Genomic DNA, 55096 nt, shown 5'->3' with positions numbered 1-55096 from the left:
CCTCGCGCGAGAGCATCCGGCTCGCGCTCGTCGCCGCGCTCCAGCACCTGCCGCCCCGGCAGCGCGCCGTGCTGATCCTGCGCGACGTGCTCAGGTGGCGGGCGGCCGAGGTCGCCGAGGCGGTCGGCCTGTCCACGGCGGCCGTCAACAGCATCCTGCAGCGGGCCCGCGCGCAGCTCAGCGAGGTCTCGCCGAGCCTCGACGACCAGGTCGAGCCGCTCTCCGCCGAGCAGCGCCACCTGCTCGACCGCTACGTCGCCGCCTTCGAGAACTACGACGTCGACGAGCTGGTCTCGCTGTTCACCAAAGACGCGATCTGGGAGATGCCCCCCTACGTGGGCTGGTACGAAGGCCCCGACGCGATCGGCGAGCTCGTCTCCACGCAGTGCCCCGCCAGCCGGCCGCACGACCTCCGGCTGCTGCCCGTGGCCGCCAACGGCCAGCCCGCGTTCGCCGTCTACTTCCGCGAGCACGACGTCTACCGCCGCTTCGCCATCATGGTGCTGACGTTGCGCGAAGAAGGCGTCAATCACGTCGCCATGTTCTTTGACCTGCGGCTTTTCGACACTTTCGGGCTGCGTGCCGAGTTCCCGGCCGGAAGCGAGGCTTCCACCAGAAAGTAGAACGCGTTACAGTCGCGGCCAGAGCAACGTTCTGGAGGCGACTGTGGGCACACCTGTGATCGTCGAAGCCGTTCGCACGCCCATCGGCAAGCGGGCGGGCTGGTTGTCGGAGCTCAAGCCGCAGCAGGTGCTGGCCGCCGCGCTGAACGGCCTCATCCAGCGCGCCGGCATCGATCCGGCCACGATCGGCCAGACGTTCGCCGGGTGCGTCACGCAGGCCGGCGAGCAGGGCGGCCACGTCGGCCGCCACTCGTGGCTCTACGCCGGCCTCCCCTACCAGACGGGCGTCACCACGCTCGACGCCCAGTGCGGCTCCTCCCAGCAGGCCGTGCACCTGGCGGCGGCGATGATCAGGGCGGGCGTCATCGAGGCCGGCGTCGGATGCGGGGTCGAGATGATGAGCAGGGCGCCGCTCGGCAGCAACGTGCGCCCCGCGCGGCCGCGTCCCGACGACTGGAGCATCGACCTGCCCGACCAGTTCACCGCGGCCGAACGCATCGCCCGGCGGCGCGGGCTGACCAGGGAGCGGCTCGACTGGTTCGGCGCGCGGTCGCAGCGCCTGGCGGCCAAGGCCTGGGCCGACGGGCGGTTCGAGCGGGAGATCGTGCCCGTCGGATCCGTCCGCAGGGACCAGGGGTTACGCGAGACCACGGTCGAGAGCCTGGCCGGGCTCAAACCGGTCGCCGAGGGCGCCCTGCACACCGCCGGCACGTCCTCGCAGATCTCCGACGGCGCGGCCGCCGTGCTGGTGACCAGCGAGCAGGAGGCCCGCCGGCAGGGGCTGCGGCCCAGGGCGCGCATCCTGGCGCAGGCGCTCGTCGGGGCCGAGCCCTACTATCATCTCGACGGTCCCGTGGAGGCGACCGCGAAGGTGCTGACGGCGGCCGGGATGACCATGGGCGACATCGACAGGTTCGAGGTGAACGAGGCGTTCGCGTCCGTGGTGCTCTCGTGGGCCGCGGTGCACGAACCCGACCTCGACCGGGTCAACGTCAACGGCGGGGCCATCGCGCTCGGCCATCCCGTCGGGGCCACCGGCGCCCGGCTCATCACCACCGCCCTGCACGAGCTCGAACGCTCCGACACCACCACCGCGCTGGTCACGATGTGCGCGGGCGGCGCCCTGGCCACGGCGACGATCCTCGAACGCCTGGCCTGATCCACCCTTCACACGCACGTGCTCGATCGGGGGAACCGGTGGGGAAGACCAGGCGCAGGCCGTACGCGGAACAGCGGCCGCAGGAGCTCGGCGGCGGGGTGTGGAGCGTGCCGGTGCCCATCCCGGGCAACCCGCTCGGCTACACGCTCGTCTACGCCGTCGAGTCGCCGCGCGGGCCGGTGCTGGTGGACGCCGGATGGAACCACCCCGACGCCTGGCAGGCGCTCAGCGGCGGCCTGGCCGCGCTCGGGCTCGACGTGGGGGCCGTGAGCGGCGTGGTCGTCACCCACTTCCACCCCGACCACGCCGGGCTGGCCGGGCAGGTCAAGGAGGCGTCCGGGGCCTGGATCGCCATGCACGAGGAGGACGCGGCGCTGGTCCGGCTCATGCACCGGTTCGCCGCGGAGGAGCACGCGAGCTTCCAGTCCGACATGCTCAGGCGGGCCGGCGCCGGCCCCGGCGAGGTGCGCGAGGCGATGGGCACCCGGCCGACACCGCCCGCGCTGCCCGACCGCGAGCTGCGCGACGGCGACCTGGTGGAGCTGCCCGGCCGCAAGCTGCGCGCCGTGCACACCCCCGGCCACACGCCGGGCCACATCTGCCTGCACCTGGAGGACGCCGACCGGCTGTTCACCGGCGACCACGTCCTTCCCGACATCACCCCGCACATCGGGATCTATCCCTACGACCGCGACGACATCGATCCGCTGGGCGACTTCCTGGACTCGCTCGACCGGGTCGGCGAGCTGGGCCCCCTGGACGCCCTGCCGGCGCACGAGTGGATATTTCCCGATGTTGCCGCGCGCGCCGCCGAGATCCGCCACCATCACGAGGAGAAGCTGATCCGGTTGCGCACCCTCATGGCCGAGCGGTCGCGACCGCTGACCATCTGGGAGGTCGCCTCGATGATGACCTGGAACCGGCCCTGGGACGAGCTGGCCCCCGTGCTGCGCGGCATGGCGGCCGGCGAGGCCGCGGCCCATCTGCGCACGCTGGAGACCCGGGGCATGGTCCGCCGCGTCCCGGACGTCGATCCCGTACGCTTCCAGGCTCTAGACTCCTAGACATCCGATGTCTAGGGAGAAGAGTGTGGCGGTCACCGACGCGGCCATCGACAAGATCAAGCAGATGATCCTCTCCGGGGAGCTGACCCCGGGCGACCGTCTGCCGAAGGAGGCCGACCTCGCGGAGCGGCTCGGCCTGTCGCGCAACTCGCTGCGCGAGGCCGTGCGCGCGCTGGCCCTGATCAACGTCCTCGACGTGCGCCAGGGCGACGGCACGTACGTCACCAGCCTGGAGCCGCACCTGCTGCTCGACACCATGTCGTTCGTGCTCGACCTGCACCGCGACGACACGGTGATCCAGTTCTTCGAGGTGCGGCGCATCCTGGAGCCGGCCGCGACGGCCCTGGCCACCGAGCTGATGCGCGACGAGGACATCGAGGAACTGCGGCGCATCCTCGACTCGCTGCCCGCGCAGCCGACGGTCGAGGAGCTGGTCGCCAACGACCTGGAGTTCCATCAGCGCATCGCGCGCGGGTCGGGCAACAGCGTGCTCTGCTCGTTCATCGAGAGCCTGTCAGGTCCGACCACTCGGGCCCGGGTGTGGCGCGGCCTCACCCAGGAGGGCGCGATGGAGAAGACCCGCGAGCAGCACACCGCGATCTACGAGGCCATCGCCGCCCGCCAGCCGGACGTGGCGCGGTCGTGGGCCACCGTGCACGTGGCGGGCGTGGAGGCGTGGCTGCGCAAGGCCCTCGACTGATCGGCGGCCGTTCCCCGGGTAGTAACCGTGTCGTGGCCGACAAACTGGAGCGATACCGCAGCAAACGCGACCCCAGCCGGACCCCCGAGCCCGTGCCCGCCACCTCTCCCGGAGACGGTGGCGGCGCCGCGTTCGTCATCCAGGAGCACCACGCCCGGTCCCTGCACTGGGACCTGCGGCTGGAACGCGACGGCGTGCTGGCCTCCTGGGCGGTCCCCAAGGGCCTGCCCGCCGACCCCGGCACCAACCACCTGGCGGTGCACACCGAGGACCATCCGATGGAGTACCTCACCTTCCACGGCGAGATCCCCAAGGGCGAGTACGGCGGCGGCACCATGACCGTCTGGGACACCGGCACGTACGAGACCGAGAAGTGGTCCGAGCGCGAGGTCAAGTTCGTCCTGCACGGCCGGCGGGCCTCCGGGCGGTTCGTGCTGTTCCGGACGCGGGGCAAGAACTGGATGATCCACCGCATGGACGCCCCCGTCCGCGACCCGTTCCCCGACGTGGAGCCCATGCTGCCCACCGAGCGCGCCCGGCCGCCCAGGGACGCCGCCGACTACGCCTTCGAGTTCGCCTGGGGCGGACGCCGGCTCCTGGTCCCCGTCGACGGCGGACGCACGACGGCCGCCCGCGAGCATCCCTGGCTGCGCCCGCTGGCCGAGTCGTTCGGCAGCCGGACGGCGGTGCTGGACGGCGAGGTGGTCACGCTGGCCGGGACCGAGATCCTGGTCGTCCAGGACCTGCTGTACGACGAGGGCCGCTCCCTGGTGGACGAGCCGTTCGCCGACCGGCGGGCCGCCCTGGAGTCGCTGGGGCTGGCCGGCCCCCGCTGGCAGACCGCCCCCTCCTGGCCCGGTGAGGCCGGCGCGGTCCGGCAGGCGGCGCGCGAGCAGGGCCTGCCCGGCGTGGTGGCCAAACGCCTGGACTCCCGCTACGAGTCCGGCACGTCCACGTCCTGGCTGTTCATCCCCTCCTGAGGCCGCAAGCCCGCAGAGCACAGCGCGGGGCGGTACTTGGACGCGGAAGGCGTGCCGGATCGCCTGCTGTGATGGCCCCTCATCCAGACATGGGGGGATCCATGCAGAACATCCGCTTACGCCGTACGGTGCTGATCTTGGCGTGCGCCGTCGTGCCCTTCCTGGGCGCCGGAGCCGCCTCGGCGGTCGCCGCCTCCGGCCCCGACCTCACCCGGCAGTCCGCCGACACCGGGGGCAAGCCACCGGCCAGGGACTCGACCGGCCCGCGCGGCCAGGTCCCCGGCGGCTTCGCGAGCTGGGACGCGCTCTTCGCCGAGCAGACCCGGCTGAACGCCGTCGCCGACCGCGTCACGGCCGTGGCCGAGACCTCCGACGGGTACGGCGGCGTGGTCGTCGCACCCGAGAACCATGAGGTCCGCCTGTACTGGAAGGGCCAGGTGCCCGCGCCCGTGCGGGCCGTGGTCGACGAGGGCCGGCTGACCGCCCCGGTCTCCGTGCTCCCGTCCGCCTTCTCCTACGCCGACCTCCTCGCCGAGGCCGACAAGTGGAGCGAGTCCGGGCAGGTCACGGGCGCCGCCCCGCAGGCCGACGGGAGCGGCGTGCGGCTCTCGGTCCCGGACGAGGACACCGCCCCCGACCAGCTCCAGCGGCCCGGCGGCGCCACCGCGCCGATCACGCTGGAGCGCGGCGAGCGCTTCGACCCGGCCTACAGCAGGCAGGACGACGTCCCGAGCTACTACGCGGGCGGCCGGACCTGGAACGCCAGGACCGGCTCCGGCTGCAGCTCGGGGTTCGCCGTCTACGACAAGAACGGCAATCCCGGCTTCCTGACCGCAGCCCACTGCGGCGAGTTCTGGGACTCCTTCTACGACGGCGGCGGCTCGGGCAGCCCGGCGAACCGCATGGGCGATCTGCAGTGGCGGCTGCCCAAGCGGGACGCCGCGATCGTCCTGGCCGACGCCACGGCCGACGTCTTCGACGGCGGTCCGGCGGCCTCGACCAGCAACCGGGTGGTCGCCTTGTGGAAGGCGTACGTCGGCAACTTCGTCTGCAACTCGGGGGCGTCGCTGGGCGAGTACTGCCTGATCAAGGTGACCGAGACCGGGTGGAGCGGCACGTACACGAACGGGCAGTACGTCAAGCACATGGTCAGGGCCAAGAGCGTCGTCGGCGGCTGCGCCGTGGCCCACGGCGACAGCGGCGGCCCGGTCTACTCCTACACCAACTGGTTCGACGACGTCGCAGCGCAGGGCATCACGTCGGCCATCAGCAAGCCGGTCCCCTGCGGCGGGCTGGACGGCGGCCGGGTGATCGTCTTCTCCCGGGTGTGGGACGTGGCGCTGGCCTTCGGCGCGTCCGTACAGGTGCACTGAACCAGGTGCACTGAACGAGGTGCACCGAACGAGGACGGCGGCCGGGCGGAGGCCCGGCCGCGGTCAGCCCAGCAGGCCCTCGCCGGCCAGCTCCAGCCACAGCTCCTCGGGGACCGGGCGGGACCACAGCGCGGCGTTGGCCACGACCTCCTCGGGCGCGCGGGCGCCCAGCACGATCGAGGCGACCGCCGGATGGCGCAGCGGGAAGGCCATGGCCGCCTGCGGCAGGGAGACGCCGTGGCGCTCGCAGACGCCGGCGATCCGGGCGGCCCGGTCCAGCAAGTGCGCCGGCGCGGGTGCGTAGTCGAAGGTGCCGGACGGGGCCGCCGTGGCCAGGAGGCCGCTGTTGAACACCCCGGCGGCCAGCACCCGGACGCCGCGTTCGGCGCATTCGTCCAGCAACGGCAGCCCCGACTGGTCGAGCAGCGTGTAGCGCCCGGCGAGCATGACGACGTCGATGCCGGTCTCCCGGACGAAGCGCAGCGGCGCCTGCCACTGGTTCATCCCGACGCCGATCGCCTTGACCACGCCCTGCTCCCGCAGCTCGGCCAGCGCCGGGTACGCCTCGGCCAGCGCCTGCTCCAGGTGGTCGTCGGGGTCGTGGATGAGCGCGATGTCGATCTCCGGCAGGCCGAGCCGGGCCAGGGAGTCCTCCAGGGAGTCGCGCACGCCGTCGGCCGAGAAGTCCCATTCACGGCCCAGCCCGACCGGGACGTCGAACATCTCGTCGTCGTCGCGCACCTGCGCGGGCACCACCAGCCGGCCCACCTTCGTGGACAGGACGTAACCCGACCGCTCCGCGAGCGCGGCGCCCAGGCGGCGCTCGGACAGCCCCAGCCCGTAGTGGGGCGCGGTGTCGAACAGGCGCACGCCGCTGTCCCAGGCCGCGTCGACCGTGGCCCGCGCCTGCTCGCCGGAGACCGCCTGGTAGAGGTTGCCGAGCGGGGCGCCGCCGAGGCCGACGCGGGGCAGGTCGATCACGTCAGCTCCCAGACCTGGCGCAGGCCGCCCGCCGACTTGTCGAAGTCGCCGTCGAGCAGGCGGTTCATCTGGCGCTGCCAGGCCTGGTCGGCGGGGTCGTCCTTGAGCGCGGCCTGCAGCGCGGCGTAGTCCTCGACCTCCACGAAGTGGAACAGGTCAAGGCCGTCGCGGAAGATGCGCCACGAGATCACGCCGTGGGCGCGCATGGCGGCCTCCAGGGCGGCCGGGATCGTGGCGTGCTCCCGGTCGTAGATCTCCTCACATCCGGGCCGGAGCCTGGTGCGCAGGGCGAGGCGTTCCATCAGTCCTGCGCCTTTCCGCCGGCGATCCTGCTGATGATCAGTGCGATGAGAATGATGCCACCGTAGATGACCGGCTGCCAGAAGCCGGAGACCCCGATGAGGGTGAGGATGTTCTGGACCAGGCCGATCACCAGCACACCGGTCAGCGCGCCGAGGACGGTGCCCTTGCCGCCGTCCATGCTGACGCCGCCGATGACGGCCGCGGCGAAGACCATGAAGATCCAGCCGTCGCCCATCTCGTTGCCGATCGCCCCGAGACGCCCGGTCTCCAGGATGCCGGCCGTGGCGGCCAGGATCCCGCCGAGCACGAACACGCCGAACAGCACGCGGTCCACCCGGATGCCGGCGGCGCGGGCGGCGTCGGCGTTGCCGCCGATGGCGTACAGGGAGCGGCCGAGCCGGAGGTAGGTCAGGCCGAAGACGCCGGCGGCGAACAGCACCGCGGCGATCCAGATGGCGGCGGGCAGGCCGAGCCAGGTGGCGCTGCCGAGGTAGAGCATCGAGTCGGGGAGCTGGAACAGCGTCTTGCCCTGGGTGAGCCCCTGCTGGAGGCCGTCCACGATGATCAGCATGGCCAGCGTGACGATGAACGCCGACAGCTGGAACCTGATGATCAGGAACCCGTTGAACGCGCCGATGGCCGCGCCCACGAGCAGGGCCAGCGGGATCACCAGCCAGCCGGGCAGCCCGAGGCCGAACCCGCCCGCCGAGGCCGGGACGGCCAGCATCACGGCGATGCCGGGCGCGGTGCCGACCGTCGACTCCAGCGACAGGTCGAACTTCCCGGCGATCAGGATCATCGCCTCGGCCAGCACGAGCAGCGAGATCGCCGCCTGCTGCTGCAGGACGTTCGTCAGGTTGCCCGCCGTCAGGAAGGTCGGGTCGAGGAACGCGCCCACGACGAGCAGGAGCAGGATCACCGGCACCAGGGTCAGGTCGCGGAACCTGGCCAGCCTCAGCCGGGGGGCCGGAGCAGTCAAAGTGGTCACTCTTGTATGCCTTCCATCACGGCCACGAGCTCGTGGTCGGTCCAGCCACGCGGCACGTCCTTGACGACCCTGCCGTGGAACATCACCAGCACCCGGTCGCAGATGCGCAGGTCGTCGAGCTCGTCGGAGACCACGACGGCTCCCGCGCCCCGGCCGACCGCGTCCTCGACCGCGCCGAGCAGGGCCTGCTTGGCCTTGACGTCGACGCCCGCGGTCGGGTTGATCACGACCAGCGCCCTCGGGTCGTCCACGAGCGCCCGCGCGAACACGACCTTCTGCGCGTTCCCGCCGGACAGGTCTCCGACGGGCTGGTCGGGCCCCTCGGTCTTGATGTCCAGGCTCTCGATCATCTGGACGGCCCTGGCCCGGCGCCGCGCGGGCGAGACGATGCCGTAGGCGCCCAGTTTGTGGGCGATCGGCAGGGTCGCGTTCTCCCCCACCGACAACATCGGCACGAAACCCTCGTGGTGCCGGTCCTCGGGCACGAACCCGAGCCCGGCGCGCATGGCGGCGGGCACGTCGCCCGGCCTGACCCGGGTGCCGTCGATCGTGACCACGCCCGTGTCCGGCTTGCGCAGCCCGACCAGGGTCTCGGCCAGGCCGACCTTGCCGCTGCTCGCCGAGCCCGCCAGGCCCACGACCTCGCCGGACCTGACCGAGATGTGCACGTCCTGGTAGCGGCCGGTCAGCGACAGGCCCGCGCCGGACAACACGACCGCCTCGCCCGGCGTGCGCTGCCGGGACTCGTAGGCGGCCGTGGCCTCGCCGGTCATCGCGTCGACCAGTTCATCCTGGGGGAAGCCGGCGACCGGCCGGGTCACGATGTGCCGGGCGTCGCGGAAGACCGTGACGCTCTGGCAGATCTCGTACACCTCGTCCAGGTGGTGGGAGATGTACATCATCGTGACGCCCTGCTCGCGCAGCGAGCGCATACGGGTGAACAGCCGCTCGATGGCCGGGCCGTCGAGCCTGGCGGTGGGCTCGTCGAGAATGATGAACCGGGCGCCGAACGACAGCGCCCGCGCGATCTCCACGAGCTGCCGCTGCTCGACGCCCAGCTCGCCGGCCAGCGCCTGCGGGTCGACGTCCACCTCGTAGGTGTCCAGCAGCTCGCGCGCCTTGGCCCGCAGCGCCCGCCAGTTGATCATCCGGCCGCGGCCGGTCTGGCGGTTGAGGAACAGGTTCTCCGCGACCGTCAGCGCCGGGATGATCGTGGACTTCTGGTACACGCAGGCGACGCGCTGCCGCCAGGCGTCGCGGTCGGCCAGGGCGGGCGCCGCCTCGCCCGAGAACAGCACCTCGCCCTCGTCCGGCCGCTGGAGCCCGGTGAGGATCGACACGAGGGTGGACTTCCCCGCGCCGTTCCGGCCGACGAGGGCGTGGGTCTGGCCCTCGTCGATGGCGATCTCCGCGCCGTTCAGCGCGGTGGTCGGGCCGAAACGCTTGACGACATTTCGGGCTTCAACGTGATATTTCATCACTTGACCTGGTTACCCCAGAGGTTCTGGTCGTCCACGTTGTCCTTCGTCACCAGCGGCGCCGGGAGCTGGTCCTCGAGGCCGTTGGGCAGTTGGATGATGTTGCTGCCGTGGTCGGTCGGGCCCGGCTGGAACGTCTTGCCGTCGACCGCCGCCTTGGCGTAGAAGATCGCGTACCGGGCGTAGAGGTCGGCCGGCTGCGACACCGTGGCGTCGATGTTGCCCTTGCGGATCTCCTCGAACTCCTGCGGGATGCCGTCGTTGGAGACCACGAAGACGTGCTTGGGGTCGGTCGGCGGGACCAGCAGGTTCTTCTGCTTGAGCACCTGCAGCGTCGGGGCCAGGTGCACGCCGCCGGCATGCATATAGATGCCCTTGATGTCCGGGTTCTGCTCCAGGCGGGTCTGGAGCATGGACGCCGCCTTGCTGCCCTCCCACTCGGTCGGCTCGCTGAACACCGTGATGCCGGGGAACTTGCTCTTCATGCACTCGTTGAACGCCTCGGACCGGTCGCGGCCGTTGATCGAGCTGAGCGCGCCCTCAAGCTGCACGACCTTGCCCTTGCCGCCGAGCTTCTCGCCGAGGAACTCGCACGCCTTGGTGCCGTACGCGCGGTTGTCGGCGCGGACGACCATGTAGACCTTGCCCTTGTCGGGCCGGGTGTCCACGGTGACCACGGGGATCTTCTTGTTCTCCAGCTGCTGGAGCGTGTTGGCGATGGCGCCGGTGTCCTGGGGGGCCATGACGATCGCCTTGGCGCCCTGGCCGACCAGCGCCTGCACGTTGTTGACCAGCTTGGAGACGTCGTTCTGGGAGTTGGTGGCGGGCATCAGGTCGGCCTTGAGCTCGGTCGCCATCTGCGGGACGTACTTCATGTAGGAGTTCCAGAAGTCGGAGTCGGCGCGCGGGTGGTCGATGCCCACCTTGCCGCCGCCTCCCCCTTCCGCCGTGGAGCCGCTCGTGCCGCTCGTGCCGCTGGAACCGCAGGCGGCGACGACCGCCAGCAGGGCCGCGCTCGCGACCACCGGACCGATCTTCATGGGGGGTTACCTTCCTTATTGGGTTGGCCGGAGCCGTAGCCCCTGCATGCCGCCGTCGACCGCGAGCGCGGTGCCGGTGGTCGCGGCGGCCTCGGGACCTGCGAGATAGGCGATCGCGGCGGCGACCTCCTCGGCGCTGACCAGGCGGCCCATGGGCTGCCTGGCGTTCAGCGCCGCTCGTTCGGCCTGCGGATCGTCGGCCGAGTCGAGCAGCCGCCCCACCCACGGGGTGTCGGCGGTGCCCGGGTTGACGCAGTTGACGCGGATGCCCTCGCGGACGTGGTCGGCGGCCATGGCGAGGGTCAGCGACAACACCGCGCCCTTGGTCGCGCTGTAGAGCGCCCGGTTCGGCAGCCCCGCGGTGGCCGCGATCGAGCAGGTGTTGACGATGGCCGGGTGCTCCGACCTGCGCAGGTACGGCAGCGCCGCCCGGCTCACCCGGACGATGCCGAACACGTTGACCTCGAAGACCTTCCGCCATTCCTCGTCCGGATTGTCCTCGACGGTGCCCTGGGCGCCGACGCCCGCGTTGTTGATCACGATGTCGATGCCGCCGAGCCGTTCCGCGGCCTCGGCCACCGCCGCGCGCACGGACGCGTCGTCGGCCACGTCCGCCCTGATGCCCACGAAGGGGTCGCCGGGCGGGGCGAGGTCGAGGCAGGCGACCTGCATGCCGCGCGCCGCGAGCAGGGTGGCCGTGGCCAGGCCGATGCCTGAACCGCCGCCGGTCACGATGGCCTTGAGCGTCATGACGTGGCCCTCCATACCTGGCCGTCGGGGAAGGTGTGGGCGGCGATCGACGCCGCGTGCATCTCGGCGCTGAAGCCGGGGGCCGTCGGGGCGGTGTAGCGGCCGTTGACGATGACGACCGGGTGCACGAAGTGCTCGTGGAGGTGGTCGACGTACTCGATCACGCGGCCGTCCATCGTGCCGGTGATCGCCACGTAGTCGAACATCGACAGGTGCTGCACCAGCTCGCACAGCCCGACGCCGCCCGCGTGCGGGCAGACCGGCACGCCGAACTTGGCCGCGAGCAGCAGGATCGCCAGGTTCTCGTTGACCCCGCCGACCCTGGCCGCGTCGATCTGCAGGTAGGAGATCGCGCCGGCCTGGAGCAGCTGCTTGAAGACGATGCGGTTCTGGACGTGCTCGCCGGTGGCGACCGGGACCGGCCTGATGCCCTCGGCGATGGCGGCGTGGCCGAGCACGTCGTCGGGGCTGGTCGGCTCCTCCACCCAGTGCGGCCGGTACGGGCTCAGCGCGCCGACCCACTCGATGGCCGAGGCGACGTCCCAGCGCTGGTTGGCGTCGATCGCGATCGGGTAGTCGGGGCCGCAGACCTCGCGGGCCACGCGGAAGCGCCGCAGGTCGTCGTCGAGGTCGGCGCCCACCTTGAGCTTGATCTGGCCGAAGCCCTGGTCGAGGGCCTCCTTGCAGAGGCGTCGCAGCTTGTCGTCGTCGTAGCCGAGCCAGCCGGGGGAGGTGGTGTAGGCGGGGTAGCCGGTCTCGATGAGCCGCTGGATCCGCTCTTCCTTCCCCTCTTCCGCATTTTTCAGGATCTGGAGGGCTTCGTCCTGGGTGAGCGCGTCGCTCAGGTAGCGGAAGTCGATCAGCCCGACGATCTCCTCGGGCGACATCTCCGACAACAGCCGCCACACCGGCTTGCCCGCCCGCCTGGCCTTCAGGTCCCACAGGGCGTTGACCACGGCGGAGATCGCCATGTGCATGACGCCCTTCTCCGGGCCCAGCCAGCGCAGCTGCGAGTCGTTGACCAGCTCCTTGTACAGCGCGCCGAGGTCTTCGACGTCCCGGCCGAGCACATGGGGCTCAAGCGCCCGGATCGCTCCGGTCTGCACGTCGTTGCCGCGTCCGATGGTGAACGCGAACCCGTGCCCCTCGACCCCGTCGTCGGTCTTCAGCACCACGTAGGCGGCGGAGTAGTCGGGGTCGGGGTTCATCGCGTCCGAGCCGTCCAGCTCCCGCGACGTGGGGAAACGCACGTCGTGCGTCTCCATCGCGACGATCCTGTACGCCATCAGGCCTGCCCCACCGTCTGCCACTGGCGGCCGAGCCCGTCGATCTCCAGCTCCATCACGTCGCCCGCCCGCAGGTACGGCTGGCCGGGCATGCCCATCGCGACCCCGGCCGGGGTGCCGGTGTTGATCACGTCGCCGGGTTCGAGCACCATGAACCGGCTCAGGTACCGCACGATCTCGGCCACGTCGAAGATCATGTCCTTGGTGCCGCCGTCCTGGCGCGGCTCGCCGTTCACCCAGAGGCGCAGCCCCAGGCTCTGCGGGTCGCCGACCTCGTCGGCCGTCACCAGCCAGGGCCCCAGCGGGTTGAACGTCTCGCACGACTTGCCCTTGTCCCACTGGCCGCCGCGCTCCAGCTGGAACTCCCGCTCGGAGACGTCGTTGGAGATCGCGTACCCGGCGATCACGTCGAGGGCCTCGTCCCGGCTGTCGAGGTAGCGGGCCCGCCGGCCGATCACGACCGCCAGCTCCACCTCCCAGTCGGTCTTCACACTGCCACGCGGCACCAGCACCTCGTCGTACGGGCCGATCACGGTGTTGGCGGCCTTCATGAACACCACGGGCTCGGCGGGCGGCTCCGCGCCGGACTCGGCGGCGTGGTCGCGGTAGTTCAGCCCGATGCAGACCACCTTGCCAGGGCGGGCGATGGGCGCGCCCACCCGCAGCCCCGCGGCGTCCACGACGGGCAGGTCGCCGCGCTCCAGCGCGTCACGCACGCGCGCCACTCCCCCGGAGGCGAGAAAAGCCCCGTCGATCTCGGGCTCCCCGATGTCGCGCAGGGTGCCGGAGGCGTCCATCACCACCGGCCGCTCCTGTCCGACAGGTCCCACTCGCAGCAGCTTCACACCGCACCCTTCACTCATTCATCGGATGTCTGTGCCTCCGATGCTGCTGCGACAGGGCGGCGCATGTCAAGGGCGTGCAACGGGATACATCCGATCCGTAACCCAGAGACGACACCTCGAACCCCACCCAACCACCCTCACCAGCCCCCATAGCTCCGAAGATTCCCCTCTTTCGTCGATCCGCCCCAACCTCCATAAACATCGGAGGTACCTCCCACCCCTCGCCCCCATCCGCAGCCCCTAACCGCCTCGCCCTCAGACGCCTGGATCCAGGGCGACTCCAGCGGTGCCGCGGGCATGAACGTCCACCAGCGTCCGACCGGGTGAGCCAAGAGACGCTGGTCGGCGGGCGGTGCACGTGGAGACGGGGGATAGGCGGTCAGCCACGTCCGGCCGGGCGGGGTCTGATGCGTGCCGTGGTCGTCGGACGAGATGCACCCGTAGGTGAGCCGGCTGTCGGCTGGGTGAGCGGAAGAACTTCAGCGGCCCGGCTCGTAAGCGGTGGGCCCAGGGTGGCATGCCGCCTGCTCTCGCGCTCCCTTGCCGTACCGGAGCAGTATCAGCCCGCTGACGGTGAGCGTGCAGGTCAGGATGACGAGTTGCACGCCGTAGTGGACGGCCTCCGTCGGGAATAGCAGGTTGCCGAGGTGCAGGCCGAGGTGCACGCCGACGGCCATCCACAACGCCCCCGTGCGCGCCCGCGCCGCCGCGCACGCGAAGCCGAGCGCGACGGCCTGCACCACGTAGAGCAGCCGTTCGGCCGGCGTATCGGCCGAGCTGTTGGAGAGGATGTGCAGCGCGCCGAACCCCACCGACACCACGATCAGCACGGCTCTCGGCGACAACCGTGCCGACAACGTGTCGAACAGGTGCCCCCGCCACAGTAACTCCTCCGGAAACGCCTGGCTGAGCAGGGCGAACGCGATGCCGTACGACACCAGGCCCAGCTCGCCGAGGATCGTCTCTCCCGGCGCCAAGGACGTCACGCCGAACGCCAGCGACAACAGGATGGCGGCCACCGTCGGGACCGCGCCCGCCACGACCCCCAGCAGCAGCTGCGGCACGGCCCGCCGGGATCGTTCCATGCCCACCCCGGCCCAGGACTGCCCGCCGAGGAAACGCCGGACCAGGTAGACCAGCGCGAGCGCGGCCAGCGTGACGCCGATCATGCCGAGCGGCCGGTAGAGGGGATGGCCGGAGGCCAGCAGCAGGGTCACCGGGATGGTGCCGACGAGGACCTGCGCGAACGTGGCGGCCACGGTGATCAGCACCGCCCAGACGGGATGTGTGGCTCTGTTCATGGAACAACACGCTAGGTAACCAGGCCGGGTCGGCACATCAGCCCGGAGTCTGAATCCCGCATGACAATCGTCATGGGCCTCAGGGAGGATCACAGCCCCCACCTGCCGTCGGGCATGCCGCCCTCTCCGGCCAGGCCGCGCCCCCGACCGGCCGGCGCTGTGCGGCGTGGTGTTTCGTCTGCTGCCGGGTTATGGGGGACGGGAGCAGGCGCCCGGGGCGGGGTGGAGATGGTGGTGGGGTGGGGCTACTTGACGGGCGTACAGTGGCGTAATAGAACACGTTTCAGTACGAATAAACCAAGCGCTTGATCAAGAGGTGACCGCGCGTGCATATCGACCTCGTCGACAGGGACCGTTACGCGACTTCCGGCCCACCCCACGAACAGCTCGCCTGGCTGCGCGCCAACTCCCCCGTGCACTGGCACGAGGGCGAGCCCGGGTTCTGGGCGGTCACCCGCTACGAGGACGTCGTGCACGTGTCCCGCCACTCCGACCTGTTCTCCTCGGCCAAGAAGCTCGCCCTCTTCGACGAGATGCCCGAGGACCAGATCGCCCTCCAGCGGCTGATGATGCTCAACCAGGACCCGCCCGAGCACACCAGACGGCGTTCGCTGGTCAACCGCGGCTTCACCCCCCGGACGATCGGCGCCCTCGAACAGCACATCCGCGACATCTGCGACGACCTGCTCGACAAGTGCTCGGGCGAGGTGGACTTCGTCACCGAGATCTCCGCTCCCCTCCCCCTGTACGTGATCTGCGAGCTGCTCGGCGCTCCCGCGACCGACCGCGACAAGTTGTTCTCCTGGTCGAACCGCATGATCGGCGCCCAGGACCCCGACTACGCGGCCACGCCCGAGGAGGGCTCCGGCGCCGCCATGGAGGTCTACGCCTACGCCAACGAGCTCGCGGCGCAGCGCAGGGCCGCCCCCAAGGACGACATCATCACCAAGCTCCTCCAGCCCGACGACAAGGGCGAAACCCTCGGCGAGGACGAGTTCGACCTGTTCGTCCTGCTGCTGATCGTCGCGGGCAACGAGACCACCCGCAACGCGGCCTCCGGCGGCATGCTCGCCCTCTTCGACCACCCCGACCAGTGGGACCGCCTGGTGGCCGACCCCACGCTGGCCAGGACGGCGGCCGACGAGATCGTCCGGTGGGTCTCGCCGGTCAACCTGTTCCGGCGCACGTCGATGGCGGACCAGATGCTCGGCGGGCAGCCCGTCAAGGACGGCGACAAGGTCGTGGTCTTCTACTCCTCCGCCAACCGGGACGCCTCCGTCTTCCCGGACCCGGAGGTCTTCGACATCGGACGCACCCCCAACACGCACATCGGGTTCGGCGGCGGCGGCGCGCACTTCTGCCTCGGCAACCACCTCGCCAAGCTGGAACTGCGTGTCCTGTTCGAGCAGCTGGCCAGACGCCGGCCGCGCATCCGCCAGGCCGGCCCGGCCCGCCGCCTGCGCTCGAACTTCATCAACGGCATCAAGGAGCTCCCGGTCACGATCGCCTGACCCGGGCGAAGCGCTCCGAGCCGCCGGGGACGCCCTCACGAGAACCGCCGGCGCCGGGGGTGGCGAGCGGTTCCGCGGCGGGCCGCCCTGATCTGGCGGAGGACGCGGACCGTGCCCTCCGGGCCGGGTTCCCAGCCGCGCTCGATCAACGCGTCGGCGACGTGCCGGAGCAGGCCGGCGATCTGGCCGGGGATGACGTCGCGGCGTACGGCGATCACCCGCCAGCCCAGCCGCCGCAGCTCCTCGCGGCGGGCCGCGTCACGCCGCCGGTCCGCCGGCGAGGTGTGGTGCTCCCGGCCGTCGTACTCGACCCCGACCTGGTAGGGCTCCCATCCCAGGTCGAGGTAGGCGCGCCGGCCGCCGCCCAGGGGCACGGCGAGCTGCGTGGCGGGCCGGGGAAGGCCGCCGTCGACGAGGACGACCCGCAGCCAGCTCTCCCGGGGCGAGGCGGCGCCCGCGTCGGCCAGGCTGAGCGTGTCGCGCAGCCGCCAGGAGTTGAGCGGACGACGCCACAGCGCCTCCATGTCGACGCCCCGCCGGGCGAACTGGTCGAGCGCCGCCACCGCCTCAGGACGCGGCAACGACCGGGCGCAGTCGAGGGCCGTGCGGGCCATGGTGGTGAGCCGGACGCCCCGGTGGCCGGTGACGTCGTCGGCGGGCGGTTCGCCCACGTACGTGACGCAGCCGGGGATCGCCAGGTGAGCGGGGGCGATCACCTCCACCGGCCAGTCGGCCTCGGGGACGGAGAGCACGCTCAGGCCCCAGACGTGTGCGGCCGTCTGCCGGCAGACGACGGCCTGCCGGCAGGACCGGGTGATGCGCTCGGCGCGGGCGAGCAACGAGAGTGCGGCGTTCACGGGGTCCAGGCTGACGGCCTCGCCCCGGCCGCCGCGGCGCCGAACCGCGTTCTGTGGACAACCGGCGATCCCCGGCTCAGCGCGGCGGCCCGTCGGTCCAGGCGGCGGTCACCCGGCAGACCGCTCGCCGGTCAGGAGGCTCGCGCGCGCAGGGCGGGCAGGACGTCCTCGGCCAGGCGTTCGGCCTGGGCGCGCGGTCCGGGGCCGAGGGGCGTGAAGTTCATCGACGTGAACCCCAGGTCCACGAACGCCGCCAGGCGGTCGGTCACCTCGGCCGCCGAACCGGCGACCACGCCGTCCCCCACACCGGCGATCTCTGCGGGGGCGCCGATCCGGAAGGTGACGTTGTAGACGCACTCGACGGCGCGACCGGCCGACAGGATCCGGTCGCGCATGGCCGCCGCCCGCTCCGGCGGCGCGAACCCCAGGGACGGGATCCAGCCGTCCGCCAGCCGGCCGGTGGCGTCGAGGGCGCGCGGCCCGTACGTGCCCAGCCAGATCGGGATGGGGCTGAGGGGCTTGGGCTCGATGGTGGCCCGATCGGTGCGGTAGCGGGAGCCTTCGTAGCTGAAGTCCGACTGCGACCACAGGCCGCGGATGACGTGAACGGCCTCGACCATGCCGTCCACCTTCTCGCGGGGCGTGGGCACCCCCAGCCCGAACGCGCGGAACTCCTCGTCGGAGTAGCCGCCGCCGAGGCCGAGGATCAGCCGGCCGCCGGAGAGCCGGTGCAGCGTCTCGGCCATCTTGGCGACCATCGCGGGCGGCCGGTACGGCACCCCCAGCACCCGCGTCGCCACCTTGATCCGCGAGGTGGCGGCGGCCACCCAGGTCAGCATCGTCCACAGCTCGTACGTGGGCTCGACGCCGCACGGGTGATCCGAGGCCGAGACGAAGTCGAAGCCCAGCTCCTCGGCCGCGCGGGCGTCGCCCACGGGATCGGCCCCCGGCGCCGCCGACGTCGACATGCCCAGTCCGAACACGATCTGACCCCCTCCGCTTTGGTTTACATGTAAACCTAGAACGGAGGTCGGTTACACGTCAACTAAACTGCCGGGTCATGGAGCCCAACTGGCTGGACGACGCCGAGTTCCGGGCCTGGATCGGCTATCGCAGGATGCGCCTGCTGCTCGACGCCCAGGTCAGCCGCGACCTCGCGAGCGACTCGGGGCTGTCGGCCCCCGACTACGACGTCCTGTCGGCGCTGAGCTCCACGCCCGGCCACCGGTGGCGGCTCACCGCGCTGGCCGACCGCATGCTCTGGTCGAAGAGCCGCCTCTCCCGGCACATCTCGCGGATGGAGCAGCGGGGGCTGGTCACCCGCGAGGGCTTCGAGGGGGACGCGCGCGGGGCCGTGGTCGTGCTGACCGACGGCGGGTTGCGGGCCATCCAGGAGGCGGCGCCCGCCCATGTGGCGTCGGTGCGCAGGCACTTCATCGACCTGCTCTCGCGGGAGCAGATCGAGGTGCTCGCCACGATCGCCGAGACCGTCCTCGCCCACCTGCCGGACGGCGAGCAGGACAGAACGGGCTCACCCCGGCGGGAGCACGACAGACCAGGCTGACCCCGGGCTCCCGAGCGGTCAGGCGACCCACATCGGACGCCAGTCCGGCACCTCGTGGAAACGCCGCAGCTCCGCCACCCCGGACAACATCCCGCCCCAGGCCGCGTACGGCGGGCGCTCGGCGTCGAAGCCGCTCTGCACGAGCGTCAGCCGCGTCCGGCCGGCGGACCCGGCGAGCTCCCAGGAGCTCACCCCGGCGCCGCCCCAGTCGACGGAGAACCGGCGCTCCGGCTCCAGCTCCAGCACCTTGGCCGGCGACGGGTCGTTCGCGAAGCCGCCCATGGCGAACCGGCCGCCGACGTACGGCTCGATCTCGATCGGCATCCCGAACCACTTGGTCACCGTCTCCGAGTCGACCAGCGACTCGAAGACCTGGGCGGGCGCCGCGTCGATGGTGACCTCGGCGCGCAGCTCGCGCGCGGTGAAGTCGGCGCGCGGCGTGAGCGGGCGGCCCTCGACGTGCTCGGCCAAGCCGGCCAGCACCTGGAACCAGTACGTCTGCAGCACGCCGCGGATGCTGGCGCCGGTGACGACGTCCTGGAAGTCGAAGTGCGACTGCGTCACCGAGACGATCGTCGCCGACTCGCCGTCCTCCTCGACCGCGAGCTCGGCGGTCGTCTCGACGCCGTCCAGCAGCCAGGCGAACCGCACGCCGCGCTCGTCGGCCGACAGCACCCGCTGGTGCGGCGCGTCGCCCTCGGGCGTCGTACGGCCCCAGAACGCGAACCGGTCCGGCAGGTCCACCTCGACGTGCTCGGCCAGCCAGACCCGGGCCGCGGCCGGATCGGTCAGCGCCTGCCACACCTCCTTGACCGGCGCCTGGACGCGGACCTTGGCGATCATCGGCTCACTCATGCTCTTCTCCCTTGGGGTAACAGGCGACGGCGAGCTTGAAGGCGTCACCCTCAGCGCCGCCGTAACGAGTGAAAAGCTCCTGCAGCATGCCCTGCAGGTCGTTCAGGAACTGCTGGCGGCTCTCCGGACGCACGTGGATCTCTCCGGACAGGCCGATGGACGGCAGCTCGGGCGCGTCCCGGTCGAGCGCGGCGATGTCGGCCTGGACCTCCTCCATGAGGTCGAGCAGGTAGCCCAGGCTCAGCTCGTCGCGCGCCTTGCGCAGCCCGATCCGGCCGACCAGCCGCGGCGACAACCAGTACGACCGGGCGCCGGCCTGGTAGATGCCCTCGTGGACGCCGCGCACCTTGCGCTCGGACACCAGCTCCACGAGACCGGCCTCGACCAGCCGCTTGACGTGGTAGTAGACCCGCTGCGGCGTCTGCCCGAGGCGTTCGGCGACCTCCGAGCACGTACGCGGCTCGGCCAGTTGCCTCAGCACCTCGACCCGTTGCGGCTTGAGCAGCGCCTCGGCCTGCTCGATCTGTTCCAGATACAGGACGTCTCTCATCGCAAAAACAATCTTTTACGTAAAAATCCTCTTTGTCAATGGGTCACGCCAAGAGCGGCCGTAAGCAGCAAAAAGGCCCGCACCGGACCGGGCGGGCCAAGGGGTGCCGAACCGGCTCTAGGGCCAGGAGCTGTCCTGGTCGGGGTCGCCGCCGGCGGACAGCAGGCGCAGGTCGCTCTCGACCATCATCGCGACCAGCTCGTCGAACGACACCCGCGGCTCCCACCCGAGCTGCGCCCGCGCCTTCTTCGGGTCGGCGCACAGCAGGTCCACCTCCGCCGGGCGGTGCAGCGTCCGGTCGACCACCACGTGCCGCTCCCAGTCCAGCCCGGCGGCCGTGAAGGCGGCCTCGACCAGCTCCCGCACCGACTTCATCCGCCCGGTGCCGATCACGTAGTCCTCGGGATTGGCGGCCTGGAGCATCAGGTGCATCGCCTTGACGTAGTCGCCCGCGTAGCCCCAGTCGCGGCGCGCCTCCAGGTTGCCCAGCCGCAGCTCCGTGGCCAGGCCGAGCTTGATCCGGGCCACCCCGAGGGTGACCTTCCTGGTCACGAACTCCGCGCCGCGCCGGGGCGACTCGTGGTTGAACAGGATGCCCGACACCGCGAACATCCCGTACGACTCGCGGTAGTTCTGCGTGAGGAAGTGCCCGTACGCCTTGGCCACCCCGTACGGCGAGCGCGGGTGGAAGGCGGTGCGCTCGTTCTGCGGGGTCTCGGTGACCTGGCCGAACATCTCCGAGGACGAGGCCTGGTAGAAGCGGATCTGCCCCGGGGACGACGATCCCCCGCCGCGCGACACGCCCGAACACACCCGGATGGCCTCAAGCATCCGCAGGACCCCCATACCGGTCACCTCGGCGGTCAGCTCGGCCTGCTCCCACGACATGGGCACGAACGAGATCGCCCCCAGGTTGTACACCTCGTCCGGCTGAACGCGTTCCACCGCGGAGATCAGCGACCCCTGGTCCAGCAGGTCGCCCCGCACCACCTGGACGTCGGCCAGCAGCTTGCGCATGCGCGAGACGCGCGGGTTCGCCTGCCCGCGGGCCAGCCCCCACACCTCGTAACCCTGGTCGAGCAGGTGCTCGGCCAAGTAGGAACCGTCCTGGCCGGTGATGCCGGTGATCAGAGCGCGCCTGGCCAAGGGGTCCTCCAACTATCACGTAGGTACGGTGGCCCGCACCGCGTCCCTTTGGGACGGGAATGTACAGCTAAGCGCCTGGACGCAGCACCAAAGCCCACTAGAACCTGTTCCACCGAACCACGCTCGGTTACCTTAATGTCGCAGTTCGCACGGCCTGTGGAGACTGTTGTGAACAATTCCAGGTGACCTACCGAATGGTAGCCTTCTCGGACTAAGGTCATCTTTCACGGTACACGCCCGCCTCTTGGGGCCTTACCGCAGAAAACATGGGCCTACCGGCGGAGAAAGGGGTGTCCGTGAGCGAGGCGCTGCGGATCGCGCTGCTGTCCTATCGCAGCAAGCCCACCTGCGGCGGGCAGGGCGTCTACCTCCGGCACCTGAGCCGTGAGCTGGTCGCGCTCGGCCACCACGTCGAGGTGTTCTCCGGACCGCCCTACCCCGAGCTGGACGAGGGCGTCGTCCTGCGCGAGGTGCCCAGCCTCGACCTCTACCGGGACGAGGACCCGTTCAGGACCCCGAAGCTGGCCGAGTACCGCGACTGGATCGACCTCCTGGAGGTCGGCACCATGTGGACGGCCGGCTTCCCCGAGCCGCTCACCTTCACCCTGCGCGCCTACCGCGAGCTGAAGAAGCGCGTCGGCGACTTCGACGTCGTCCAGGACAACCAGACCCTCGGCTACGGCCTGCTCGGCATCCAGAAGCTGTTCCCCGTGGTCGGGACGATCCACCACCCGATCAGCGTCGACCGGCGGATCGAGCTGGAGGCCGCCACGGGCTACAAGAAGCTCACCATGCGCCGCTGGTACGGGTTCGTGAAGATGCAGTCCCGCGTCGCGCCCAGGCTCAGCCCGATCCTCACGGTCAGCGAGTCGTCGCTGGCCGACATCCACCGGGACTTCAACGTCCCGCAGGCCAACATGCGGCTGATCCCGCTCGGCGTGGACACCCGCTACTTCCACCCGCGCCCGGACAAGCCCCGCCGCAAGGGCTCGATCGTCGCGGTGGCCAGCGCCGACTCGCCGATGAAGGGCGTGGCCACGCTGCTGCGCGCGGTCGCCAAGCTCGCCACGGAACGCGACGTGAACCTGACCGTGGTTAGCAAGCCGACCCCGGGCGGCCCGACCGAGCGGCTCGTGCAGGAGCTGTCGCTCCAGGACCGGGTGCGCTTCGTGCACGGCATCTCCGACGACGAGCTGGGCGAGCTGATCGCCACCTCCGAGATCTCCGTGGTCCCCTCGCTGTACGAGGGCTTCTCGCTGCCCGCCGTCGAGCACATGGCCTGCGGCACGCCCCTGGTGGCCAGCCGGACGGGCGCGCTGCCCGAGGTCGTGGGCGACGCGGCCGTCCAGGTGGCGCCGGGCGACGCCGAGGAGCTGGCGGCCGTGCTGCGCCGCCTGCACGACTCCCCCGAGGAGCGCGAACGGGTGGGCAAGGCCGGCTACGACCGGGTCATGGAGCGCTACACCTGGCACGTCGTCGCCAAGCGGACGGTCGAGGCGTACCGCGAGGCGATGGCGGCGCACAAGGCCCGCCGCTGACCCCCGAACGAAAAGCCCCCAAGAGCTGATCAAGGAGAAGCGACAAAGTGCTGACCGTGGACTTCGACCGGCTCCCCGTGGGCCCCGGCGTGCGCGTGCTCGACCTGGGCTGCGGCGGCGGCAGGCACGCCTTCGAGGTGCTGCGCCAGGGCGCCGACGTCGTCGCCTTCGACATGGACCAGGCCGAGCTGGACAACGTGGCGGCCATGTTCGTGGCGATGGACAAGGCGGGCGAGGTGCCGCTGGGCGCGACCGGCGAGACCGTCCAGGGCACGGCGCTGGACATGCCGTTCGAGGACGGCGGCTTCGACCGGGTCATCGCCGCCGAGGTGCTGGAGCACATCCCCGACGACATGACCGCCATGCGGGAGATCTTCCGCGTGCTCAAGCCGGGCGGCACCGCGGCGATCACCGTGCCGAGCTTCCTGCCCGAGCGCATCTGCTGGGCCCTGGACGAGGACTACCACACCGCCCCCGGCGGCCACGTGCGCATCTACACGCTGGCCGAGCTGTCGGCCAAGCTCAAGTCCGTCGGCTTCGAGATCGGCCCGCATCACCACGCCCACGGCCTGCACGCGCCCTACTGGTGGATCAAGTGCGCGGTGGGCGTCAACAACGACGACCATCCGGTCGCCAAGGCGTACCACGAGCTGCTGGTGTGGGACATCATGAAGCGCCCGGCCGCCACCAGGATCGCCGAGGCGCTGCTCAACCCGCTCATCGGCAAGAGCGTGGTCCTCTACGTCAAGAAGCCATGATCTCCCGCGAGGAGGTCGTCCGCACGGCCCTCAGCATCGCGGCCATCCAGCAGGACGACGGCGGCGTGCCCTGGCCCGAGGGGCACGTGGACGCGTGGAACCACGTCGAGTGCCTGATGGGCATGTGCGTGGCCGGGCTGGCCGAGCCGGTGCGGCGCGGCTGGGAGTGGCTGGCCCGCCACCAGCGCCCCGACGGCTCCTGGCCGATGAAGCTGCTGGACGGCGTGGCCGTCGAGGCCGGCGGCGAGTCCAACCACGCCGCCTACGTCGCCGCGGGCGTCTGGCACCACCATCTCGTCACCGGCGACCGCGAGCACGCCGAGCGCCACTGGCCCATGGTCAAGGCCGCGCTCGACTACGTGGTGGGCCTGCAGACCGAGCGGGGCGAGATCGTCTGGGAGCGGGACGCCCACGGCCGGGCGGCGGCGGACGCGCTGCTGACCGGGTGCGCCTCGATCCACCAGGGCCTGCGCTGCGGCGTGCTGCTCGCCGACCATCTGGGTGACCCGCAGCCGCACTGGGAGCTGGCCGCCGACCGGCTGGCCCACGTGTTGTCGGCGCACCCGGAGGCGTTCGCCGACAAGAGCCGGTTCTCGATGGACTGGTACTACCCGGTGCTGGGCGGCGCGGTGCGCGGGCAGCAGGCGGTCGAGCTGCTGGAACGCGAGTGGTCCACGTTCGTGGTGCCGGGGCTCGGCATCCGGTGCGTGTCCGACCAGCCGTGGGTGACCGGGGCCGAGACGTGCGAGCTGGTGCTGGCCCTGGACGCCATGGGCGACCGTACGCGGGCCGCCGCGCTCTTCGCCGACGTGCAGCACCTGCGCCACGAGGACGGCTCGTACTGGACCGGCTGGCAGTTCGTCAACCGCAAGCACTTCCCGCACGAGCGCTCCGGCTACACCGCGGCCGCGGCCATCCTCGCCGCCGACGCGTTGCAGCGCCTGTCCCCCGGTTCCGGGCTGTTCCGCGACATCGCGGGCACGTCGGTGTCCGACCCGGAGGCGTGCGGGTGCGTGGAACGTCAGTCGTTCAGGCCGGCGCCCCCCGGCTGATCCCGCGGGGCGGCGGCGCAAGGGCTTTTGCGGGTTCTTTGCCGGGGACATCCGGTGCGCCGCCGGTGAACGGCGCATTGGGGTTACTAGCTTCGTGTCTGGCCGTAGGAGGCGTCTTCGGGGGAAGCGTGGGCGACACGGGCACAACAGCGTTCTTGGACCAGGTCAGGATCGAGCCGACACTGTCCCCGGCGCGGGGACTGCGGCGGTTTCTGGCCAAGGATCCTTCGGAGTCCGATCTGGGCCGGCGCAGGTTCCGGCTGCGCCCCGGCGCTCCCCGGACGGTCTTCGCGGATTCCGAGCAGTCGTACGTGTTCGGCTTCAACGCGGTCATGTCGCGGGAAGTCGAGAAGATCGAAGACCTTCCACCTGAGCAGCGGCCTTTCGGCCACGAGGGCGCGGCGGCCGCCTGCACCGTGCTCGACCTGCTCACCTTGACCCGGGGCCGGCGCCTTCACGAGCTACTGGCCGGCCCCGCCCAGCATCACCGCCACGCCGCGTACGTCGGCGCCGGACGCGGCTACGCGCTGCTGCGGCTGCGTCCGGTCTGGGGCGCGCGGCGGGCGCACCCGCTGATGCGCTGGCTGGCCGTGGACGGGTTCGGCTTCCAGTGGAGCCTGTCCCGCGCGGACCGCATGGTGGGCCGCAGGAGCATGCCCGACCTGCTCACCCGCGCCCACTGCGCGGTCTTCGACCAGGGCCTCGGCCGGCTGCTGTGGTACCACGACTGCGCCTCGCCGGACGACGTCGGCGCGCGCATCGCGGGCTTCCCGGCGAGCCGGCGGGCCGACCTGTGGAGCGGCGTGGGGTTCGCGGCCACGTACACGGGCGGCGCCGACAGCGACGAGCTGTGGTGGCTGACCGAGCACGCCGGCGCCGACGGCTTCCGCGCCCACCTGGCCCAGGGCTGCGCCTTCGCGGTCACGGCGCGGCTGCGGTCGGGGGCGCTGCCGGACCACGCGCGGCTGGCCGTGCCGATCCTGGCCGACGCCGCGCCCGACGAGGCGGCCGCCTGGACCGACCAGGCGCTGCTGGCCCTCGGCCACGACGCCCACACCCACGAGGACTTCCAGCGCTGGCAGGCCCACACCCGCCGGTCGTGGAACCGCCGCCACCGGCGCTAGACGCCCTGGCCGACGCGTTCCAGCACGCGCAGCGAGCCCTCGGCAGACACCTCGCGGAAGGCGCCCGACGCAAGGGCCCGCAGGTAGACCCGGTAGGGGGCCTGCCCGCCGTCGGCCGGGTCGGGATAGATGTCGTGGAAGACCAGCGCGCCGCCCTCCATGACGTGCGGCGCCCAGCCCTCGTAGTCGCGGGTCACCGGCTCCTCGGAGTGGCCGCCGTCGATGAAGAGCAGGCCGAGCGGCGTGTTCCACAACGCGGCCACCCGGTCGGACCGCCCGACGACGGCGATCACCTCCTCCTCCAGCCCGGCGGCGGCGACGGCGGCGCGGAAGAAGGGCAGGGAGTCCATCCGCCCGAAGCGCGGGTCCATCAGGGCCGGGTCGTGGTGGGCCCAGCCGGGCTGGATCTCCTCCGAGCCCCGGTGGTGGTCGACGGTGACGACCACCGAGCCGGTGTGCCGGGCCGCCGCGCCGAGGTAGATCGCCGACTTGCCGCAGTAGGTGCCGATCTCGCAGAGCGGCCCGAGGCCGCCGTAGCGGCAGGCCGCCTCGAACAGGGCCAGCCCCTCCTTCGGCGGCATGAATCCCTTGGCGTGCTCCGCTGCCTGCAGCAGCTCCGGCGGCATCGTCATAGGCATGCACCCTAGCCGAACCGAACAACATTCCAGCGACCTCTTGCCGTGCTTCTTTGGAACCTGTTCTACTTGGCACGTGAATCAGCGCGCTCGCATCGCGATGTCCGACGACGAGGTCACGGCGTTCCTGGACGGTTCGCGCAAGGTCCAGCTCGCGACCATCAACCCCGACGGGACACCGCACCTGGTGACCATGTTCTACGGGCTGGACGAGGGCCGCATCGCCTTCTGGACGTACGGCAAGGCGCAGAAGGCCCGCAACCTGGCCCGCGACCCGCGGGTGAGCTGCCTGGTCGAGGCGGGCGACGACTACGACCAGCTCCGCGGCGTCCTCGTGTACGGCGTGGCCGAGCAGGTGGACGACCGGGACCGGGTGCTCGCCATCGGCATGATGATCGCGCGCAGGATGACGCCGGGGGTGCCGGACGACCTGCTGACCCCCTACGTCGAGCAGACCGGCAGAAAACGCATCGCCTACGTCGTCGAGCGCACCAAAGTGGTCTCATGGGATCACAGGAGGCTCACATGAAGGTCAAGGTCGATGAACTGGTCTGCGAGGCCAACGCCGTGTGCATGGGGCTCGCGCCCGAGGTCTTCGAGGTGGACGACGACGACCAGCTGCACATCCTGCTCCCCGAACCACCCCCCGAGATGCAGGATCGCGTCCGCAGCGCGGTCAGGTCCTGCCCGAAAGCCGCCCTGTCGCTAGAGGACTAGCCGTAGCCGGAGGAGGAACCCCATGCGCGCCGCGATCCTGCACGCCGTAGGCAACGACAAGCTGGACATCCGCGACGACATCACCCTGGCCCCCGTCGGGCCGACCGATGTCCGCGTCCGGATCAGAGCCACGGGCGTGTGCCACTCGGACCTGTCGGCCATGTCCGGCGTGCTTCCGCAGCCGGTGCCGCTGATCCCGGGCCACGAGGGCGCGGGCGAGGTGGTCGAGGTGGGCGAGCACGTCACGTCGGTCGCGCCGGGCGACCACGTCGTGATCAGCTGGCGGCCGGCCTGCCAGTCCTGCGACCTGTGCGTGGGCGGGCAGCCGTACATGTGCATGAAGTACGTCATCGAGTCCTTCAGCAAGGGCAACTTCCGCTTCGGCGGCGACAACGCGACGGCGTTCGGCATGGCGGGCTGCGGCACCTGGGCCGAGGAGGTCATCGTGCCCTGGCAGGGCGCGATCAAGATCGACGACGACGTGTCGTGGGAGGCGGCGGCGCTGATCGGCTGCGGCATCACGACCGGCGTGGGCGCCGCGATCAACACCGCCAAGGTGCGTCCCGGCTCCACGGTCGTGGTGATCGGCTGCGGCGGCGTCGGCCTGTCGGTCATCCAGGGCGCGCGGGTCTCCGGCGCCAGGACGATCCTCGCCGTCGACCCGCTGGAGTCCAAGCACGCCCTGGCCAAGAAGGTCGGCGCGACGCACGCGATCACGCCCGAGCAGGTCCCCGAGGCCCTGAACGAGCTGACCGGCGGCAGCGGCTTCGACTACGGCTTCGAGGTCGTCGGCAAGTCGGCGACCATCCAGAGCGCCTGGCAGCTCACCCGGGCGGGCGGCGACGTCATCGTGGTGGGCGCCGGCGCGGTGGACGACATGGTCTCCATCTCCGCCTTCAGCCTGCTGTTCGAGGGCAAGAGACTGCTGTCCAGCCTGTACGGCGAGGCCGACGTGCGGCACGACTTCCCCTACTTCGCCAAGCTCCACAAGGCTGGACAGCTCGACCTGGAGTCGCTGATCAGCGCCCGCATCCGGCTCGGCGACCTGAACGACGCCGTCGCGGCCCTGCGCGGCGGCGAGGTGCTCCGCCAGATCGTCATCATGGACTGACCCGGGTCCCGGGCCGGAGAACGGGCCCCCGCTCTCCGGCCCCGGGCAGGTCAGGCCGCGATCGGCGGAACCGGTCGCGCACCCATTGCTAAGGAAAGTTTCCTAACGGATACTCCGGGTTGAGTGCCCACCACCCCCCAAGGAGTATCCATGCTTCGTCGCGGCCTCGCCCTGCTCTCCATCGCCGCCGCCGGCCTGCTCGCCCTCGCCGCGCCCGCCCACGCGGCCGTCGTGGACGTGACCTTCGGGCCGGTCTCGATCGGCGACTACTGTCACGCCAAGGTCAACTCGTCCTCGTGGATCGGCTTCTACGAGTCCGGCGGCCTGCGCTGCTACACCGGCGGACCCGGCCCGATGACGTACGCGGGCTCGGGTGACCCGTACCTGGCCTGCAAGTTCCTCACCACGGACGTGGTGATGTCCGCGCTGCGCGGCGCCTCCGACGCCCTGGTCTGCCGCGTCGTGCGCTGACCCACCTCCGGGAGCGGCACGGGACCGGGGCCGTCCCGTGCCGCTTCGGGCGTCAGGAGGGCAGGAGCTGGTCGAGCGGGGTGCCGGGGTCGGCGAGCGCGGCGCGGTCCACGGGCTTGCGGGACCGGATGAGGGCCTGGGTGTGGTCGGTGACGTCCCAGATGTTGACGTTCATCGCGGCCAGCACCCTGTCCTGCTCGTCCAGCCAGAAGGCGATGAACTCGCGGGCCTCCAGGTCGCCGCGCACCACGACGTCGGGCGTGCGGCCGGGCGGGACGTGGCCGGCGTACTCCATGCCCAGGTCGTACTGGTCGGTAAAGAAGTAGGGCAGGTTGTCGTATTCGGCGGACCGGCCGAGCATCGCGCGGGCGACGACGGCGGGCTGGTTGAGCGCGTTCGCCCAGTGCTCGACCCGGACGTGCCGGCCCAGCAGCGGATGGTAGGCGTTGGCGATGTCACCGGCCGCGAAGATGTCGGGGTCGGAGGTGCGCAGGTCGGCCCCCACCTTGACGCCGTCCTCGACGGTCAGCCCGGCGGCCCGCGCGAGGTCGGTGTCCGGTTCGGCGCCGACGCCGGCCACGACGACGTCCGCCTCGACGTGGGCGCCGCCTTCGAGCAGCACCCCTGAGCCGGTGATCTCGGCGGGACGGGCGTCGAAGTGGAAGGTCACGCCGTGCTCGCGGTGCAGCGCGGTGAACACCCCGGCCACGTGCGGCCCCAGCACGCGCAGCAGCGGCGCGGACGCCGTCTCGATCACGGTGACCTCGGCCCCCGCGGCGCGGGCGGCGGCGGCCACCTCCAGGCCGATCCAGCCGGCCCCGAGGATCGCGACGCGGCCGGCGCCGGCCAGGGTGGCGCGCAGGCGTTCGCTGTCGTCGACGGTACGCAGGTACAGCACCTCGGGCCGGTCGGCCCCGGGGAGGTCCGGGCGGCGCGGCCGGGAGCCGGTGGCCAGCAGCAGCCGGTCGTAGCCGAGCTGCTCGCCGTCGCTGAGCGTGACCCGGTGGGCGGCCGGGTCGATGCCGGTGACCTCGACGCCCAGCCGCAGCTCGACGTCGTGCTCGGCGTACCAGGAACGGTCGTGGACGAAGATCTTGTCGCGTTCGCCGGTGCCCTGGAGGTAGTCCTTGGACAGCGGCGGCCGCTCGTACGGCAGGTGCGTCTCCCTGCCGACCAGCACGAGCCGGCCGTCGAAGCCCTCGCCGCGCAGAGCCTCTGCGGCCTTGGCGGCGGCGAGGCCGCCGCCGGCGATCACGATGGTCGCGGGTGCAGGCATGTCGGATCTCCTCTTCCTGTTCCTGGACGAAGGGCGTGGTGATCGCGGCGCACGTCAGCTCCCGCCCACGCCGAGCGCGGTGAGCAGGAAGTGCCCGACGAGCACCGGGGCGGGCAGCCGGGACCCGCCGGCCTTCTGCTGGGCCACGCCGCCGCGGGCGATCCAGGTGCCGAGCATGGAGAAGCCGCCGACGGCGGTGACGAGCCAGGCGATCAGTGCCGCGATCTCCACGATCTTCCTTCTTTCCAGGATGGGCCGTTCGTATGTCAGCAGGCGGGTGTCCGAAGAGGGCGCCTCACCGTGGCGGGGTGGTGGTGAACCCCTCGGCCTGGGTGTCCTCGGCGGCGACCCGGACGCCGTAGCGGAAGGCGAGCTTGCCGCCCAGGTGGCCCGACACCGCGAGCACGGCCAGGCACACCGCCGACAACACGATCCGCCCCCCAAGGACGGGGACGGCCCGCCGCCCGCGTCCTGACCGGTTCCGGCAAGGGTTCCCCATGTCCCCGGCCACGGCCCGCCGGGCTCTCTACCGTGGGATCGCCGGAGCGGTGACGTGGCAGGGGAAGGCGTCCGATGATCGCAGCCATCGCCAGGGTCCAGGGACTGTCGGCGGCGCTCGCGCCGGGCGCGTACGGGGCCGCGGTGCTGACGCTGACCTGGCTGACCCAGGACGGCCGGCTGGGCGACGGCCGGTACGGCGACCTGGCCATGGTCGTCATGGCCTTCCCGCTCTACCTCGCCGCCGGCCCGCTGAACGGCGCGCTGCGCGCCCACGCGCCGGGGCCCGCGCCCGCCTGGGACCTCGTCCTCATGGCCTGGCCGGGGATCGTGCTGGCGATCCTGCTGGCGGCGCTGCGCGCCCGCGTGGCCGGGCGGGCACTCGGGTGGCTCGCGGCGGCGGCCGTCACCCTGGTGGGGGTGGCGACCACCTTCGACGGGTGGGCGCCACGACGGCCGTACGGCTGGCCGTTCCTGGTCTGCGGGCTGATCATGATCGTCGGGCTGATGACCGCGCGCCGGCCCGCCCCGGACGGCCGGCACGGGCCGGGCGCGCGGGCGCCCGGCCCGTGACCGGCAGGCCCTACGTGGTGGAGAAGGCCGCGTCGAAGGCCGTGGCGGGCGGCGTGATGGAGTTCAGCCGCCGGATGTACCCCAGCGCCTCCCGGGCGCCGTCCAGCCGGTCCATCCCCGCGTCCTCCCACTCGATCGAGATCGGCCCGTCGTACCCGATCGAGTTGAGCGCCCGGAAGCAGTCCTCCCACGGCACGTCACCGCGCCCGGTCGAGACGAAGTCCCATCCCCGGCGCATGTCCGCCCACGGCAGGTGCGACGACAGCCGCCCCTTGCGCCCGTCGCCGATCCGGACCCGGGTGTCCTTGCAGTCGACGTGGTAGATGCGGTCCTTGAAGTCGAGGATGAACGCCACCGGGTCGAGGTCCTGCCACACCATGTGCGACGGGTCCCAGTTCAGCCCGAACGCCGGACGATGCCCGATCGCCTCCAGCGTCCGCTGCGTCGTGTAGTAGTCGTAGGCGATCTCGCTCGGGTGGATCTCGTGCGCGAAGCGCACCCCCACCTCGTCGAACACGTCGAGGATCGGGTTCCACCGGTCGGCGAAGTCCTGGTAGCCGGCCTCCACCATCGACGCCGGCACCGGCGGGAACATGGCCACGGTGTGCCAGATCGACGAGCCGGTGAACCCCACCACCGTGTCCACGCCGAGCGCCGCGGCCGCCCGCGCGGTGTCCTTCATGTCCTCGGCCGCGGCCCGCCGCACCGACTCCGGGTCGCCCGAGCCCCAGATGCGCGCCGGCAGGATCGCCTTGTGCCGCTCGTCGATCGGATGGTCGCAGACGGCCTGGCCGACGAGGTGGTTGGAGATCGTCCACACCTTCAGGCCGTGCTTGTCGAGCTGGGCGCGCTTCTGCTCCACGTACGAGGGGTCCGCCATCGCCTGCGCCACGTCGAAGTGGTCACCCGAGCAGGCGATCTCCAGGCCGTCGTAGCCCCATTCGGCCGCCAGCCTGCACACCTCCTCGAACGGCAGGTCCGCCCACTGCCCGGTGAACAGCGTTACTGGTCTCATCAGTCCTCCACAGGGGTGTACCGGCCGCCGTCGGCCGCGCTCGCCTCCACCGCCGCCAGCACGCGCTGCACCCGCAGCCCGTCGGCGAACGACGGCGAAGGGTCGGCGCCGGTCGCGACGGCCTCCAGGAAGTCCTTGATCTCGTGGGTGAAGGTGTGCTCGTAGCCGAGCCCGTGCCCCGGCGGCCACCACGCCCCCACGTAGGGATGGTCGGGCTCGGTCACCAGGATCCGCTCGAACCCGCGCCCGCCCTCGCTGAACCACAGCTCGTTCATGGACTCGAAGTCGAACGCCAGGCTGCCGAGCTGCCCGTTGACCTCGATGCGCATCGCGTTCTTGCGCCCGGTCGCGAACCTGGTGGCCTCGAAGGAGGCCAGCGCGCCGCCCGACATCCGGCCGATGAACAGCGCGGCGTCGTCGACCGTGACCGCCCCCCGCTCCGCGGCGCGGGACGCCGCCAGCCCCGCCGACTCCCCCGCCAGCGGACGCTCCTTGACGAACGTCTCCGTCAGCCCCGACACGCCTGCCACGCGCTGGCCGGTGACGAACTCGGCGGCGTCCACGATGTGCGAGCCGATGTCGCCGAGCGCCCCCGCCCCCGCCTTGTCCTTCTGCAACCGCCACACCAGCGGGAACTCCGGGTCCACGATCCAGTCCTGGAGGTACTGGGCGCGTACGTGCCGGATCTCGCCGAGCCTGCCCTCCTCGACGTACCGGCGGGCCAGGGCGACCGCCGGGACCCGCCGGTAGTTGAAGGCCACCATGCTCCTGCCCGGCGCCGCGGCCGCCGCCGCGACCATGGCCTCGGCCTCGGCGACGGTGTTGGCCAGCGGTTTCTCACAGATCACGTGCTTGCCGGCGCGCAACGCGGCGATCGCGATCTCGGCGTGCGAGTCGCCCGGCGTGCAGATGTCGACGATCTGCACGTCGTCCCGCCGGACCAGCTCCCGCCAGTCCGTCTCGACGTCGGCCCAGCCGAGCCGGGCCGCCGCGGCGGCGGTCTGCTCCTTCGACCGGCCCGCCAGCACCGCCATGCGCGGCGCGAGCGGCAGGTCGAAGAACGCCCCGACGCTCCGCCAGGCCTGGGAGTGGACGCGGCCCATGAACGCGTAGCCGATCATGCCCACGCCGATGGTGGTCTTGTCTGACATGCAACCCCCGATCAGGATTCGAATCCGAGCGCCAGATACTTGTCGACGTTCTCCTTGGTGATCGTCTCGGACGCGAGGGTGATCGACTGGGGAACCTGGTTCTCCACGAGGTCACTCATGCCCTTGCCCTGCGCGATCAACCTGGCGAGCTTGACGGCCGAGGAGGCCATCGTGGGGCTGTAGGTGACGGTGGCCTTGAGCACCGACGTGCCGGCCTGGATCTCCTTCATGGCGTTCAGCGAGCCGGCGCCGCCCACCATGACGAACTCGTCGCGGTTCGCCTCCTTGATGGCGGCCAGCACGCCGACGCCCTGGTCGTCGTCGTGGTTCCACAGGGCGTCGATCTTCTTGTGCGCCTGCAGCAGCGAGGTCGCCACCTGGTTGCCGGTCTCGACGGTGAACTTGGCGTCCTGCTTGGCCGTGACGCTGAACCCGTACGTCTTCAGCGCGTCGGCGAAGCCCTTGCTGCGGTCCTGGGTCAGCGGCAGCGTGGCGATGCCCTGGATCTCGACGATCACCGGGTTCGCGACGCCCTTGTCCTTGAGCTGCTTGCCGATGTAGTGCCCGGCCGCGACGCCCATGCCGTAGTTGTCGCCGCCGATCCACGTGCGGTAGGCGAGCTTGTCGGGAAACACCCGGTCGAGGTTGATGACCGGGATGCCCGCCTGCGTCGCCTGCAGCGCGACCTGGTTGAGCTGCTGGCCGTCGTTCGGCAGGATGACCAGGGCGTTCACCTTGGCCGCGATCAGCGACTCGACGGCGGAGATCTGCTGGTTGATGTCGTTCGTCGGCTCGACGGCCTTGAAGTCGACGTCGCCGTACTGCTTGGCCGCGCTCTCGGCGTTCTTGGCGATGGCCGCGATCCAGCCGTGGTCGGCGGCCGGCGCGGAGAAGCCGATCGTCACCTTCTGGCCGGGCTCGTCGTTGCCGCTCGCGGCGGGGGCGGGCGCGGGCGCCGCCGACGAGGGAGCGGCCGCCGGCTCGTTGCTGGTGCAACCCGCCGCTAACAGCACTGCCCCGCCGACGAGGAATCCCCTGCGCGCGACGTTCTCACTCATGTTGCTCTCGCTTTCAGGTTCCGCCGCTGGAGAAGGACGGCGACGACGATGATCAGGCCCTTGGCGATCAGCTGGTCGCTGGTGTTGAGCCCGTTGAGGATGAACAGGTTCGTGATGAGGGTGAAGATCAGCAGGCCCAGGATCGAGCCGATGATCGTGCCCCGGCCTCCGGTGAGCAGGGTGCCGCCGATGATGACGGCGGCGATGGCGTCGAGCTCGTACAGGTCGCCGTGGGTGGACGAGCCTGTCGTCGTACGGGCCATGATGAGGATCGCGGCGACGCCGCAGCAGAAGCCGGACAGGGCGTACAGGAGCATCGTGTGCCTGCGTACGTCGATGCCGGCCAGCCTGGCCGCCTCGGGGTTGCCCCCGACCGCGTACGTGCGGCGGCCGAACGTGGTGCGGTTCAGGACGATCCACCCCAGCACCACGACCAGGGCGAACACGTAGACCAGCAGCGGGATGCCGAGCAGCCGGGTGGTGGACAGCTGCACGATGCCCTCGACCTGGATGAGCTGCGTCTTCCTGTCGGACATGCGCTGGGCCAGGCCGCGGGCGGCCACCAGCATGGCCAGGGTGGCGATGAACGGCACCATCCGCCCGTAGGCGATCAGCAGCCCGTTGACCAGGCCGGCCCCGGTGCCGACGAGGATCGCGCAGACGGCCATCACCACCGGCCCGTACGACTGGGTGGCCAGCGTGGTCGCCCAGACCGAGGCGAGGGCCATGACGGCGCCGACGGACAGGTCGATGCCGCCGCCGATGATCACGAAGGTGGCCCCGACGGTGATCACGCCGATCGTGGCGGCCAGGGCCAGGATGCTGACCAGGTTGGAGGTGGTGGCGAAGTTGTCGAACCGGGTGACCAGGCCGACGACCACGAGCAGCGCCAGCGCGCCCAGCAGGCCGAGGTGGCGGATCTCGGCGACCCCGTTCAGCAGGGACGGTCTCGGCCGGGAGAGCCCGGCGGCGGGTCGTTCTGGCGCCTCTATGGGGTCGCTCATCACGCGGCCCTCCCATCCATGATCATGTCCAGTACGCGGTGCTCGTCCAGGCCGGCCGCCTCGCCCTCGTGGATGACGGCGCCCTCGCGCAGCACGAGCACCCGGTCGGCGAGCCCCAGCACCTCGGGCACCTCGCTGGAGACCAGCAGCACGCCGATGCCCTGGTCGGCCAGGTCGCGGATGACGGCGTACAGCTCGGCGCGGGCGCCGACGTCGACGCCGCGGGTGGGCTCGTCGAGCAGCAGCAGCTTGCGTCCGCCGAGCAGCCAGCGGGCGAGCACGGCCTTCTGCTGGTTGCCGCCCGACAGGGTCCTGATCGGGCGCTCGGGGTCGGGCGGGCGGATGTCGAGGAGCTGGGCCAGGCGGGCGGCCTCGGCCCGCTCGCGGCCGCGGTCGATCCAGCCGAACCTGGCGAACTGCGGCAGGGTGCCGAGCGTGATGTTGGCGGTGACGCTCTGGTCGAGCAGCAGGGCCTGGGCCTTGCGCTCCTCGGGGGCCAGGCCCATGCCCTGCCGGACGGCGCCGGTCACGCTCCGGCGCGCCGGGCGGCCGGCGAGCGTGACCCGGCCGGCGGCCGGCCGGGCTCCGTAGACGGCCTCCAGGATCTCGGAGCGTCCGCTGCCGACCAGCCCGGCCAGCCCGACGATCTCCCCGGCGCGCACGGAGAAGGAGACGTCGGCGAAGAGGCCGGGCGCGGTCAGGTTCTCCACGCGCAGCACCTCCTCGCCGGGCGGCCGGGTGGGGCGGGGCGGGAAGACGTACTCGACGTTGCGGCCGGTCATGAGGGAGACGATGCGGGCGGTGGGCGTGTCGCGGGCGGGCAGGCCGACGGCGACGGTGCGCCCGTCCTTGAGCACGGTGACGCGGTCGCCGATCTCGCGGATCTCCTCCAGCCGGTGGGAGATGTAGACGACGGCGACGCCCTGGGCGGTGAGCTCGCGGATGATGCGGAACAGGTTGGCGACCTCGTCGTGGGCCAGGGCGGCCGAGGGCTCGTCCATGATGATCAGGCGGGCGTCGTGGGAGAGGGCGCGGGCCATCGAGACGACCTGTTTGGCGGCCGGTGAGAGCCGTCCGACCTCGGTGGAGGGGCGGATCTCGCCGTGGCCGAGGCGTTCCAGCACCTCGCGGGCGGCCCGGCGGCCGGCCTGGCGGTTGACGAACCCGAAGCGGGCGTGCTCGTGGCCGAGGAAGATGTTCTCGGCGACGCTGAGGCCGTCAACCAGGTCGAGTTCCTGGTAGATGGTGGCGAAGCCGAGCCGGATGGCGTCGATGGGGCCGGCGGGCCGGACGGGCGCGCCGTTGAAGACGATCGTGCCCTCGTCGGGCTGGTGGACGCCGGCCAGCACCTTGATCAGGGTGGATTTGCCGGCGCCGTTCTGGCCGAGCAGGCAGTGGACCTCGCCCGCCCGTACGTCGAGATCGACCCCGTCGAGCGCGCGCACGCCGGGGAACTGCTTGACGATGCCCTTCATGACCAGCATCGGGGGTCCCCTTCAGGCGTTGACGATGCGGTTGATGTTGTCCGGTGACAGGTAGTGCTCGATGGCGAGCAGGCCCGCGCCGAGAGCGGCGGCGTTGATCCCGGTGCGGCTCGGGGTGATGGACAGGTGGTGGGTGGCCAGCGGCAGGGACCGGCGGTAGATGGTCTCCCTGATGCCGGCCAGGAGGTGCTCGTGGACGCGGGACAGCGCGCCGCCGATGACGATGACCTCGGGGTTGAAGAAGTTGACCAGGCCGGCCAGCACCTCGCCGATGAGCCGGCCGGCCTCCCTGACCAGCCGCAGCGCCTGGGTGTTGCCCGCCTGGACGAGCGCGACGACGTCGGCGCCGCTCTCGGCGGCCAGGCCGAGCTCGGCGAGCCGGCGGGCGATGGCGGCGCCGCCGGCCACGGCCTCCAGGCAGGCGCTGTTGCCGCAGCGGCAGCCGGCGTCGTCGTGGCCGCTGACGCGGATGTGCCCGATGTCGCCGGCCGAGCCCTGGGCTCCCCGGTGGAGCTTGCCGTCGGCCACGATGCCGCAGCCGATGCCGGTGCCGACCTTGACGAACAGCAGGTGGCTGGTGCCGGCGAAGGCGTTGCGGTGCTCGCCGAGCGCCATGACGTTGACGTCGTTGTCGACCAGCACCTGGATGCCGTCGAAGTACTCGGGGACGGGGTAGTCGTTCCAGCCGGGCATGATCGGCGGGTTGTTGGGGCGGCCGGTGGCGAACTCCACCGGGCCGGGCACGCCGATGCCGATGGCGCGCAGCGCGGCGCGGGGCCGTCCGGCGTCAGCGAGCAGCCGGTCGAGCCGCTGGTCTACGTGGGCGAGCACCTTGTCGGGGCCCTCGCCGATCTCCAGCGGGTCTTCGCACTCGGCCAGCAGGCCGCCGGTCAGGTCCATGAGCGCGACCCGGCAGTGGGTGGCGCCGAGGTCGACGCCGGCGAAGGCGTGCTCCTCGGTGTGCAGGCGGAGCTGGCGCGGGGGACGGCCGCCGGTGGACTCGCCGCTCTCGGTCTCCTCGACCAGGCCGCGCTCGATGAGCGCGTCGACCCGCTGGGAGATCGTGGATCTGGCCAGTCCGGTGAGGCGCGCGAGATCGGAACGGGTGGTCGCCGATCCGGCGCTGATGAGCGTCAGGACGTCGGCAGCCGAGCCCGGCTGGGGGGTCATGCGGGAACAATAAGATCACTCATGCGGCAAATCAAGAGTCTGATTCGACCGAACCTCGCGGACTTATGCCGAAGATCGAACAAAGCCTGGCATGAGACGTTCGCCGGGACCCTCCCGAACGTACGGAAGCCGGCCACCGCCCTGGCGGGCGATGACCGGCTTCCGGCAGGCCGCGGTGCCAGAGCGGCGCTAGAGCATGGCCTTCATCGAGTCGCCGGCGGTCAGCACGTACGGCTGCTCGGCCATCACCGAGCCCCAGTTGTCGGCGATCGCCTCGGGGGTGAGGTCGTCGGCCTTCCAGCCGGGCCCCTCGGCCACGAACACGCGGGCCACCCGCCCGCCGCCGACGGTGAACACCTCCCCGCTCGACTCGCACGAGTCGTGCACGAGGTAGGCGACCAGCGCGCTCACCCGCTCGGGCGTGAACTTGGCCTCGAACTCGGCCGGCAGCAGCGCCTCGGTCATCCTGGTCCAGGCGATGGGGGCGATGGCGTTGGCCTTGATGCCGTTGCGCGCGCCCTCGACGGCCAGCGTCTTGGTCAGCCCGACCAGGCCCATCTTGGCCGTGGAGTAGTTGGCCTGGCCGAAGTTGCCGAACAGGCCGGCCGGGCTGGAGGTGTTGACGACGCGGCCGTACCCGGCCTCCTTCATCAGCGGGTAGGCGGCCTGGCTGACCAGGTACGACCCGCGCACGTGCACGGCCAGCACGCTGTCGAAGTCCTCGACGGTCATCTTGCCGAACGACCGGTCCCGCAGGATGCCCGCGTTGTTGACGACGATGTCGACCCGGCCGAACGCGTCGACGGCCGTCTGCACGAGCGCCCTCGCGCCCTCGGGGGTGGCGACGTTGTCGGCGTTGGCGACGGCCTGGCCGCCGTTCTTGGTGATGAGCTCGACCACCTCGGCGGCGGGGCCGGTGGAGGCGCCGGTGCCGTCGAGCGCGCCGCCGAGGTCGTTGACCACGACCTTGGCGCCCCGCTCGGCGAGCAGGAGCGCGTGCGCCCTGCCGAGGCCGTGCCCGGCGCCCGTGATGATCGCGACCCTGTCATCGAACCGAAGCATCGAACCTCCAGAGCAAGAGAACAACATTCTGGTAGGAGTACGATAACCGACCGGCTCAGGCGCGTCTCCAGAGCTCGGGCTCGCCCTCCTCCCGGCGTACCCTGCCCCGTCCGGCCAGCCATACCAGGTGCGCCAGCGTCTCGTTGTTGGCCGCCCGGCGCATGAACGGCGGGATCGTCTCCCAGGGGCGCGACCAGCTCAGCCGGGTGGCGACGTCCCAGCAGGTCACGCCGTCGTCCTCGCCGACGACGCGCTCGATCTCGGCCAGCCGCTCGTCGTGGTGCGCCAGCACGTGGTCGACGCGTCCGGCCAGTTCCAGGAAGCGGTACTCGTGGCCGGGCAGCACCTCGTCCACCTCCAGCTCGCGGACGGCGGCCAGCGAGCCGAGGTAGTCGGCCAGCGGATCGGGACCCGACTGGGGGTGCACGGCCACGATCGGCGTGATCTTCGCCAGCACGTGGTCGCCGGAGAGCAGCAGCCTGCGCTCCGGCGAGACGAAGCACAGGTGGCCGGGCGTGTGGCCGGGGGTCCAGACGGCCCGCAGGTCCCAGCCGGGCAGGCCGAGGTCCTCGCCGTCCTCGATCAGCCGGTCGGGACGGGCCATCGTGACCATGTGCCTGATCATCATGGAGGCCCCGGCCAGCTCGTCCAGGCTCAGGTCGGGCACGCCGGAGCGCCGGAGCAGGGCCCGCTCCCGCTGGACGAGCGAGTCGATGGCGTCGTCGTCGTACCGTTCGCGCACGAGGTTCGCGTCGGCCGGGTGCAGCCCGATCCAGGCGCCCGACGCCTCGCGGACGCGTCCGGCCAGGCCGTAGTGGTCGGGGTGCAGGTGGGTGACCAGGACGGCCCTGACGTCGGCGATCCCGTAGCCGGCCACGGCCAGCCCGGCGGCCAGGGCGTCGTAGGCCTCGTCGGTGTTCCATCCGGCGTCCACGATGGCCACGCCGCCGGGCAGTTCGAGGGCGTAGACCAGCACGTACCGCAGCGGGTTGACCGGGATGGGCACCGGGATCGACCACAGCCCCGGCCGGACCCGCTCGACCGCCGGAACCGCCCCGCTCATCCATGCCTCACGCTGCGCCACGCTGGAAGGAGTCACCACGAACTTAGCCATGGCCCCGAATATAGTTCTGGTCCCGAATCATGTTCTACTAGGGGTCATGAAGCTGAGCCGCGAGATCTCAGACGATGGCCGCTTCGTCCGGCAGCCGAACCGCTTCACCGAACGGCTCGGGCCGCCCGAGCCCGGCCGCTACCGGCTCTACGCCTCCTACGCCTGCCCATGGGCACAGCGCGTGCTGATCGTCCGCGCCCTGCTCCGCCTGGAGGACCTGCTGGACGTCACGATCGTCGACCCCATCCGCGACGAGAAGGGCTGGCGGATCCCCGACGGCGACCCGCCGTACCTGTCGGAGCTCTACCACGCGACCGAACCGGGCTACACGGGCCGCTACACCGTGCCGTGCATCTGGGACATCCAGGAAGAACGCCTGGTCACCAACGACTTCCCGCAGATCACCCTCGACCTGGAGACGTCGTGGGGCAGCGCGCCCGACCTGTACCCCGAACGCCTGCGCCCGGACATCGACATCATGAACGACCGCCTCTACCACGGCCTCAACAACGCGGTCTACGAGGCCGGCTTCGCCCGCGGGCAGCAGGCGTACGAGGAGGCGGTCACCCGGGTGTTCACCACGCTCGACCTGCTGGAGGTGCGCCTGGCGGAGTCGGAGTTCCTCTTCGGCACGCTCACCGACAGCGACGTGCGGCTGTTCACCACGCTGGTCAGGTTCGACACGGTCTATCACAGCCATTTCAAGTGCTCGATCAGGCGGCTGACCGACTATCCGGCGTTGTGGGCGTACACCCGCAGGCTCTACGCGATCCCCGCCTTCCGCGACACCACGGACTTCGACCACATCAGACGCCACTACTACATGACCCAGACGAACATCAACCCGAGCAGGATCGTTCCGGTAGGACCGGAACTCGACTGGAGCCTGTGACCCCCGGCCTCGGCATCGCGACGAACAGCAGCGCCGAGGCCAGCACCACCGCGGAGGCCACCCACCAGGCCGCTGACGCGCCCGCCTGCGCGGCCAGGACGCCGAGCGTCGAGTTGGCCAGCACCCCGCCCGCCTGGAGCGAGAGCGAGGACGTCGAGGTGACCGTCGTGCGCTCGGCGGCGGAGACCGCGTTGTGCTGCATCTCCAGGCAGAGCAGCCCGGTCACCGACAACCCGGCGAACATGACGAGGTAGGCCAGCCCGGCCGCCACCAGGCCGGGCACGCCGTCCACCCCGGCGGTGGCGGCCAGCGAGCCGACCGACAGCGCGCAGAGCACCGCGCCCGCGATGGCCCCCCTGGCCGAGCTCCCGGCCAGGCGGGCCACGCGCGGGGCCAGCACGCTGCCGGTGGCGCTGGCGGCGTAGCCCAGCGCCGCCACGACGGCGTAGAACAGGCTGCCGCGCTCGGCCGTGCCGGCCAGCTCGGCCAGGCGGCCGGGGGTCAGCAGCTCGATCGTCATCAGCAGCACGCCGGACGCCGCCGCGGCGGCCATCAGGCGGCGCAGCACCGCGCCCCCGGCCGCCAGCCGGATCCCGGCGACCACCGTGGCGGGCACCTCGCGCAGCACGCCGCCCAGCGACCGCCGCGCGTGCGCCGGCTCGGGCAGCGCGAACATCACCACGACCAGCAGCACGACGGCCGCGCCCGCCCCCAGCAGCGGCGGCACGGCGAGCGGCGTCACCAGCTCCGGCGGCACCAGCATCGGGACCGCCCCGCCCAGCAGCACGCCGACGCACAACGCCACCGACTCCATCGCGCCGCCGCGCGCGAGGCCGGGCTTGAGGTCGGCGCCCTCGCCCTCGATGCCGTGCAGCGTGTCGACGTACCAGGAGGTCGCCGGGCCGCTGGACAGGGCCCTGCCCACCCCCTTGAGCACGCCGCTGACCAGGAACATCCAGAACGCGGTGGAGACGCTCATCAGCGCCAGGGCCGCCGCGGTGAACACCGCCGAGCAGGCCAGCACCGCGCGCCGCCCGACGACGTCGGCCAGGCCGCCGGTGGGCAGCTCCAGGCTCGCGGTGACCACCGAGAAGACGGTCACCGACAGGCCGACCTGGGCCAGGCCGAGCCCTCTCTCGGTCATCAGCAGCACCATGCAGGCGACCATGAGCCCCAAGGGCAGCCAGGTCAGGAAGCTGACGAGCATGTAGCGCCGCAGGGCGGAACGAGCGGTCATCGGTTCTGCTCCTCTTCGTCGTCGCCGGCCCGGGGGAAGCCCTCGCGGGGGAAGGCCCCCCGCCAGACGTGCACCTGCCGGGCGTCGGGGTCCCCGGCGTAGCGGGCGGTCAGCTCGCGGAGCAGCTCCTCGACCCGCTCGTCGAACTCCAGCAGCCCGGCCGGCGGCAGCCGCACGAAGTCGTCGCTCATCCCCGCCGCCCGCACCCACTCCGGCGACCAGCGGCGCTCGTCGTAGTCCTGGGCGACGCGGGCGAGCGCCTCGACCTGGCGCATCCGCATGATCCGGACCGCCTCGCGGCCCTCCGCGGTGCCGGACAGCTCGCCGCTGTCCCAGGAGGTGTAGCGGTGGCGGGCCCGCCAGCGGCGCTCGCGGCCGTCGCGCCGGTCGGGGTCCTCCTCGATGAAGCCGTACTTGAACAGCTCCCGCAGGTGGTAGCTGGTCGAGCCGGAGCTCTCGCCGACCTTGCGGCCCAGCTCGCTGGCGGTGGCCGGGCCGTCGCTGCGCAGCAGCCCGAGCAGCCGCACCCGCAAGGGGTGGGCGACCACTTTGAGCACCTGCGGGTCACTGATCCTGTACTGCTCCTCCATGAGCACGACCCTAGACCGCAAAGGCTTTTTTGCAAAGTGATTTTTGCGAATTCGGCCCCCTTCTAGACTGGGCGCATGCTCGACGACATCCGCGTGGACGACGCCGTCCTCGCCCTGCGCCCCGACTTCGCCGTGCTGGTGATGCTGGCCCACGGCCTGCGGAACGGCCCCACCGACGACCGCACCCGCGCCTGGCTGGCCGAGGCGTCGGCGTGCGAGGTCCAGGCCGACAAGATCGACGCCTGGAAGGACGCCTACCGCGCCTTCGGCGCCAAGCCGCAGCGCACCAGGCCCTCGGTCGACGCCCTGACCCGGCGCATGCCGCTGCCCGAGATCAACCGGGTGGTCGACGCGTACAACACGATCAGCGTCAAGCACGCGCTGCCCATCGGCGGCGAGGACCTCGACCGCTACCAGGGCCCGGCCCGGCTGGTGCGGGCGACCGGCGACGAGCACTCCGAGGAGGCGCTCGGGCAGCCCGAGCCCGGCGAGGTGATCTGGCGCGACGACGCCGGCGTGACCTGCCGCCGGTGGAACTGGCGTCAGGTGGCGCGCACCCGCCTCACCGAGGAGACGACCAACGCGATCTTCCTCCTCGAACGGCTGGAGCCGATGTCGATGGAGGAGCTCCAGCAGGCCGGCAAGGAGCTGGCGGAGCTGCTGGAGGAGCTGTCACCCGGAGTGCGGATCACCAGCAGAATCGTGCCCGGAGGGAAATAAACCTGCCGGCCATACGTTGATACCAAACAGTAACAATGGCGGCTCTCCCTGGATTGACTAGGCGGGCGTGACCTCTTCGGCGTGTCCTGAGAGGATCGTTCGAGGCGGCGCGTGCTCTTCGGCGCGCGCTGCCGGTCCGGGCGAGTAGCCTTGGACAGGTTCTCTAACATCAACGCCGATCTGCGGAAGAGGGCGATTTCCGCCGTGTCGTCTGAGTCGTCGCGGACAAACCCGCTGGCAAGCTTTGGTCAGAACGAGTGGCTTGTCGACGAGCTGTACCAGAAGTATCTTCAAGATCCAGAGTCTGTCGACAAGGCCTGGTGGAACTTCTTCGCTGACTACAACCCTGATTACGGACCGGGCCGGACCCCGGTCAGGGAGGCGGCGAACGGCACTGCGACCGCGCCCGCACCTCCCAAGGCGCCGCCGAAGGCGCCTCCGGCAGCCGAGAAGCCGAAGCAGCCGGCCACCCCGGTGCCCAAGGGCGCCGAGGAGGTGAAGCTGCGCGGCGCCGCCGCGCGCACGGCCGCCAACATGGACCTGTCCCTGACTGTCCCCACGGCGACCAGCGTCCGGGCCATCCCGGCCAAGCTGCTCATCGACAACCGCATCGTGATCAACAATCACCTCAAGCGGGGGCGTGGCGGCAAGATCTCCTTCACCCACCTGATCGGCTTCGCGATCGTCAAGGCGCTGAAGGCGATGCCGGAGATGAACTACTCCTACACGGAGGTCGACGGCAAGCCCACGCTGGTCAAGCCCGAGCACGTCGGGTTCGGCCTGGCGATCGACGTCCAGAAGAGCAACGGTGAGCGCCAGCTCCTCGTGCCCTCGATCAAGGGCGCCGAGGAGATGGACTTCCGCCAGTTCTGGGTGGCCTACGAAGAGGTCGTCCGCAAGGCCCGCGCGGGCAAGCTGGGCGTCGACGACTTCTCCGGCACCACGATCTCGCTGACCAACCCCGGCACGATCGGCACCGTCCACTCCGTTCCGCGCCTCATGCCCGGCCAGGGCACGATCATCGGCGTCGGCGCGATGGAATACCCGGCCGAGTACCAGGGCGCCTCGCCCGACACGCTGTCGCGCCTGGCCGTCTCCAAGGTCATGACGCTGACCAGCACCTACGACCACCGGATCATCCAGGGCGCCCAGTCGGGCGACTTCCTGCGCCAGATCCACCGGTTGCTGCTCGGCGAGGACGGCTTCTACGACGAGATCTTCGAGGCGCTGCGCATCCCGTACGAGCCGGTGCGCTGGGTCCAGGACATCTCGGCCTCGCACGACGACGACGTGGCCAAGTCGGCCCGGGTCATCGAGCTGATCCACGCCTACCGCGTGCGCGGCCACCTGATGGCCGAGACCGACCCGCTGGAGTACAAGCAGCGCAAGCACCCCGACCTCGACATCCAGTCCCACGGGCTGACCCTGTGGGACCTCGAGCGCGAGTTCGCCACGGGCGGTTTCGGCGGCCGTCCGCTGATGAAGCTCCGCGAGATCCTGGGCGTGCTGCGCGACTCCTACTGCCGCACGGTCGGCATCGAGTACATGCACATCCAGAACCCCGAGGAGCGGGCCTGGATCCAGGCGCGGGTGGAGAAGCCGCACGCCTCGCCCGAGCGCGACGAGCAGCTCAACATCCTGTCCCGGCTCAACACCGCCGAGGCGTTCGAGACGTTCCTGCAGACGAAGTTCGTCGGCCAGAAGCGCTTCTCGCTGGAGGGCGGCGAGTCCCTGATCCCGCTGCTCGACTCGGTGATCAGCGACGCCGCCGACGAGGGCCTCGACGAGGTCGTCATCGGCATGGCCCACCGCGGCCGGCTCAACGTGCTGGCCAACATCGTGGGCAAGTCCTACGCGCAGATCTTCGGCGAGTTCGAGGGCAACATCGACCCGCGCACCGCCCACGGCTCCGGCGACGTCAAGTACCACCTGGGCGCGAGCGGCGAGTTCACCGCCCCGAGCGGCAAGACGATCACAGCGTCCGTGGTGGCCAACCCCTCCCACCTGGAGGCGGTCGACCCGGTGCTGGAGGGCGTCGTCCGCGCCAAGCAGGACCTCCTGGAGCGCGGCGAGGAGGGCTTCACCGTCCTTCCCGTCCTCGTCCACGGCGACGCGGCCTTCGCCGGCCAGGGCGTGGTGGCCGAGACGCTCAACCTGTCGCAGCTGCGCGGCTACCGCACCGGCGGCACCGTGCACGTGGTGGTCAACAACCAGGTGGGCTTCACCACCTCGCCGGCCTCCTCCCGCTCGTCGGTCTACGCGACCGACGTCGCGCGGATGATCCAGGCGCCGATCTTCCACGTCAACGGCGACGACCCCGAGGCCGTGGTGCGCGTGGGCCAGCTGGCCTACGAATACCGCCAGGCGTTCCGCAAGGACGTCGTCATCGACCTCATCTGCTACCGCCGCCGCGGCCACAACGAGGGCGACAACCCCGCCTTCACCCAGCCGCTGATGTACGACCTGATCGACGCCAAGCGCTCCACCCGCAAGCTCTACACCGAGGCGCTGATCGGCCGGGGCGACATCACGGTCGAGGAGGCCGAGTCGGCGCTGCGCGACTACCAGGCCAAGCTGGAGCAGGCGTTCACCGAGACGCGCGAGGCGGCCAAGAAGCCCAAGGAGGCGGCCGCCATGCGGGTGCCCCCGGCCGAGGTCGTCAAGTGGTCCCACGCCGACACGCCGACGGCGATCAGCGACGAGACCCTCAAGCGCATCGTCGACACCCAGCTCAACCTGCCCGAGGGCTTCACGCCGCACCCGCGCCTGGCGCCGGTGCTGCAGCGCCGCGGTCAGATGGTCGAGACCGACTCGATCGACTGGGCGATGGGCGAGACGCTGGCGTTCGGCTCGCTGCTGATCGACGGCCACCCGGTGCGCCTGGTCGGCCAGGACTCCCGGCGCGGCACGTTCACCCAGCGCCACGCGGTGCTGGTCGACCGGATGACCGGCGCCGACCACACGCCGCTGAAGCAGTTCAACGAGGGCACCACGAAGTTCTACGTCTACGACTCGCTGCTCAGCGAGTTCGCGGCGCTGGGCTTCGAGTACGGCTACAGCGTCGTGCGTCCGGACGCCCTGGTGGCCTGGGAGGCGCAGTTCGGCGACTTCGTCAACGGCGCCCAGACGATCATCGACGAGTTCATCTCGTCCGGTGAGCAGAAGTGGGGCCAGCGCTCCTCGGTCGTGCTGCTGCTGCCGCACGGCTACGAGGGCCAGGGGCCCGACCACTCCTCGGCCAGGATCGAGCGGTTCCTGCAGGTCTGCGCGCTCGACAACATGACGGTCGCGCAGCCGTCCACGCCGGCCAACTACTTCCACCTGCTGCGCTGGCAGGTGGAGTCCAACCGGCGCAAGCCGATGGTGGTCTTCACGCCCAAGTCGCTGCTGCGGCACAAGGCGGCCACGTCGAAGGCGTCCGACTTCACCACCGGCACCTTCCAGCCGGTCATCGGCGACACCACGGTCGACCCGGCCAAGGTCACCCGGATCGTCCTGGTCTCGGGCAAGCTCTACTACGACCTGGCCGCGCAGCGCGACAAGACGGGCCGCGACGACGTCGCGATCGTCCGTCTCGAGCGGCTCTACCCGTTCCCCACCGAGGAGCTCGCTGCCGAGCTGGCCCGCTACGGGCAGCAGGCCGAGCTGGTGTGGGCCCAGGACGAGCCGGTGAACATGGGCCCGTGGCCCTACCTGACGCTGAAGCTGGCCGAAGACCCGCAGACGCTCGGCGGCCGGTCGCTGCGCCGCGTCTCGCGGACCCCGAACAGCTCGCCCGCGACGGGTTCGCACAACTCGCACGACACCGAGCTGGAGGAGATCCTCCACCAGCTCTTCGGCTGAGCAGGCCGCCAGTGAGCCCCCGGCCGTCCGGCCGGGGGCTTCTGTGTTGACCGGCAGGGTGCCGACCCTGCCTGCACGAAGGAGAAACCCATGTACTTCACCGATCGAGGGATCGAGGAGCTGGTCGATCGGCGGGGCGAGGAAGAGGTCAGCGTGCTGTGGCTGGGCGAGCGGCTGCGCGAGTTCGTCGATCTCAACCCCGAGTTCGAGACCCCGATCGAGCGGCTGGCCACCTGGCTGGCCCGCCTCGACGACGAGGACGACGACTGACGGGATTCCGCCGCCAAGACGCGATACATCTTGAGTTTTCGAGTAACGCGACATATCGTGTTCTCGTAGGAGACGTACTCGTCGAGGAGGCATACGTTCATGGAGAAGTGGACGCTGAACGCTCCCGAACAGCTCACGTTCGGGCCGGTTGAGTCACTTGACGTGCGGATCGTCGCCGGCAGGCTGGCCGTCCTGGCCAGCGAGGGCCCGCCCACGCTGGAGCTGACGGAGATCGAGTCGGCCGCGCCGCTGCTGGTCAGCTACGACGCGCTGACCAAGGAGCTGGTCGTCGCCTACGAGGGCCTGACCCTGGACGGGCTGCTCGGCTGGCTGCGGCGCGACAAGCGCAGGACCAACCTCACGCTCACCGTGCCCAAGGGCTGCCGGGTGAACACAGAGGTGGTCTCGGCGTCCACGGTGCTGGCCGGGTTCGAGCGGTCCACCCGGGTCAAGAGCGTGTCCTCCGAGGTCGTCCTCGACGGCGTGAGCGGCGAGGTGAGCGCCACCACGGTCTCCGGCTCGATCGAGAGCCGGGCCATGGAGGGCGACCTGGCGCTGAAGACCGTCTCGGGCGAGCTGACCCTCGCCGACGGCAGCCCGCGCCGGCTCAAGGCCAGCACGGTGTCCGGCCGCATCACCGCCGACCTGAGGCTGCGGCCGACGAGTCATGTGACGCTCAACAGCGTCTCGGGTGCCATCCTGGTGCGGGTGCCGGAGAACGTCGAGTCCGACGTCACCATGAGGTCCACCTCCGGCAGGCTGAGCTCCACGTTCGGCGGCCTGTCGGCGGACAACAGTCCCGGCTCCAAGACCCTGTCCGGACGGCTGGGGGGCGGCATGGCCTCACTGTCGGCGTACACCGTCTCGGGCGAGGTCGCGCTGCTCAAGGGAGAGAAGGAATGAGCCCTGTCTTCGGTCACGGCCGGCTCCGGCTGTACCTGCTCAAGCTGCTGGAGGAGAGCCCGCGGCACGGATACGAGGTCATCCGGCTGCTCCAGGACCGCTTCCTCGGCGTCTACTCGCCCTCGCCCGGCACGATCTACCCGCGACTGGCCCGCCTGGAGGAGGAGGGCCTGGTCACGCATGAGGTGATCGAGGGCAAGAAGGTGTTCTCCATCACCGACAAGGGCCGCGAGGAGCTCAATACCCGGCTCGACGAGCTCGACGACCTGGAGCAGGAGATCTCCGCCTCCGTGCGCGACATCGCCCGCGAGGTCAAGGAGGACGTCCGCGACACGGTGAAGTCGCTGCGCGACGAGCTGACCCGGATGGCCAAGGACGTGCGCACCGGCGCCCACGACGACGCCAAGGCGCGGGCCGAGGAGCTCAAGCGGCTCAAGGAGCAGCAGAAGCGGCAGTGGATGGCGCACGCCAACCAGTGGCAGGTGGAGAGCGACCGGCTGGCCGGCGAGTGGCGCCGGATCTGGTCGGACATCTGGACCACGCTCGGCGGCGACACCGTGCGCCGGACCGAGCTCGACAGCGAGCTGGGCGAGCTGCTGGCCGACTTCGTGGCCCAGGCCCGCACGGAGGCCGCCGACGCCGCCCTGACCACGCAGAAGCTGCACGAGCTGCACACCGTGCTCGACGAGGCGTCCGCCCGCATCCGCGACATCCTCCAGCGCTGAGCCGTCGCTGGGCCCTCGCTGAGCCGTCGTCAGGCCGAGCGCAATGAGCGGTGGGGGCGTCCGTGGCCGCGGGCCGCTCTGCGGGCGTGGTAGGCGACCGGCATGTAGCGCAGGCGCTCGGGCAGGCGCGCGGTCAGCATCGCCACGGCGTGCCCGAGGTGCCGCAGCCGCCGCTCGTCCCGGGCCGTCCAGCGCAGGCCGAGCTTCCGGCGTGCGGCCGGCGGCAGGGTGCCGACCGTGACGAAGTGGTTGAACTCCCCCGACCCCAGCCCCACCGGCGTCCACAGGCGGCGCAGCGGCCCCGGCAGGCCGGGCGGGGCGGGCGTGCCGCGCATGACGGCGAGCACCTCCAGCGCCGTCGGGTGCGGCTCCAGCCGTTCGGCGACCATCGTGTCGAAGTAGCGCCAGAACGCCTCCAGGTCCGCCGGCATCTCCCGCTCCGGCACCCGCAGGATCGCGCCGAGCTGCCGCGACTCGGCGTACATGCGGCGCTGCTGCTCCTCGGTGTACGGGGTGCCGAAGTAGCGGTTGAGCGTGACGAAACGCTCGAACAGCGACAGGTGCACCCAGGCCCACGCCTCGCCGTTCAGGGCGTGGTAGGCGCGGCCGTGCTCGTCCACGCCGCTGATGGAGCGGTGCAGCTCGCGCAGCCGCCGTCCCTCGGCCAGGCCGCCCGCACCGCCGTAGACCCACTTCTGGACGGAGGCGAGCGTGCGGTTGAGCCGCCCCCACGGGTCGTCCTTGTACGTCGAGTGCTCGGCCACGGCCGCGCCGACCGCCGGATGCATGGTCTGGAGGACCAGCGCGCTGCCGGCCACGAGCAGGTTGCGGTATTCGCCCGCGGTGTCCCAGTGCATCGAACCCGGGCCGAACGGCTCAACGTTCATGGCGAACGCCTCCAGGGTGATACGACGTCATTCTTCCTGTATCACCCGGAAGGCGGACAAGTAACCCTGCACTTATTCAGCCGGTAAAGACGATCTTTCCGAAGATCTCCCCCTCGGCCATGGCCGCGAAGCCGTCCCGGGCCTCGGTCATCGGCAGCGCCCGGTCGATCACCGGCCGCACGCCCGTCTGCTCCAGGAACACCGCCAGCCGCTGGAGCTGGTCGCGGGTGCCCATGGTGGTGCCGACCACGGACAGCTGCAGGAAGAAGACCCGGTTGAGGTCGGCGGGCGGGACCGCGCCGCTGGTGGCCCCGGAGACCACGATGCGGCCGCCCGGCCTGAGCGACTTGAGCGAATGGTCCCAGGTGGCCTGGCCGACCGTCTCCATGACCGCGTCCACCCGTTCGGGCAGCCGCGCGCCCGTCTCGAAGACCTGGTCGGCGCCGAGCTCGCGGGCCCGCTCGCGCTTGGCCTCCGACCGGCTGGTCGCCCAGACCCGGAAACCGCCCGCGCGGCCGAGCGCGATCAGCGCGGTGGCGACGCCCCCGCCGGCGCCCTGCACCAGCACGGTCGAGCCCGGTTCGAGCCCGGCCTTGTCGAACAGCATGCGGTACGCGGTCAGCCAGGCCGTGGGCAGGCAGGCGGCCTCCTCGAAGCTGAGCGCGGCCGGCTTGGGCACGAGGTTGCGCCGCGGCACGGCCACCCGCTCGGCGAACGTCCCGTCGTGCACCTCCGACAGCAGCGAGCGCCTGGGGTCGAGCGTCTCGTCCGCGCCCGTGCCGATGACGGCGTGCACGATGACGTCGTTGCCGTCCTCGTCCACGCCGGAGGCGTCGCAGCCGAGCACGATCGGCAGGCGGTCCTGCCTGATGCCCACGCCCTTGAGCGTCCATAGGTCGTGGTGGTTGAGGGCGGCGGCGCGTACCGAGACGGTCGTCCAGCCGTCGGGCGCCTTCGGCTCGGGGTGCTCACCGAGCGTCAGCCCGGCGAGCGGATTGTCGGGATCGGTCTGTGTGGCGGTTACGGCGAACATGGCCGCACCCTACTAACCGACCGGCCGCCACCCACGACACCGCCCCGCCCGACCGGGCCACCGGCCGGGCCTCAGCGCTTGACCGTCACCCGGATCCCGGCGAGGGCGCGGCGCCGGAACTCCTCGGAGCCGGCGACGGCGACCTCCACGTCGCCCCGGCACGTCCACTCCCCCGGACGCCCGCGCCCCTCGATCACCTTCGGCAGCCGGGCCTTCCTGACGCAGTCGGGCGTGGGCGCCAGCACCACCATCTCCCGCACTCCCCCGCCGAACCAGAGCTGCGGCCCGGCCGGCCCTTCCTGGGTCATGGTCCCCGGCCGGGCCAGCCGCACCGATCCCTCGCCCGACAGCACCAGGTAGCCGTCCCTGGTCACCTTCCCGTGCAGCTCCCGCGCCAGGGCCGCGCGCTGGTCGAAGGTCAGCCCCTCGCCCCTGTCCTGCATCGCCACCCGCCAGCGTCCGAACGCGAAGAGCAGCACCTGCCCGCTGCCCCCGCCGGGCTGAGGCGGCCACAGGGTGACGCCGGGGCCGTAGCTCCTGATCGGCCGGCCGCCGCCGGTCACCTCGGCGACCCCGTTGTACGGCACGCTGAACTGCCGGAACCGCCCGTCGACCCACCCGCCCTGGAACGGCCGCACCCCCAGCTCGTTGAGGTCGAGGTCGGCCGGGTAGCGCACCTCGGCCCTCAGCCCGTCGGGGAAGACGACGTCGATGATCTCGTCGTGGCCCTTGGTCCTGGCCGGGATCCGCAGCGCGTTGGGGCCGTTCTCGATCGTGGTGAGGGAGCGGATGGGCGTGGTGGCGGACGGCGGGGGCGGCTCCGGGCCGGGGTCGCGGCTGAGCAGCAGGCTGACGGCCGGGACCACCAGCAGAGCCAGCACCACCGCGAGCCCGATCCACCGGCGGCGGCCGCGCTCACCTGCCTCGATGACGTCGAACTGGTCGGACACGACGTGCCTCGCCGGGTTAGTGCGGGTTGCGCCCTTCACCCCCAGTTCAGTTGAGCGACATCCACCCGCGCAAGCCCTCGAACCCGGCGAAGTCCCCGCCTGAGGTCACAACTTCACAACCTCGGCGCGATCACCAGGTGGCCACGTTGGGCCCGTCGCCCGCGACCAGGCCGACCCGCTGCCCCACGAGCTCCCGGGACATGGCGTCGGCCAGCAGCTCCGGCTCCCGCACGTGCGCGTGCGCCCGCCCGCCGGCCGGCAGGTCGACGACGAGGATGCCCTTGTCCGGCTCGCCGTCCGGGCCGTGCGCGACCGTGTAACCGGCCACGGTGGCGGGCCCGGAGTACGAGCCCACCACGGGCACCCCGGCCGCCGTGAACACCGGGACGGCGTCCCCGGGCGGCCCGCCGGGCTCGCTGGACCACACCGCGTACGTGTGCTTCGTCAGGTGCATGCCCACGCCGGTCACCAGCCCGTGGCCCCGCTGCGCGCGCAGCAGCCCGGCCATCGTGGCCGTCGAGTGCAGCACGTAGTCGCTGGCCGGGCCGCCGGCGTACGGCAGGCCGCCGGTGACCGTCAGGCCGCGCCGGTCGTACGGGTCGAGCCCGATCGCGTCGCACGCCTGCCTCAACGCGACGGCGAAGCAGCTGTACAGGTCGAGGGCGTCCATGTCGGCGAGGCCGAGCCCGGCGCGCCGGAAGGCGGCCGCGGCGGCGGCGCCGATCGCCTGCGACGAGCCGAGCGCGGGCCGCGCCGCCACCTCCCAGGTGTCCTCGGCGTACGCCCAGCCGCGCAGGTAGACCCGCCGCTCGTCCGGCACCCCCAGCCGGTCTGCCAGCTCCGCGCAGGCCAGGACGACGGCCGCCGCCTGGTCGACCTCCATGACCGCCACGGTGTTCCTGGTGTACGGCCAGCCGACGAACCGGTTGCCCTTCACCAGCTCCTCCGGCGTGCGCACGGTCCGCCGCCACGCATGCGGATTGGCCGCGGCCACCTCCGTCATCGGCGCCATCATCCGGCCCCGGTCGAGCATCTCCTCCTCGACCGTCATCCCGGCCGCCGCCCGCCGCGCGGTCTCCATGATCGCGTACGTGTGCACGGGCAGGAACAGGTCGTGCGCCAACTCGGCGGGGTGCGGGGGACGTTCCCAGCCGTAGGGCGGCTTGGGATCGGCGGCGTGGCTCCACGGCACGTGCTCGCCCGCCCGCCGGTAGGCCCGCCGGGTGGCCAGCGCCTCGGCCCCGGTGATCAGCGCGCAGTCCAGGTCGCCCGCCGCGATCCGGGCCGCGGCCGCGCCGATGAGCAGCTGCGGGGCCGTGCCGCTGACCTTGGAGTAGGCGGTGTGGCGCGGCGTGGCGCCCAGACGCTCGGCCAGCCGCCCGGTCGGCGAGTCGTACTGCCAGGAGTCGGTGTGCACGATCTGGATCGAGTCGAGCCGGCCGGCGGGCAGCCGGGCGTCGTCGGCCGCCTCACGGGCGACCGATTCCCACAGATCGAGCGGTTCCGGGCCGGGCTGTTCGCGCACGGTGCGTTGCGCGATGCCGATGAGACAGGGGGTGCGTGGATCCATACGGACATTTAACCAGAACAACATTCGGTTGATAAGTGGCGGCGTTTGATAATCAGCGTTACCGGTGTTGCCGCAGACTCTTTGTCGGGCCTGTGAGCTGGGAAGATGCCCTTCTTGAATACATGCGATCTCGCTATTTCCATAACGAAACGGAACCGGAGCCGACCTTTTCGTGTCGCTTTCTGGCTGGCGGGTTGCGCCATTCATTAGCGTTCTCACCGTTTTCCTGGCCCACCGGGGCGCAGCACCCCGCTCCGGGCCGCCGAGAACCCACCGCTGGACCGGCGCCATGCCGTGATCCGGCCCGGCAGTCGAGGCCCCGGATCCTCCTCGGCGGGATCCGGGGCCTTCCCCGGTCCTCGGCGTTTCGGACGTACGCCTCGAACCCGCGCTTCAGACGCGGAAGACCGGGCCCGTGGCGACGGCGAGGGCGCAGGCGTTGGGGAAGGTCTGCGAGTAGCGGTAGCGGTCGCCGTCCCAGACACCCTCCGCCCGTACGTCCACCGGCTCGTAGTCGGCGGTGCAGGAGACCCCCGTACGGCCGCTCAGACGGGCCGGGTTCCCGCCCACCTGTTCGAGAGCGGAACAGGCCGCGACCTGCCCCGGCGCGACCCGGCCGGGGGTGCACTCCAGCACGCCCTGCCGATCTCCGACGCTGATCCGGAAAAGCCTTTGGTCCTTGTGCGACGTCCGGACATCGGGCGGTCCGGTCGTGGCGTTCGCCACTGGAGCGGCGGCGAATGCGGCGCAGGAAAGCGCGGCGATGCAGAGAATTCGGTGCATAGGCGCAGCCTCTATCAGCCCTCTGACCTGCGGCAACGACCGACACGCGTGATCATTTGCGCGTATCGGGAGGGATCGGCTGATGGTGTCCTTATCGCACACGGTGCACTCTTGATCAGGTAACGAATCTCTATCCGGGCTGCAATACAGGCAGTTGATCTGGAAAAATCCACCCTTACGACCCTAAGAAAGGCATTTCATGATCTCCCGGGCCAGGCAACTGGCGGCGGCCGCCCTGGGCGGCGCGCTGCTGTTGCTGCCTGCCCTCACGGGGGTCGCGAACGCCGCGCCGACGAGCAGGGTCTTCGGCGTCACGCTGGCCAAGACCGCCGCCGACATGAAGAAGGTCGCCGACTACTGGCGCCCCGACCAGCTCAAGCAGGCCGACAGCTACAGCCCCGCCACGCCGGGCGCGCAGGCCGCCCCGACGTCCTCGGCCGGCGCCGTCTCCGGGCCCGCCTCGCCCGTGACGGCGGTGCGGCGGACGTCCGCGACGCAGGGCACGGCGCCCGTGCCGCCCAGGCGGGG

General features: G+C 71.3%; 57 protein-coding genes (2 of these 57 only partly in view). 24 read left to right on the top strand and 33 right to left on the bottom strand.

All coding sequences use genetic code 11. From position 1 onward, the window contains the following. The 6 genes from ACFYYW_RS34425 to ACFYYW_RS34400 form a co-directional block, all read left to right on the top strand. Positions 1–623, top strand: partial view of a sigma-70 family RNA polymerase sigma factor gene (locus ACFYYW_RS34425; RefSeq protein ID WP_352322017.1) — the 3' portion only. The gene continues 382 nt to the left of window position 1, outside the view; only the last 623 of its 1005 coding nucleotides appear in the window; its start codon lies beyond the left edge, outside the window; its stop codon occupies positions 621–623. Positions 624–666: 43 nt separating this feature from the next. Further along, complete coding sequence (locus tag ACFYYW_RS34420) at positions 667–1782, top strand: steroid 3-ketoacyl-CoA thiolase (RefSeq protein WP_364416354.1); 1116 nt, start codon at positions 667–669, stop codon at positions 1780–1782. Between the two features lie 38 nt (positions 1783–1820). Continuing rightward, positions 1821–2846, top strand: coding sequence for an MBL fold metallo-hydrolase (locus ACFYYW_RS34415; protein ID WP_387655079.1), 1026 nt, complete (start codon positions 1821–1823; stop codon positions 2844–2846). 25 nt (positions 2847–2871) lie between these two features. Continuing rightward, a complete protein-coding gene (locus ACFYYW_RS34410) occupies positions 2872–3546 on the top strand; it encodes a FadR/GntR family transcriptional regulator (RefSeq protein WP_352322012.1) in 675 nt (224 codons plus the stop codon). A 32-nt stretch (positions 3547–3578) separates the two neighbouring features. Continuing rightward, a complete protein-coding gene (locus tag ACFYYW_RS34405; RefSeq protein ID WP_387655075.1) occupies positions 3579–4526 on the top strand; it encodes a DNA polymerase ligase N-terminal domain-containing protein in 948 nt (315 codons plus the stop codon). A gap of 101 nt (positions 4527–4627) precedes the next feature. Continuing rightward, on the top strand, positions 4628–5899 hold the full coding sequence (locus tag ACFYYW_RS34400; protein WP_387655072.1) for a S1 family peptidase: 1272 nt from the start codon (positions 4628–4630) through the stop codon (positions 5897–5899). Between the two features lie 63 nt (positions 5900–5962). Here the strand turns inward: ACFYYW_RS34400 and ACFYYW_RS34395 are convergent, their stop codons facing one another. The 9 genes from ACFYYW_RS34395 to ACFYYW_RS34355 all read right to left on the bottom strand — a co-directional run bounded on the left by ACFYYW_RS34395 (position 5963) and on the right by ACFYYW_RS34355 (position 14871). Next, positions 5963–6880, bottom strand: a complete 918-nt coding sequence (locus ACFYYW_RS34395; protein ID WP_364416360.1) for an aldo/keto reductase — start codon at positions 6878–6880, stop codon at positions 5963–5965. After that, positions 6877–7182 carry an L-rhamnose mutarotase gene (locus ACFYYW_RS34390; protein WP_352324031.1) on the bottom strand — a complete coding sequence of 102 codons (306 nt, stop codon included), beginning with the start codon at positions 7180–7182 and terminating at the stop codon, positions 6877–6879. The genes ACFYYW_RS34395 and ACFYYW_RS34390 overlap by 4 nt, the downstream gene beginning before the upstream one ends. Further along, a complete protein-coding gene (locus tag ACFYYW_RS34385; protein WP_352324030.1) occupies positions 7182–8171 on the bottom strand; it encodes an ABC transporter permease in 990 nt (329 codons plus the stop codon). The genes ACFYYW_RS34390 and ACFYYW_RS34385 overlap by 1 nt, the downstream gene beginning before the upstream one ends. Continuing rightward, on the bottom strand, positions 8168–9649 hold the full coding sequence (locus ACFYYW_RS34380; RefSeq protein WP_387655067.1) for a sugar ABC transporter ATP-binding protein: 1482 nt from the start codon (positions 9647–9649) through the stop codon (positions 8168–8170). Before ACFYYW_RS34380 ends, ACFYYW_RS34385 begins: the two co-directional genes overlap by 4 nt. After that, the gene (locus tag ACFYYW_RS34375; RefSeq protein ID WP_387655064.1) at positions 9649–10689 is read right to left on the bottom strand and encodes a sugar ABC transporter substrate-binding protein; all 1041 of its coding nucleotides are present in this window, start codon (positions 10687–10689) and stop codon (positions 9649–9651) included. Before ACFYYW_RS34375 ends, ACFYYW_RS34380 begins: the two co-directional genes overlap by 1 nt. Positions 10690–10704: 15 nt before the next feature. Next, positions 10705–11439: an SDR family NAD(P)-dependent oxidoreductase gene (locus tag ACFYYW_RS34370; protein ID WP_387655061.1), complete on the bottom strand. Its 735-nt coding sequence runs from the start codon at positions 11437–11439 to the stop codon at positions 10705–10707. Then, positions 11436–12725 carry an L-fuconate dehydratase gene (locus ACFYYW_RS34365; protein WP_387655058.1) on the bottom strand — a complete coding sequence of 430 codons (1290 nt, stop codon included), beginning with the start codon at positions 12723–12725 and terminating at the stop codon, positions 11436–11438. Before ACFYYW_RS34365 ends, ACFYYW_RS34370 begins: the two co-directional genes overlap by 4 nt. Continuing rightward, complete coding sequence (locus tag ACFYYW_RS34360; RefSeq protein WP_387655055.1) at positions 12725–13570, bottom strand: fumarylacetoacetate hydrolase family protein; 846 nt, start codon at positions 13568–13570, stop codon at positions 12725–12727. The genes ACFYYW_RS34365 and ACFYYW_RS34360 overlap by 1 nt, the downstream gene beginning before the upstream one ends. A gap of 479 nt (positions 13571–14049) precedes the next feature. Beyond that, positions 14050–14871 carry a CPBP family intramembrane glutamic endopeptidase gene (locus tag ACFYYW_RS34355; protein WP_387655053.1) on the bottom strand — a complete coding sequence of 274 codons (822 nt, stop codon included), beginning with the start codon at positions 14869–14871 and terminating at the stop codon, positions 14050–14052. A gap of 326 nt (positions 14872–15197) precedes the next feature. Between ACFYYW_RS34355 and ACFYYW_RS34350 the strand changes: the two genes are divergently transcribed. Beyond that, positions 15198–16382, top strand: a complete 1185-nt coding sequence (locus tag ACFYYW_RS34350; RefSeq protein ID WP_352324022.1) for a cytochrome P450 — start codon at positions 15198–15200, stop codon at positions 16380–16382. Between the two features lie 35 nt (positions 16383–16417). On the opposite strand, the gene ACFYYW_RS34345 is transcribed toward ACFYYW_RS34350, so the two are convergent. Both ACFYYW_RS34345 and ACFYYW_RS34340 read right to left on the bottom strand, forming a co-directional pair. Further along, positions 16418–17239, bottom strand: coding sequence for a hypothetical protein (locus ACFYYW_RS34345; RefSeq protein ID WP_387655049.1), 822 nt, complete (start codon positions 17237–17239; stop codon positions 16418–16420). 131 nt (positions 17240–17370) lie between these two features. Continuing rightward, on the bottom strand, positions 17371–18222 hold the full coding sequence (locus ACFYYW_RS34340) for an LLM class flavin-dependent oxidoreductase (RefSeq protein ID WP_387655046.1): 852 nt from the start codon (positions 18220–18222) through the stop codon (positions 17371–17373). A 77-nt stretch (positions 18223–18299) separates the two neighbouring features. Between ACFYYW_RS34340 and ACFYYW_RS34335 the strand changes: the two genes are divergently transcribed. Next, positions 18300–18803 carry a MarR family winged helix-turn-helix transcriptional regulator gene (locus ACFYYW_RS34335; RefSeq protein WP_387655044.1) on the top strand — a complete coding sequence of 168 codons (504 nt, stop codon included), beginning with the start codon at positions 18300–18302 and terminating at the stop codon, positions 18801–18803. A gap of 18 nt (positions 18804–18821) precedes the next feature. On the opposite strand, the gene ACFYYW_RS34330 is transcribed toward ACFYYW_RS34335, so the two are convergent. The 3 genes from ACFYYW_RS34330 to ACFYYW_RS34320 all read right to left on the bottom strand — a co-directional run bounded on the left by ACFYYW_RS34330 (position 18822) and on the right by ACFYYW_RS34320 (position 21354). After that, complete coding sequence (locus ACFYYW_RS34330; protein WP_364416375.1) at positions 18822–19658, bottom strand: SRPBCC family protein; 837 nt, start codon at positions 19656–19658, stop codon at positions 18822–18824. After that, entirely contained in the window at positions 19651–20208 is a 558-nt protein-coding gene (locus ACFYYW_RS34325; protein WP_352324016.1) for a helix-turn-helix domain-containing protein, read from the bottom strand. Before ACFYYW_RS34325 ends, ACFYYW_RS34330 begins: the two co-directional genes overlap by 8 nt. Positions 20209–20325: 117 nt before the next feature. Next, complete coding sequence (locus ACFYYW_RS34320; protein WP_387655039.1) at positions 20326–21354, bottom strand: GDP-mannose 4,6-dehydratase; 1029 nt, start codon at positions 21352–21354, stop codon at positions 20326–20328. A gap of 266 nt (positions 21355–21620) precedes the next feature. On the opposite strand from ACFYYW_RS34320, the gene ACFYYW_RS34315 reads away from it, so the two are divergent. From ACFYYW_RS34315 to ACFYYW_RS34300, 4 genes are all read left to right on the top strand, one after another. After that, positions 21621–22892 (top strand): glycosyltransferase family 4 protein, encoded by a 1272-nt coding sequence (locus tag ACFYYW_RS34315; RefSeq protein WP_387655036.1) that lies wholly within the window; start codon positions 21621–21623, stop codon positions 22890–22892. A 47-nt stretch (positions 22893–22939) separates the two neighbouring features. After that, on the top strand, positions 22940–23650 hold the full coding sequence (locus ACFYYW_RS34310; RefSeq protein ID WP_352324013.1) for a methyltransferase domain-containing protein: 711 nt from the start codon (positions 22940–22942) through the stop codon (positions 23648–23650). Then, complete coding sequence (locus tag ACFYYW_RS34305; protein ID WP_387655033.1) at positions 23647–24702, top strand: prenyltransferase; 1056 nt, start codon at positions 23647–23649, stop codon at positions 24700–24702. The genes ACFYYW_RS34310 and ACFYYW_RS34305 overlap by 4 nt, the downstream gene beginning before the upstream one ends. 155 nt (positions 24703–24857) lie before the next feature. Then, positions 24858–25826 carry a DUF1702 family protein gene (locus tag ACFYYW_RS34300; RefSeq protein WP_352324011.1) on the top strand — a complete coding sequence of 323 codons (969 nt, stop codon included), beginning with the start codon at positions 24858–24860 and terminating at the stop codon, positions 25824–25826. Here the strand turns inward: ACFYYW_RS34300 and ACFYYW_RS34295 are convergent. Further along, positions 25823–26452 (bottom strand): class I SAM-dependent methyltransferase, encoded by a 630-nt coding sequence (locus ACFYYW_RS34295; RefSeq protein WP_352324033.1) that lies wholly within the window; start codon positions 26450–26452, stop codon positions 25823–25825. The two genes, ACFYYW_RS34300 and ACFYYW_RS34295, sit on opposite strands and share 4 nt — an antisense overlap. 85 nt (positions 26453–26537) lie before the next feature. On the opposite strand from ACFYYW_RS34295, the gene ACFYYW_RS34290 reads away from it, so the two are divergent. The 4 genes from ACFYYW_RS34290 to ACFYYW_RS34275 all read left to right on the top strand — a co-directional run bounded on the left by ACFYYW_RS34290 (position 26538) and on the right by ACFYYW_RS34275 (position 28760). After that, positions 26538–26990, top strand: a complete 453-nt coding sequence (locus tag ACFYYW_RS34290) for a pyridoxamine 5'-phosphate oxidase family protein (protein ID WP_387655030.1) — start codon at positions 26538–26540, stop codon at positions 26988–26990. Continuing rightward, positions 26987–27178: a ferredoxin gene (locus tag ACFYYW_RS34285; RefSeq protein WP_352324009.1), complete on the top strand. Its 192-nt coding sequence runs from the start codon at positions 26987–26989 to the stop codon at positions 27176–27178. Before ACFYYW_RS34290 ends, ACFYYW_RS34285 begins: the two co-directional genes overlap by 4 nt. Positions 27179–27200: 22 nt before the next feature. Then, complete coding sequence (locus ACFYYW_RS34280; protein ID WP_358288864.1) at positions 27201–28289, top strand: Zn-dependent alcohol dehydrogenase; 1089 nt, start codon at positions 27201–27203, stop codon at positions 28287–28289. A 150-nt stretch (positions 28290–28439) separates the two neighbouring features. Continuing rightward, positions 28440–28760: a hypothetical protein gene (locus ACFYYW_RS34275; protein ID WP_352324007.1), complete on the top strand. Its 321-nt coding sequence runs from the start codon at positions 28440–28442 to the stop codon at positions 28758–28760. Between the two features lie 52 nt (positions 28761–28812). On the opposite strand, the gene ACFYYW_RS34270 is transcribed toward ACFYYW_RS34275, so the two are convergent. From ACFYYW_RS34270 to ACFYYW_RS34260, 3 genes are all read right to left on the bottom strand, one after another. Then, complete coding sequence (locus ACFYYW_RS34270; RefSeq protein ID WP_387655025.1) at positions 28813–30036, bottom strand: NAD(P)/FAD-dependent oxidoreductase; 1224 nt, start codon at positions 30034–30036, stop codon at positions 28813–28815. Positions 30037–30090: 54 nt separating this feature from the next. Continuing rightward, the gene (locus ACFYYW_RS34265) at positions 30091–30267 is read right to left on the bottom strand and encodes a hypothetical protein (RefSeq protein ID WP_387655022.1); all 177 of its coding nucleotides are present in this window, start codon (positions 30265–30267) and stop codon (positions 30091–30093) included. A gap of 64 nt (positions 30268–30331) precedes the next feature. Further along, positions 30332–30535: a DUF2231 domain-containing protein gene (locus ACFYYW_RS34260; protein ID WP_387655019.1), complete on the bottom strand. Its 204-nt coding sequence runs from the start codon at positions 30533–30535 to the stop codon at positions 30332–30334. A gap of 74 nt (positions 30536–30609) precedes the next feature. Here ACFYYW_RS34260 and ACFYYW_RS34255 point away from each other — a divergent pair, with 74 nt between their 5' ends. Next, complete coding sequence (locus ACFYYW_RS34255) at positions 30610–31107, top strand: hypothetical protein (RefSeq protein WP_387655016.1); 498 nt, start codon at positions 30610–30612, stop codon at positions 31105–31107. A gap of 10 nt (positions 31108–31117) precedes the next feature. Here the strand turns inward: ACFYYW_RS34255 and ACFYYW_RS34250 are convergent, their stop codons facing one another. From ACFYYW_RS34250 to ACFYYW_RS34215, 8 genes are all read right to left on the bottom strand, one after another. After that, entirely contained in the window at positions 31118–32125 is a 1008-nt protein-coding gene (locus ACFYYW_RS34250; protein ID WP_387655349.1) for a sugar phosphate isomerase/epimerase family protein, read from the bottom strand. Then, the gene (locus tag ACFYYW_RS34245; RefSeq protein ID WP_387655013.1) at positions 32122–33273 is read right to left on the bottom strand and encodes a Gfo/Idh/MocA family protein; all 1152 of its coding nucleotides are present in this window, start codon (positions 33271–33273) and stop codon (positions 32122–32124) included. The genes ACFYYW_RS34250 and ACFYYW_RS34245 overlap by 4 nt, the downstream gene beginning before the upstream one ends. 11 nt (positions 33274–33284) lie before the next feature. After that, on the bottom strand, positions 33285–34331 hold the full coding sequence (locus ACFYYW_RS34240) for an ABC transporter substrate-binding protein (RefSeq protein WP_352323521.1): 1047 nt from the start codon (positions 34329–34331) through the stop codon (positions 33285–33287). Then, positions 34328–35335, bottom strand: a complete 1008-nt coding sequence (locus tag ACFYYW_RS34235; RefSeq protein ID WP_387655008.1) for an ABC transporter permease — start codon at positions 35333–35335, stop codon at positions 34328–34330. The genes ACFYYW_RS34240 and ACFYYW_RS34235 overlap by 4 nt, the downstream gene beginning before the upstream one ends. Continuing rightward, positions 35335–36819, bottom strand: a complete 1485-nt coding sequence (locus ACFYYW_RS34230; RefSeq protein WP_387655005.1) for a sugar ABC transporter ATP-binding protein — start codon at positions 36817–36819, stop codon at positions 35335–35337. The genes ACFYYW_RS34235 and ACFYYW_RS34230 overlap by 1 nt, the downstream gene beginning before the upstream one ends. A 12-nt stretch (positions 36820–36831) precedes the next feature. Next, positions 36832–37989, bottom strand: a complete 1158-nt coding sequence (locus tag ACFYYW_RS34225) for an ROK family transcriptional regulator (RefSeq protein WP_387655002.1) — start codon at positions 37987–37989, stop codon at positions 36832–36834. A gap of 189 nt (positions 37990–38178) precedes the next feature. After that, positions 38179–39051: an SDR family oxidoreductase gene (locus ACFYYW_RS34220; protein ID WP_352323525.1), complete on the bottom strand. Its 873-nt coding sequence runs from the start codon at positions 39049–39051 to the stop codon at positions 38179–38181. A 55-nt stretch (positions 39052–39106) separates the two neighbouring features. Next, positions 39107–40165 (bottom strand): MBL fold metallo-hydrolase, encoded by a 1059-nt coding sequence (locus ACFYYW_RS34215; protein ID WP_387654998.1) that lies wholly within the window; start codon positions 40163–40165, stop codon positions 39107–39109. 46 nt (positions 40166–40211) lie between these two features. On the opposite strand from ACFYYW_RS34215, the gene ACFYYW_RS34210 reads away from it, so the two are divergent. Beyond that, a complete protein-coding gene (locus tag ACFYYW_RS34210; protein ID WP_352323527.1) occupies positions 40212–41057 on the top strand; it encodes a glutathione S-transferase C-terminal domain-containing protein in 846 nt (281 codons plus the stop codon). On the opposite strand, the gene ACFYYW_RS34205 is transcribed toward ACFYYW_RS34210, so the two are convergent. Together ACFYYW_RS34205 and ACFYYW_RS34200 are read right to left on the bottom strand one after the other, a co-directional pair. Next, positions 41005–42294 carry an MFS transporter gene (locus ACFYYW_RS34205; protein ID WP_387654996.1) on the bottom strand — a complete coding sequence of 430 codons (1290 nt, stop codon included), beginning with the start codon at positions 42292–42294 and terminating at the stop codon, positions 41005–41007. The two genes, ACFYYW_RS34210 and ACFYYW_RS34205, sit on opposite strands and share 53 nt — an antisense overlap. Next, complete coding sequence (locus tag ACFYYW_RS34200) at positions 42291–42884, bottom strand: winged helix-turn-helix domain-containing protein (protein ID WP_387654993.1); 594 nt, start codon at positions 42882–42884, stop codon at positions 42291–42293. Before ACFYYW_RS34200 ends, ACFYYW_RS34205 begins: the two co-directional genes overlap by 4 nt. Positions 42885–42959: 75 nt before the next feature. Here ACFYYW_RS34200 and ACFYYW_RS34195 point away from each other — a divergent pair, with 75 nt between their 5' ends. From ACFYYW_RS34195 to ACFYYW_RS34175, 5 genes are all read left to right on the top strand, one after another. Then, the gene (locus ACFYYW_RS34195; protein ID WP_352323530.1) at positions 42960–43604 is read left to right on the top strand and encodes a phenylalanine--tRNA ligase beta subunit-related protein; all 645 of its coding nucleotides are present in this window, start codon (positions 42960–42962) and stop codon (positions 43602–43604) included. A 204-nt stretch (positions 43605–43808) separates the two neighbouring features. Next, positions 43809–47447 carry a multifunctional oxoglutarate decarboxylase/oxoglutarate dehydrogenase thiamine pyrophosphate-binding subunit/dihydrolipoyllysine-residue succinyltransferase subunit gene (locus ACFYYW_RS34190; protein WP_387654989.1) on the top strand — a complete coding sequence of 1213 codons (3639 nt, stop codon included), beginning with the start codon at positions 43809–43811 and terminating at the stop codon, positions 47445–47447. Positions 47448–47537: 90 nt separating this feature from the next. Continuing rightward, positions 47538–47717, top strand: a complete 180-nt coding sequence (locus tag ACFYYW_RS34185; RefSeq protein ID WP_352323532.1) for a DUF6104 family protein — start codon at positions 47538–47540, stop codon at positions 47715–47717. A 99-nt stretch (positions 47718–47816) separates the two neighbouring features. Continuing rightward, entirely contained in the window at positions 47817–48620 is an 804-nt protein-coding gene (locus tag ACFYYW_RS34180; protein ID WP_352323533.1) for a DUF4097 family beta strand repeat-containing protein, read from the top strand. Next, complete coding sequence (locus ACFYYW_RS34175) at positions 48617–49345, top strand: helix-turn-helix transcriptional regulator (protein ID WP_387654984.1); 729 nt, start codon at positions 48617–48619, stop codon at positions 49343–49345. The genes ACFYYW_RS34180 and ACFYYW_RS34175 overlap by 4 nt, the downstream gene beginning before the upstream one ends. Before the next feature lie 29 nt (positions 49346–49374). Here the strand turns inward: ACFYYW_RS34175 and ACFYYW_RS34170 are convergent, their stop codons facing one another. The 5 genes from ACFYYW_RS34170 to ACFYYW_RS34150 form a co-directional block, all read right to left on the bottom strand. Then, entirely contained in the window at positions 49375–50232 is an 858-nt protein-coding gene (locus tag ACFYYW_RS34170; protein ID WP_387654981.1) for an oxygenase MpaB family protein, read from the bottom strand. A gap of 76 nt (positions 50233–50308) precedes the next feature. Then, entirely contained in the window at positions 50309–51265 is a 957-nt protein-coding gene (locus ACFYYW_RS34165; protein WP_352323536.1) for a zinc-binding dehydrogenase, read from the bottom strand. 71 nt (positions 51266–51336) lie between these two features. After that, positions 51337–52215: a hypothetical protein gene (locus ACFYYW_RS34160; RefSeq protein ID WP_387654976.1), complete on the bottom strand. Its 879-nt coding sequence runs from the start codon at positions 52213–52215 to the stop codon at positions 51337–51339. Positions 52216–52345: 130 nt separating this feature from the next. Beyond that, positions 52346–53785 carry an acetyl-CoA synthetase gene (locus tag ACFYYW_RS34155; protein ID WP_387654973.1) on the bottom strand — a complete coding sequence of 480 codons (1440 nt, stop codon included), beginning with the start codon at positions 53783–53785 and terminating at the stop codon, positions 52346–52348. Positions 53786–54178: 393 nt separating this feature from the next. Then, positions 54179–54421, bottom strand: a complete 243-nt coding sequence (locus tag ACFYYW_RS34150; RefSeq protein WP_352323540.1) for an SSI family serine proteinase inhibitor — start codon at positions 54419–54421, stop codon at positions 54179–54181. Positions 54422–54767: 346 nt separating this feature from the next. On the opposite strand from ACFYYW_RS34150, the gene ACFYYW_RS34145 reads away from it, so the two are divergent. Then, a protein-coding gene (locus tag ACFYYW_RS34145; protein WP_387654970.1) for a trypsin-like serine peptidase crosses the window boundary here: on the top strand, positions 54768–55096 show its beginning. It continues 769 nt past the right edge of the window; the window shows 329 of its 1098 coding nt (coding positions 1–329); the start codon lies at positions 54768–54770; its stop codon lies off the right edge, out of view.

Origin of the sequence: Nonomuraea sp. NPDC001831, assembly GCF_042892035.1 — a bacterium.
GTDB lineage: Bacteria > Actinomycetota > Actinomycetes > Streptosporangiales > Streptosporangiaceae > Nonomuraea.
The sequence above is the reverse complement of the archived record's forward strand: the minus strand, read 5'-3'. Positions and strand labels throughout refer to the sequence as shown.

Bases quoted from the DNA above. Each gene is read 5' to 3' on its own strand.
- ACFYYW_RS34400 (WP_387655072.1), top strand. From the start codon at position 4,628: ATGCAGAACATCCGCTTACGCCGTACGGTGCTGATCTTGGCGTGCGCC.
- ACFYYW_RS34390 (WP_352324031.1), bottom strand. From the start codon at position 7,182: ATGGAACGCCTCGCCCTGCGCACCAGGCTCCGGCCCGGATGTGAGGAG.
- ACFYYW_RS34380 (WP_387655067.1), bottom strand. From the start codon at position 9,649: ATGAAATATCACGTTGAAGCCCGAAATGTCGTCAAGCGTTTCGGCCCG.
- ACFYYW_RS34375 (WP_387655064.1), bottom strand. From the start codon at position 10,689: ATGAAGATCGGTCCGGTGGTCGCGAGCGCGGCCCTGCTGGCGGTCGTC.
- ACFYYW_RS34370 (WP_387655061.1), bottom strand. From the start codon at position 11,439: ATGACGCTCAAGGCCATCGTGACCGGCGGCGGTTCAGGCATCGGCCTG.
- ACFYYW_RS34365 (WP_387655058.1), bottom strand. From the start codon at position 12,725: ATGGCGTACAGGATCGTCGCGATGGAGACGCACGACGTGCGTTTCCCC.
- ACFYYW_RS34355 (WP_387655053.1), bottom strand. From the start codon at position 14,871: ATGAACAGAGCCACACATCCCGTCTGGGCGGTGCTGATCACCGTGGCC.
- ACFYYW_RS34335 (WP_387655044.1), top strand. From the start codon at position 18,300: ATGGAGCCCAACTGGCTGGACGACGCCGAGTTCCGGGCCTGGATCGGC.
- ACFYYW_RS34330 (WP_364416375.1), bottom strand. From the start codon at position 19,658: ATGAGTGAGCCGATGATCGCCAAGGTCCGCGTCCAGGCGCCGGTCAAG.
- ACFYYW_RS34325 (WP_352324016.1), bottom strand. From the start codon at position 20,208: ATGAGAGACGTCCTGTATCTGGAACAGATCGAGCAGGCCGAGGCGCTG.
- ACFYYW_RS34315 (WP_387655036.1), top strand. From the start codon at position 21,621: ATGGGCCTACCGGCGGAGAAAGGGGTGTCCGTGAGCGAGGCGCTGCGG.
- ACFYYW_RS34305 (WP_387655033.1), top strand. From the start codon at position 23,647: ATGATCTCCCGCGAGGAGGTCGTCCGCACGGCCCTCAGCATCGCGGCC.
- ACFYYW_RS34295 (WP_352324033.1), bottom strand. From the start codon at position 26,452: ATGCCGCCGGAGCTGCTGCAGGCAGCGGAGCACGCCAAGGGATTCATG.
- ACFYYW_RS34285 (WP_352324009.1), top strand. From the start codon at position 26,987: ATGAAGGTCAAGGTCGATGAACTGGTCTGCGAGGCCAACGCCGTGTGC.
- ACFYYW_RS34280 (WP_358288864.1), top strand. From the start codon at position 27,201: ATGCGCGCCGCGATCCTGCACGCCGTAGGCAACGACAAGCTGGACATC.
- ACFYYW_RS34275 (WP_352324007.1), top strand. From the start codon at position 28,440: ATGCTTCGTCGCGGCCTCGCCCTGCTCTCCATCGCCGCCGCCGGCCTG.
- ACFYYW_RS34270 (WP_387655025.1), bottom strand. From the start codon at position 30,036: ATGCCTGCACCCGCGACCATCGTGATCGCCGGCGGCGGCCTCGCCGCC.
- ACFYYW_RS34260 (WP_387655019.1), bottom strand. From the start codon at position 30,535: ATGGGGAACCCTTGCCGGAACCGGTCAGGACGCGGGCGGCGGGCCGTC.
- ACFYYW_RS34255 (WP_387655016.1), top strand. From the start codon at position 30,610: ATGATCGCAGCCATCGCCAGGGTCCAGGGACTGTCGGCGGCGCTCGCG.
- ACFYYW_RS34245 (WP_387655013.1), bottom strand. From the start codon at position 33,273: ATGTCAGACAAGACCACCATCGGCGTGGGCATGATCGGCTACGCGTTC.
- ACFYYW_RS34240 (WP_352323521.1), bottom strand. From the start codon at position 34,331: ATGAGTGAGAACGTCGCGCGCAGGGGATTCCTCGTCGGCGGGGCAGTG.
- ACFYYW_RS34235 (WP_387655008.1), bottom strand. From the start codon at position 35,335: ATGAGCGACCCCATAGAGGCGCCAGAACGACCCGCCGCCGGGCTCTCC.
- ACFYYW_RS34230 (WP_387655005.1), bottom strand. From the start codon at position 36,819: ATGCTGGTCATGAAGGGCATCGTCAAGCAGTTCCCCGGCGTGCGCGCG.
- ACFYYW_RS34225 (WP_387655002.1), bottom strand. From the start codon at position 37,989: ATGACCCCCCAGCCGGGCTCGGCTGCCGACGTCCTGACGCTCATCAGC.
- ACFYYW_RS34220 (WP_352323525.1), bottom strand. From the start codon at position 39,051: ATGCTTCGGTTCGATGACAGGGTCGCGATCATCACGGGCGCCGGGCAC.
- ACFYYW_RS34215 (WP_387654998.1), bottom strand. From the start codon at position 40,165: ATGGCTAAGTTCGTGGTGACTCCTTCCAGCGTGGCGCAGCGTGAGGCA.
- ACFYYW_RS34210 (WP_352323527.1), top strand. From the start codon at position 40,212: ATGAAGCTGAGCCGCGAGATCTCAGACGATGGCCGCTTCGTCCGGCAG.
- ACFYYW_RS34205 (WP_387654996.1), bottom strand. From the start codon at position 42,294: ATGACCGCTCGTTCCGCCCTGCGGCGCTACATGCTCGTCAGCTTCCTG.
- ACFYYW_RS34200 (WP_387654993.1), bottom strand. From the start codon at position 42,884: ATGGAGGAGCAGTACAGGATCAGTGACCCGCAGGTGCTCAAAGTGGTC.
- ACFYYW_RS34195 (WP_352323530.1), top strand. From the start codon at position 42,960: ATGCTCGACGACATCCGCGTGGACGACGCCGTCCTCGCCCTGCGCCCC.
- ACFYYW_RS34185 (WP_352323532.1), top strand. From the start codon at position 47,538: ATGTACTTCACCGATCGAGGGATCGAGGAGCTGGTCGATCGGCGGGGC.
- ACFYYW_RS34180 (WP_352323533.1), top strand. From the start codon at position 47,817: ATGGAGAAGTGGACGCTGAACGCTCCCGAACAGCTCACGTTCGGGCCG.
- ACFYYW_RS34175 (WP_387654984.1), top strand. From the start codon at position 48,617: ATGAGCCCTGTCTTCGGTCACGGCCGGCTCCGGCTGTACCTGCTCAAG.
- ACFYYW_RS34170 (WP_387654981.1), bottom strand. From the start codon at position 50,232: ATGAACGTTGAGCCGTTCGGCCCGGGTTCGATGCACTGGGACACCGCG.
- ACFYYW_RS34165 (WP_352323536.1), bottom strand. From the start codon at position 51,265: ATGTTCGCCGTAACCGCCACACAGACCGATCCCGACAATCCGCTCGCC.
- ACFYYW_RS34155 (WP_387654973.1), bottom strand. From the start codon at position 53,785: ATGGATCCACGCACCCCCTGTCTCATCGGCATCGCGCAACGCACCGTG.